The sequence below is a fragment of the Pseudomonas brassicacearum genome (assembly GCF_003732175.1).
Classification (GTDB): Bacteria; Pseudomonadota; Gammaproteobacteria; order Pseudomonadales; family Pseudomonadaceae; genus Aquipseudomonas; species Aquipseudomonas brassicacearum_G.
On record NZ_MOBI01000016.1, the window covers coordinates 1 to 56,092 of the forward strand.

Below are 56,092 nucleotides of genomic sequence, written 5' to 3' on the forward strand. Positions count from 1 at the left end.
TCGTTAGCGGGAGGCGAATTCTACAGCGTTACTCGCTGCTGTCAACACCTCTTTTTCTCCGCTTTCGACCGAGAGGATCGAACCGTTAAAAGAGCCAAACAACACCGCTCTTTCAACTCCTTCGGGCTTCGATGAACTGAAGCGTAACCGCTGTCGAAAACTGCGTAACTCTTTGTTTACCAAGGAGTTTTCCGTTTCGACTGCGCCGGAAGTGGGGCGAATTATAGACTTCCAGAATCTGCCGTCAACACTTAATTTAGTATTTCTATCCTGATTGATGAAAGCGGCCGATCAGACACCGTAATCGGCCTCATCCCACTACGCTTAATAGAGTTGCCCCAACGAGCACCCCGCCATGAAGATCTCCCTGAAGCTGGCCGTGTTCAGCATTGCAGCAATCCTGGCCTATCTCGGACTCGCCATTCTGGGACTGGGCGGCTTTACCGAGTTTTTCTCACATCCAGCCCTAGTGGTCATTGCCCTTGCGACGCTGGTGATGGTGGGACTTTCGCTGCTCAGCGACGTCAATTTGAGTTCCGGGGTACGTGAAGACCGGGCCAACCGGTGGGTGCTGCCAGTATTTGGGGTAATTGGTCTGTTGTCCGCGTTCGTACCGGCCTATACCGATCGGATAGATGTCTGGACCTTTGATGGCGAAGGCATACGCTGGGTGGGCGCGATTCTATTCATTGCGGGTGGCGCATTGCGGATCTGGCCCGTTTTTGTACTCGGCAAGCGCTTCAGTGGCCTGGTCGCCATTCAGCCCGGACATACGCTGGTGACTGACGGTATCTACCGAACGCTGCGGAACCCGAGTTATCTCGGTTTGCTGATCAACGCGCTGGGCTGGGCACTGGCCTTTCGCTCCAGTGCCGGGATCGTGCTCGTCCTCCTGCTGCTCCCTGCCCTCATCGCCCGCATAAACGCCGAAGAAGACCTGTTGCGCAGCGAGTTTGGTGCTGAGTACGAGGCTTACTGCGCAAAGACCTGGCGACTCATCCCCGGGCTCTACTGAGATCTGCGCCCAGTACTTGTACAGCCAACGTTTATCTCTAGCCCGCCGACGCTCGCGTCATACAGCGCTGATAACGCTCGTCGACACGCTTGGCGAACCAGGCCGTGGTGAGTTTTCGAGTGATTTTCGGGCTTTGCAACTGGATACCCGGCAGGACCGCCCTGGGCAGTGGTTTGCCTTCAGCCGTTTCCGCCAGCTCGAACACCTTCTTATATAGCTTGCTGTCTTCAAATTCGAGGCGGTTACCCAGCTCCAGTTGATCCCTGATCGTCGTATTGCGCATGTCCAGCTGTTTACCCAAGGCGCGCACCGCCAATTCCGTCGAACCCGGCATGATCGAGTCGTAGCGGATCAGATCACCATCCAGCGCCAAAGTACTTCCCGAAGCGCGATTGAGCGCACTCTGAAACGCGGCATTGCGACTGGCGTACCAGCCGGCATTGAAATCGGCGAAACGGTACAACGGCTGGCGGTAACTCACCGGATAACCGAGTAAATGCGTAATGCCGAAGTACATGCCGCCACGGCGACTGAACACCTCATGACGAATCGAGCTGTCTACCGGATAGGGATAGCGCTGTGCGTGCTGCTCGGCAAACGCGACGCTGACCTGCATCGGGCCGGCGGTATGCACCGGATTGAAGCCACTAAACAGAGTCTTGCCCATCGGCACCCGGCCGATGAAATCGTCGAATATCGCGCTGAGTTCTTTCTCGCTGCGCGCCGCATTCAAGCGCTCGCTGTAACTTTTGCCGTTGGTTGAGCTGACCTGCAAGGCACCGCGCACCAACAGATCGGGAATGTGTGCCCTGGCAGCACGTCGATCGATTTCATCCCGGGCGATCTTGCCCAGCCCCGGCACTGTCGGGTCTGTTTGAAAGGTCGACTCCTGCTCGGTTACCGCCAGCACCGAACACAGGTTCTGCGTGGTGGGCGGGATCGCTTGTGCCGCAAACGCTGCATAAATGTCGGTGGCCCAGCCTTCACGGTCTACGGTGTTGCTTGTCAACAAGCGGGCAATCTGCGCTTTCACCTGTACGGGCGTCGGTTGAGCCGCTTGCCGAGCGGCCTGATTCGCACAGCCGGTCAATACCAGCAACGTAGCTACACTCATGATCAATCGATGGGGTCGCATTTTTTACATGGGTCCTTTTAAGCTCCCTGACCGCCGAGGATATCGTTTCTTGAGCCATTGCATCGGAGGATGCAAGCACCTCGGTCAATCGGATCTAAACTGGATACACCCCTGTTCAGCGGGACTCTCGACCGAGGGCAACGACATGAACCGCAGCGATGTACTGATCGTTGGCGCCGGCCCCACAGGACTGGTCCTGGCGCTGTGGCTCAGCAAGCTTGGAATTCGGGTACGCATCCTCGACAAGACCAGCGCACCCGGCACCACTTCTCGCGCCCTGGCGGTTCAGGCACGTACGCTGGAGTTGTACCGTCAGCTCGACCTCAGCCAAGCCGTGGTGCAGAACGGCCACAAAGTACCGGCAGTCAATCTGTGGGTCAAAGGCGAACCAGTGGCGCGGTTACCGTTCGAGGATATCGGCAAGGACCTGACCCCTTACTCGTTTCTGGAAATGTTTCCGCAGGACCAACACGAGCGACTGTTGATCGAACGCCTGGAGCAGGTGGGCGTGGTGGTCGAGCGCGACACCGAACTGATCGGCTTCACCGAACATGGCGGCAGCATTACCGCGCAGTTGCTGCTGCCCGACGGCCAGGAGCATACCTGTCAGACCTGCTACCTGGCGGGTTGTGACGGCGCTCGTTCTATCGTGCGCAAGACACTCGACATCGGCTTTCCCGGCGGCACCTACCAGCAAGTGTTTTATGTCGCCGACGTCGAAGCCTCAGGTCTGGCGCTCAATGGTGAACTGCATGTGGATCTGGATGAGGCGGACTTTCTGGCGGTTTTTCCGCTGGCCGGCGAAGGCCGTGCACGATTGATCGGAACGGTGCGCGATGAACGCGCGGAACAAGCCGAAACCCTCAAGTTTGAAGACGTCAGTAGCCGGGCCATCGAACACCTGAAAGTTCAGGTACACAAGGTCAACTGGTTTTCGACTTACCGGGTTCATCATCGGGTAGCGGACACCTTCCGCTTCGGACGCGCCTTTTTGCTGGGCGATGCCGCCCATGTGCACAGCCCCGCCGGCGGCCAGGGGATGAACACCGGCATTGGCGATGCGATAAACCTCGCCTGGAAACTCGCCGCCGTTCTCAATGGAGCAGCCAACGACAAACTGCTCGACAGTTATGAAGTCGAACGCATGGCCTTTGCCCGGCGACTGGTGGCGACCACCGACCGGGTGTTCAATTTCGTCTCCGCCGAAGGCCCAATGGCCGACCTGATACGCACCCGCATTGCACCGTTCCTGCTGCCAAAAATGGTCTCATTTGAATTGGCGCGCGAGTATCTGTTTCGTACGGTGTCGCAAATCACCCTGAATTATCGCGGGATGCCTCTGAGCGAAGGCCACGCGGGCCATGTTTTCGGCGGTGATCGCCTGCCCTGGGCACATGACCGCGAGACCGATAACTTCAACAGCCTGACAAGCCTGAACTGGCAGGTTCACGTGTACGGCGACACCAGCGAAGAAATGCTTGCCTGGTGCGCCGAGCATCACCTGGCACTGCACGTTTTCGACTGGCATCCGACCCACGAAGCCGCCGGGCTGGCGCGCAATGGCTTCTATCTATTAAGGCCCGACAGTTACGTGGCCGTCGCCGACCTGTCCGCCGACCCGAAAGTCATCGAGCGTTACTTCCGGGACCACGGGATCAAACCGTTCCTTTGGTAATAACGGCACGCCGGGTGGCTTAGATTCCGCTCAACGCCAGGTCCATCGCAAAGTAGGTGAAGATCAGGTCCGCGCCCGCCCGCTTGATCGCCCCCAGACTCTCGCGCACCACGCGGTCCTCATCGATCGCACCGGCGGCGGCACCGAACTTGATCATCGCGTATTCGCCACTCACCTGATATGCCGCCAACGGCAAACGTGACGCTTCGCGGATATCACGGATGATGTCCAGATACGCACCAGCCGGCTTGACCATCAACGCATCGGCGCCTTCCTGCTCATCGAGCAACGACTCGCGTACCGCTTCACGGCGGTTCATCGGGTTCATCTGGTAACTTTTACGATCGCCTTTGAGCGCACTGCCACCGGCTTCGCGGAACGGACCATAGAGCGCCGAGGCAAATTTGGTCGAATAGGCCATGATCGAGGTCTGGCTGAAACCGGCGTCATCAAGCGCCCGGCGAATGGCCTGGACCTGCCCGTCCATTGCCGCTGAAGGCGCAATCACATCGGCCCCGGCCCGTGCAGCGGCGACGGCTTGCTTGCCGAGATTGATCAGGGTTTTGTCGTTATCGACTTCCCCCGCATGCATCACCCCACAGTGACCATGATCGGTGTACTCGCAAAAACAGGTGTCGGACATCACGATCATCTCCGGCACCGCGTCCTTGCAGATCCGCGCCATACGCGACACCAGACCGTTTTCATTCCAGGTGTCGCTGCCGCTGCCATCCAGATGATGAGAAACACCAAAAGTCATCACCGACTTGATACCCGCCCGCGCATAGCGTTCGATTTCACCTGCCAGTTTCGACTCTGGAATCCGCCGCACGCCGGGCATGCTGGTAATCGGCACGAAATCGTCGATTTCTTCTTCGACAAAGATCGGTAGCACCAGGTCATTGAGGGTGAACTCGGTTTCCTGGAACAGGCTGCGCAACTGCGGATTGCGACGCAAACGGCGTGGACGGGCTTCGGGGAATTGGCTGGACATGGGTTTTCCTGGCAAGGAGGCCAACGGCCTGGACAAGACGAAAGTCATAAAGGGAGGGAGCTTATGCCCCGCTCCCCCACCGACACAAACGTAAGTTCGGGAACAATTTGTTTCCGATTCGGTAACAGTTTGGCGGCGAGCAACGGTCAAGGGGCTCGCCAGCGCTACAGATTCAAGCTGCCGTCGATACAGGTCACGGCGGAGCCGCCGATCCAGATTTCATCGCCGATCCGTTCGACCTGAACTCTCCCGGCGCGGCCCATGGTCAAGCCCTGGCTGACCACGTAAACATCCGGCGCCAGCCCCTCGGCCAACAACCATTGGGCAACGCCGGCATTCAAGCTGCCGGTGGCCGGATCTTCGGGCATGCCGTCCCCGGGAATGAACCCGCGCACCTCAAACTGGGCCTCGTCGCCATCTCGTTCGGGGTGCCACGGCGCAATGACGCCAACCGCCAGCCCGAGCATCTGTGAATGATCGGGTTGCAGTGCCAGCACTTGCTCACGCTCGGCGAGCATCACGGCCAACCAGCCAGCACCGTTATCAACCCATTGAGCCCGAATAATCGCGCCGGCTTCAAGCCCGAGCCCAAGGCTCACCCGCTCCACCAGCGCCGCGTCCAGCGGGCCGGACTTGAGCAACGGTGGTGCGAGGAACGCCAGGTCGGTGCCACGGCGGCGGATGCGCACCAGGCCAACGCCACACTCCTGAATGATCTCCTCACCCTTGGGAATGCCGCCGGCCTCCAGCCAGGCATGACAACTGCCCAGGGTCGGATGACCGGCGAACGGCAGTTCCTGCAAGGTAGTGAAGATTCGTACCCGATAATCGGCCCGCGAATCGCCGGGCTCCAGCAAGAAGGTGGTTTCGCTGAGGTTGGTCCAGCTCGCAAACGCCGCCATGCGTTCGTCACTCAGTTCGTCAGCCCCCAAGACCACGGCCAACGGGTTGCCCTTCAGTGCAACACGGCTGAAGACGTCCACCTGTTTGAAGTCGTATCGAGGCATTGCTCTTCCTTAAGCCGGGCTAAATAAACGGAGTCGTGACGCTTGCCGTCACTTGGGAATTTCCAGCCCGCGAATCACTGCCGGCCGTGCCAGAAAGCGTTCCAGCACACGCAATACATTCGGGAAGTTGTTGATCCCGACCAGGTCCCCCGCTTCATAGAAGCCGATCAGGTTGCGCACCCACGGGAACGTCGCGATATCGGCAATGGTGTAACGCTCGCCCATGATCCAGTCGCGGCCTTCCAGGCGACCGTCGAGCACTTTCAGCAAACGCTTGCTCTCTTCGACGTAGCGATCACGCGGACGCTTGTCCTCATACTCGTTGCCGGCAAATCGATGGAAAAAACCCAACTGACCAAACATCGGTCCGATGCCACCCATCTGGAACATCAACCACTGAATCGTCTCGTAACGTGCGGCCGATTCCTGCGCCAGCAGTTGCCCGCTTTTGTCGGCGAGGTAGATCAGAATCGCTCCGGATTCGAACAACGCCAGTGGCTGATCACCCGGCCCGTGGGGATCCAGGATCGCCGGAATCTTGTTGTTGGGGTTCAGCGACAAGAATGCTGGAGAGAACTGATCATTGGTATCGAAACCCACCCGGTGCGCCTCGTAAGGCAAGCCGGTTTCTTCGAGCATGATCGAGACTTTGACACCGTTGGGTGTCGGCAACGAATAGAGCTGTATCCACTCGGGAAACTGCGCAGGCCATTTCTCAGTGATCGGGAATGCAGACAAATCGGTCATGGTGAACATCCAGTGACAATTGAATGGCGATGATGGGCTTGCTCGCGGCAGATGCCCGGCCTCAGGGCGGCTAGATTATAAGCACAGCACGGATCGGGACAGGTTAGGTCAGAAACATTCTGTCGATAACCTTCCCGGCAGCCAACCCGGTCCCGCAGATAAAGTAACGCGCGCCGTTTCGAATCGAACCAAAGGGTGTCAGTGAACTCTCAAGGCTGCCCTTGCGTTAGACGAATCGACCCCACGACATGAAAAGCACTTTGAAGCCGCTAGCTCCCAGTGTGATGTTTTGTCAGCCTTAAACGAATGCGCTGAAGAATAATAACTCGATGAAAAAGCACCTGAACTTCGTTAAAACCCTGAAGCCGCGCACCATTGTGTTCTGTGCGGCGTTACTTGTGACCTGCGTCCTGCTCCTGGTGCTGGAAGCCAGTAATCGCCGCGCGCAACCGGCTGACGGCACGCAGACCCTGGTGTTCTTGCGCCACGCAGAAAAACCCGCCGGAGGTCTCGGTCAGTTGAACTGCCAGGGGCTGAACCGCGCGATCAAACTGGCAGAGCTACTGCCAGAAAAGTTCGGCAAGGCCAATTACGTGTTTGCCGCCAATCCGACACGCAACGTCGAGGAAGGCGAGTTCGACAATTCCTACAGCTACCTCCGACCGCTGCTGACCATCAGCCCCACCGCAATCAAACTCGGGCTGCCGGTGAACATCGAATTTTCGGCCAACGACATCAGCGAACTGGCCGACGAGCTACTTCACGCCAAGTACCGCAACTCGATCATCTACACGGCCTGGTCCCACGGCTATCTGCCGGAGTTGATCAACAAGGTGGCTGAAGAGGCCACCGGTGAAAAACGCCCCCTTCTCGACGACTGGCCATCCAACGATTTCGACTCGCTGTATGTGCTGACTCTGACCTGGCACAACGGCAAGGTCACCTTGCTCAGCCATAGCTACAAACAGGGACTGAATAACGGCCCGCAGATATGTCCGACATAACGGGTCGGCTTGTGCCCACCGTTATCCGGACCTCTGGACTAAACTGCACTGGAGTATGATGCCCCACTGTCTTAATTGTCCGGAGCCTCTGTATGTCCAACTCCTTAGCGGTCCCCAACCGGGGTCTGGCGCTCTGGTGGAAACCCGCCCTGTTCCTGCTGGTTGCCTGTATCGGCCTCTACTACGTCAAGTGGTCGCCCTACTACCTCAAGGCATTTGTGGCCGCCGACAGCCACAGCATCGGCGCCTCGATCCTCAACGATGAACAAACCGCGCCGCTCGCCGCTGCACTGGTGTACGCCAAGGTGTACTTCCTGGCGATCTGGAAAGCAGCCGTACTGGCGGTGATTCTGGGTTCACTGTTACAGGTATTGATTCCGCGAGACTGGCTGCTGCGCTTGTTCGGCCGTGCCGGTTTTGCTTCGACCTTGCGCGGCGGCTTGTTCGCCTTGCCAGGCATGATGTGCACCTGCTGCGCCGCCCCCGTGGTGTCCGGCATGCGCCGTCAGAATGTCTCGGTGGGTGCGGCATTGGCATTCTGGATTGCCAACCCGGTACTCAACCCGGCAACACTGGTATTCATGGGCTTTGTACTCGGCTGGGGCTTTACCGCACTTCGGCTGGTGGCGGGGATTGTGCTGGTGCTGGGTGTTTCGTTGGTCGCCCAACGCATTTCGCGCCCCGAGTACATGCCGGAAGCGGCGCTGGAAGCCGTGACCGAAGCGACCCGCACAACCGACGAACAACCCTTCCTGAGCCGCTGGGCGCGGACCTTGTGGCAACTGTTCTGGACCACTATTCCGATCTACGTGCTGGCAGTACTGGTTCTGGGCGCTGCCCGGGTCTGGCTGTTCCCGCACGTTGACGGCGCGATGGCCAACAGCTTGCTATGGCTGATACCACTGGCCATCGTCGGCACGCTGTTCATGATCCCCACTGCCGCGGAGATCCCCATCGTGCAAACCATGATGACCTTGGGTTTGGGCACCGCTCCGGCCGTGGCGCTACTCATGACCTTGCCGAGCATCAGCCTGCCGTCGCTGTTGATGCTGCGCAAGGACTTCGATACCCGGGTGCTGGTAACCGTGGCCGTGCTGACCATGCTGGTTGGCGTGATCTGCGGCCTGATCGGCGTGTTGGTGCTCTAAAGGGAATTGCAGGCGCTGGTTAACCAGCGCCTGCGTCTTGATCTTGACGGTTACCGCGCTCACGCAAGTACTCGAGCACCGCATCTTCCTCACCCACAAACTCGATTCGGTCGCCTTTCTTCTCGCGCTGGAAGGCGTACATCGGGTCGTAATACTCGTTCAACAAACCTTCGATCCAGCCACGGTGCAAGTCCACTGCACCGCTGCGTGCCTGCTCGGCCAACGCGGCCTCCATCAAATCGAACATGCGCTGATGACGCTCGCCACCCAGGCGCTTGCTGATGTTGTTGAGGCTTGCCAGCATACGCTCGGAGAACTGTGCGAACCCCTCGTCGCCATGTACAGCGATGAATTCGGCGCAGAGATTCACCACGTAATCGCGCAGAATTCGCTCGACCCGGTCTTGCAGGCTGTCTTCGAGCCAGACCATCGGGAAACGTTGCATGCCCTGATACAGCGGCAGTGGCAAGGCACAGCTGCCGACCATACGGCTTTCATCTTCGAGCACGAACTGTTCAATGCCACGGGCACGCTTTTTCAGCACATCCACCGCCAGGCGGTTCTCGAAGTCGATGTTAGTGGGCTGACCGGTCGCACGCTTGCCAAAGCTGGAACCGCGATGATTGGCGTAACCTTCAAGGTCCAGACCATTGCTCAAACGGGTGAGGACATCGGTTTTACCGGTGCCGGTCATGCCGCCGAGCAAGACGAAGTCGCACTGCTCGACCGCTTGATCGACCGTTTCCAGCAGAAAAGTCCGCATCGCCTTGTAGCCGCCACCGACCCGAGGGTAGTCGATGCCGGCCTCGTCCTTGAGCCATTGCTGGACGATCTGCGAACGTAAACCACCACGAAAGCAGTACAGGTAACCGTCGGGGTTAGCCCGGGCAAAATCAGCCCAGGCCTGGATGCGCGCCGCCTTGATCTCGCCCGAGACCAACTGATGCCCGAGCGCAATGGCAGCCTGCTGACCGTGCTGTTTGTAGCAAGTACCGACCCGCTGGCGCTCGTTGTCCGTCATCAGCGGCAGGTTGATCACCCCAGGGAACGACCCCTTGGTGAACTCGACCGGCGCGCGGACATCCATCATCGGCCGGTCATTGAGGAAGATGTCGCGGTAATCAGTGAAATCGATAAGCATCAAATCACCTCTACCGCGTTGCTCTGTCGCTCAATCAGTTCACCGATCGGCGCCAGGTTCAGGCCCAGCTCAGCGGCAACAGCGAGAAACTGCTCGTTGCCCTCGGGCGTCACTGCAACCAGCAAACCACCGCTGGTCTGCGGATCGCACAGCACGCGCTTGTGCAGTTCCTGTACACGTCCAACCTTGTTGGCGTAGCTGTCGAAATTACGCAGAGTACCGCCCGGCACACAGCCTTGATCGAGGTAGTACTCGACGCCCGGCAAACGTGGCACACGGTCGTAATAAATGCGCGCGGTCACAGCGCTGCCATCGGCCATTTCCACCAGATGCCCCAGCAACCCGAAACCGGTGACGTCGGTCATGGCGGTCACGCCGTCGAGTTTGCCGAAACGGCTACCGGGTTTGTTCAGTGTGCACATCCAGTCACGGGCCAGGCCGACGTCGCTGGCGCGCAGCTTGCCCTTCTTCTCGGCGGTGGTGAGGATGCCGATGCCCAATGGTTTGGTGAGGTACAGCAAGCAACCGGCGGTGGCCGTGTCGTTGCGCTTCATGTGGCGCTTTTGCACCAGACCGGTGACCGCCAGGCCGAAGATCGGCTCCGGTGCATCGATCGAATGCCCGCCAGCCAATGGGATACCCGCTTCATCGCAGATCGAACGGCCGCCGCGAATCACTTCCCGGGCAATCTCCGGCGCCAGCACGTTGACCGGCCAGCCAAGGATTGCAATCGCCATCAACGGATCACCGCCCATCGCGTAGATATCGCTGATGGCATTGGTGGCAGCGATGCGACCGAAATCGAACGGATCATCGACAATCGGCATAAAGAAGTCAGTGGTCGATACCACGCCACGCTCGTCGTCGATGGCATACACCGCGGCATCGTCACGCGATGCGTTACCCACCCAGAGCTTAGGGTCGAGATTCTGCGCGCCGCTGCCGGCCAGAATCACCTCCAGCACCTGAGGTGAAATCTTGCAGCCACAACCTGCGCCGTGGCTGTACTGGGTCAGGCGAATCGGCTCGCTCATGGGGGGCACCTCTGGAATTCAAGTTCAACAATTCTAACAGAGCACGGCGCAAGCGCTGGCAGAGCCTGCCCCGCTTTCGAGCAGACACGCTCGCCAAGGGAGCAAATTGCTAACCAAAACGTCAGCTAATTCACAAAATCTCCATTTATTTCAATCGCCTGTTCCAAGTTGGTCCGCAACATGCAAACGTTTGCGTCAGTCACATGAACGCTTGATCCATGCCTGAGCGCTCATGTTCGGCCAACCACTGCACGAACAGGGATTTTCAATGCACGCCACTTCCAGACGCACCGCGTCCTGCCCCACTGTTGCTGTTTCCTTGCTACTAAGCGCCGTTACGGGACTACTCAGCTGCGCTGCCCTGGCTCAAGAAAAAACCGTTGATGAGTCAGCCCAAGGCGAGACGCTCAGCACTGAAGCCAGCCCACCGAAAAAAGGCGCGTACCTGTCGGACTGGTTCAATCAGGATCTGACGCTGATCGGCAGCAAGGACATCAGTTTCGGCCCGCAACCGGCCGACGACGTTTACCTGGAATACGAGTACTTCGGGCGTAAGGGGCCATTCGAACTGTATGGCTATATTGACGCCCCGAAGATCCTCGGCATTGGCAACAGCCACGACAAAGGTGCCTGGGATCACGGTTCGCCGTTGTTCATGGAGCACGAGCCACGTATTTCCATCGACTACCTGGCCGGTCGCAGTCTGGCAGTCGGGCCATTCAAGGAATGGTATGTTGCGTTCGACTGGATCTACGACCACGGCAGCAGCACCGCCAATCGCGCCAACACGCTTTACAGTGGCCTGGGCACCGACATCGACACCCATTCGCGGGTCAACCTGTCGGCCAACTTCTACGGGCGCTATCAGTGGGAGAACTACGGCGCCAGCAATGAATACTCATGGGATGGTTATCGCGCCCAGTTGAAGTACATCGTGCCCATCGATCGCTTCAGCAATGGCGCGTCACTGACTTACATTGGCTTCACCAACTTCGACTTTGGTTCGGACCTGCATAAAGACAATCCGGCACGCACGGCCAACGCCACCGTGGCCACTAACGTATTGCTCTATTCATTCACGCACCTGCGCTTCACCCTGGTTGGGCGTTATTTCCATAACGGCGGTAACTGGGAGGATGGCAGCGAGTTGAACTTCGGTGAAGGCAGCTTCCGCGCTCGCTCCGATGGTTGGGGTTATTACGCGGGTGTCGGGTATCAATTCTGAGTGGCAAGCTGCTTCGCTATCAACATCTACCAAGGAGGTTCCATGCACATCGTTACACGCCTTTCTCTGTCAGCCAGTCTGGCCTGCAGCGCCCTGCTCTCTTCCAGTGTCTGGGCAGCCGAGGCCCCGATCACGCCGAAAGTCATGCTGATCAGCATGTTCGCCCCGGAAGCGCAAACCTGGATTGATCGCCTGGAGCTCAAGCAGGAGATCCGCGTACCGGGGCTTTCTGCCGAGTATCCGAGCATTCGCTGCAATACACAGCAGGTGTGCCTGATGGTCACCGGCATGGGCCAGACCAACGCCGCGGCATCCACGCTGGCATTGGCCCTGTCACCGAAATTCGACCTGCGCAAAAGCTATTTCCTGATTGCCGGAATTGCCGGCATCAACCCGCACCGCGGCACCATTGGCACCGCCGCATGGGCGCATTATCTGGTGGAGTTCGGCACGCAATGGGAACTGGATTCGCGGGACGCTCCCAAAGAGTGGCCGACCGGCTACATCGGCATCAACACCAAAGGTCCGAACGAAAAACCGCCGCTGGACTACAAAACCGAAGTCTTCGAGCTCAACCCGAAGCTGCAAGCCAAAGCCTTCGCCCTGAGCGCGAAAGTTGCTCTCAGCGAAAGCCATGAGTCCGCCGCGTGGCGGATGAAATACCCCTACGCGCCGGCCAATCAACCGCCGGTGGTCACTCAATGCGACACGCTGGCCGGCAATACCTGGTTTTCCGGAACACGCCTGAGCGAACGCGCCGAAGTCTGGACCCGTTTGCTGACGGACAACCAAAGCGTTTACTGCACGACTCAGCAGGAAGACAACTCGACGTATGAAGCGCTGTTGCGCGCCAGCCGTGAAGGTCTGGTGGATATCCAGCGCCTGGCCGTGGTGCGCGCAGGCTCCGACTTCGACCGCCCGTATCCGGGTTACAGCGAAGTCGACAACCTGCTCAAGTACGCCGATCAGGGTGGTTTTGTGCCAGCCCTGGAAAACCTCTTCCGCACCGGCAACCCGCTGGTGCAGGAGATTCTGAGGAACTGGTCGGCGTGGGAGAAGGGTGTGCCTGAGGTTTAAATCTGCGCGGTCTTTGTGACACCAATCGCGGGCAAGCCACGCTCCCACAGGTATTGCGTAGATCTTGTGGGAGCGTGGCTTGCCCGCGATCGACTGCGCAGCAGTCGCAAAGTCCACCAACACCGCTTTATCGGTTGATCACGGCAACAAAATCACCTTGTCGCCACCGCCCTGATTCACCTCGGCATAACGCTCAAGCCCCTCGGCCAGTGGCGACTCCAGCAGCCCGTCCGGCAGTGGCAACAACCCGTCATCGAAGAACCGACCAAACTGCTCAAGCATCGCCGCACAGGCTTCGACGCCGTACAGCAACGAGTTGATCCCGACCACCGAACCGCCACGGCGATACAGCGCCAGCGCCGGCAGTTGCACCTGCCCGTCGACCGGTGCGGCGATGATTGCGATGCGGCCGAAGGTGGCCAACGCCGCTACCGACGCCGGCAGCCAAAAGCCGGTGGTGTCGAAAATCACGTCGGCACCGCCGGTGAAAATCGCATTGACCTGAGCGCCCAGCGCTTCCGGGGTTTCCAGTTGAATCGTGTTAAAGCCCTGGGCCTGCAAGGCCTTGACCTGCTCGGGACGTCGCGCCGCCGCCAACACCTGCGCACCGCGAATTTTTCCCAGCGCCAGCGCCGCACTACCCACCGCGCCACCACCGATCACCAGTAAACGGGTTTGCGCGGTCACCAGGCTGCGTTCCAGCGCATCCCACGCCGTGGTGTAGGGCACGCCAAGGCTGGCAGCCTGGGCAAAGCTCAAATGCGTCGGTTTGAGCGCGACGCCCTTGGCCGGCAGCTTCACGTATTGCGCATGCGAGCCATCGGCGAAAAAGCCCAACTCGCTGCCCGTGCCCCAGACTTCCTGACCGATCAACGCCTGCGGCCCTTCAACCACCACGCCGGCAAAGTCGCGGCCGGGAATCCGTGGCAGCGTGGTGTAGGGAAAACGTCCGAGCACGTTCTTCACATCGCTGGGATTCAGGCCTGCAGCCTTGATCTGCACCAACACCTCGTTGGCGCCCGGAACCGGGGTCGGAACCTCAACGTAACGCAGGGCCGCCAGATCACCGGTTTTATCGAATTGCAGTGCTTTCATGGGAATTTCCATCTGACAAATGAACGGATTTCAGGAGATCCAGCCAGCAACCAGTTGCCGCCCCATCGGCCACAGCTGTTCGCCGGCCAACATGCCCAGCAACCCCACCAACGCAATGGCCGGTGGTGCGGGCGAACGAAAATCCAGCGCGCCGTAGAGCAGGCCAACGCCAAGACCGATGACCAGTGAAATGAGGTAGTTCATGCTGAACTCCGCGTAATGGGGAATACGCAGAGTCTAGAGAGTGGCCGCCAAGGCAATCGGCCAAGTACTTCAGGATTTCGGCCAAATACCCTGCTACGGCGCTGAGCTGAAATCGCCTTCGTGGGCAAATTGCGAGGGTGCAACACCCAGCTCGCGGCGAAACATGTCGCTGAAGCTGCTCGGCGAATAGCCCAGTTCGCGGGCGATTGTGCTGACCGGCACGCCCTGGATCAGCTCGGCGACTGCAATCGCCAATTGCACCTGACGCCGCCATTCGGCAAAGCCCATGCCCAATCCATCCTTGAACAACCGCGCCAGGGTGCGCACGCTGGCGCCGGCATTTTCGGCGTGTCGCTCAAAGGGAATGTCCAGCGACGGTGCGGCCATGACCGCCTGACAGAGATTGACCAGCCGCCGCTCGGCGTTATCCGGCATGGGAATCTTCAACAGCGAACGCTTCGCCCGTTTCAACTCCAGCAACGCCAGCCCCACCAGCGCCTCATAGTAATCCGTCGGCCCACTGTCGCCCTGTTCCACCAACCCGAGAATCAACTCGCGCAGCAAACCGCCGACTTCGATCACCTGAACGCTGCTGTCCAGCGTCGCAGCCAATGCTGGGCGCAGGTAGATATTGCGCATCTGCAGGTCCGAGACCACACGAATCCCGTGCACCACCCCCGGTGGCAACCAGACCGCCCGTTGCGGCGGCACGACCAATGCCTCGTCGGGTGTCTCGACCCACATCACACCGCTCATCGCATACAGCAACTGGCCCCAGACATGCTCGTGCGGCTCGATGTACCGGCCGCGCGGATAGGTGCGCGCCAACGGTTGCACCGGCACATCGGTGTCGCTGAGATCAGGCGGAGCGGCAAGGGCCATGGGCGGGATCGTGAAAAAGGGAGAAGGCCTCATGGTAACGAGACAGCGCGATTGCTGCCAGTTGACACACCCGCTCAACGTGGAGCACAAACGGCTCCACGTTCAGGCAGAAGTTTTCAGCCGTGAGCGCCCTTGGCGCATTGGCAACCCGCCGAGGTGCAGGCTTCGCCATGTTCATGATGCTTGGCGCAGCCTTCGCAGCAATAGTGTTTGCCGTGACGGACAATGGGGTGTTCACCCAGTTTGCAGTTACATTTTGGACAGTCGCAGGTCGTTGCTTTCATCTATCTGACTCCATGCGTGTGGTCGTCCAGAGGCGGCACCAATGCCGCACCTGAAGCAATGACCGCACATTGAAAAACGGTTCCGATGACGTGACAGGCGGCCCTCGCTCATCTCTTAGGGTAGTCGATGCACTCGCGACCATGACCTGCGATTGCGATCTGCGTACCCACGCTCGCCGGCCACATGACCTCACGTCGCCTCTCGCATCCTGACTCAAGAACGCGCTGGAGTGATCAAGGTTGGCCGTGGGATGATCGCCGCCACTGCGCGATTACCCCGGAGAGTTTGCATGTCGTTGAGTAAAAAAGCCGTTGTCCTGTTGCTGACAGCGGTCACCAGCTTCGCTGCCGTGAGCGTTTACGCCGCCAGGCAACCGGCCGCGAAAACCGCACCCGCCCAAAAAATCTCGGCACTGGGCGGAAAATTCGCTTTCACCCTGCCCCAGGGCTTCATCGCCAACCCGCTGCCCGGTGGCGATGCCGCCAAGGGCACTGCTGGTGCAACGGGCACCATGTACACCAATCAGGCGAGCAAAACCGTACTGATCATCGCTGAAAATACCTTGCCCAATGGCCTGAACGTCAAAGACAACGACACCGCGTTTCTCGACGAATCAGTGTCCGGTTTCGCCACTCAGCAACGCGAAGCCTTGCCTGACTTCAACAAACAAAGCGAGAAAAGCTTGACCGTCAAAGGTCTGGGTCTGCGCCAGATCGACAGCACCGCCACCCAAGGCGGCGGTCTGACGCTCGACACCAGCCTGCTGGCCGGCTCCGGCACACGCATGATGCTGATCCAGATCATCTCCCGCGCCGACGACAAGGCGGGGCATGCGGCATTGGTCAAACAGATCCTTGGCGATAAATAAGCCTTCAGGCTACTGATTGACCCGCAGCAACCAGGCGTTCAAATCCTGCATTTCGGTCACACTGATGGTGTGGCCGATGCCCGGATAAGCATGAAACTCCGGCATGAGCGCAATGCTCTGCAACAGGCTGTTGGCCTCGCTGCCATCGCTGTAGGGCAGTTTCAGATCGGCCGTCCCATGACCGATGAAAATCGCCAGCGGCTCTAGCGCTTTATCGGCCTTGAGCTGCGACCTCAAGACTGGCAAAACCTTGCCGCTCAACGCCGCAATCCCGCGCACCGTCTCGGGATGACGCAAGGCGACTTCATACGACATGATCGCCCCCTGGCTGAACCCCACCAGAAACACCTTATCGGCCTCGGTGTGATACTTCTTCGCCGCCTGCGCCACGAAGTCACGGATCAACCCCGCGCTAACGTTCAGGTCTTCGGTTTCACCGTCATAGGCGCCTTCGCCCTTCTTGCGAAACCACTGATAACTGTCCGCCTCCACCGCCTGCGGCGCTCGCACCGAGAGGTACGTGTACTGCGCCGGCAACTCGTCCTTGATGTCGAACAGATCCTCTTCGTTACTCCCCGAGCCGTGGAGAAAAATCACCAACGGCTGATTGCGTGAATCAGGATTGGACTGCTCAAGGTACGGCAACGGCAAATCATCGTTGAGCGCCGCATGGGCAACGGAAGACACCATCAACATCAACACAGCAAAAAAACGGAACATGGATCTTCCCTCGAATACGGCAAATTCGCGCCAGAGCCTAACACCACAAGAAGCGCTTTCGAAAACCACCCCAACCGCTCAGGCCAAAGGTCAGGCCGCCGGGATCAAAAGATCGCAGCCTGCGGCAGCTCCTACGAAGATCACCAGTGGCGTTCCCCCCACTCAACAGGCCGAGCGTTAGCTCGCCTGCCGCTTTTGATCTTGATCCACCCGCCCCTTCGGCAGGCCGAGTGGAGGTGTTCATCAGGGGGTGGGCGCGCAGCGCCGTACGGCGCAGCCGGACACATCGAGAGGAGGTCGTCGCGAAGCAGACCGTAGGCGATGCCCCCTGATGGACACCGGAGTGAGGGAACGCCGAGCCTAAGCGAGGTGCCGTACGCTTGGGGCGAGACCTTTGGTTACTTTGGGGCGTTTGCCAAAGTGACACGCTGTAAGAGCGGAACCATAAGCCGCCGTTACCGCAGGAATGGATATGTACACCTGCAAGAGACTGGTCGGCTGTCAGGCCGCCATCGCGAGCAAGCTCGGCTCCCACAGTAGATCTATGTACACCTGCGGGAGATGGGGCAGCCAGACCAGACTCAATCGTTGACCAACTTCCCAACCCGAATCGCTTCCCGTCCGGCCACCTTCGCCTGCCAGATCCCCGGCTGCGTATACCGCCCGCGATCCAGCGCAAACAACACCCCACTGGTCCCGGCACACACCACCGTCAACCGATCACTCAACGGATCGACCACCTCAAACAACGCATCGCCCTTCTCGACCCACTCCCCCGCCTCACGCAGAAAACTCACCACCCCGTGATGCGGCGCAAACAGATACTCGGTCCCCTCGAACGGCATCCCCTCACAGCACTCATCCGGCGCTTGCGGCCACTGCCCGGCAATAAAACCCTGCTCCGCCAGGAACCCGAGGATCGCCTCGCAACTGGCTTGAGCCTGATCAACCCGAGTGTCACCCATGCACCCCAACTCCAGCGTCGTCGCCAGGTTGGCCGGTGGAATCGCCGCCTCTGGAAACGCCTTGGCCAACCGCAACCACGGCGACGAACAGGACTCATCGAACGAACTGCCACCGGAGTCTTCGCACAACAACGCCACACCGGCCTTCAACCGCGCCGCCAGAGACTGCCATCGCGGCCAGTGTTGCGGCAGCGCATAAAGATGAATGGCCGCCTCGAAATCGCAATGCAGATCCAGGGTGATGTCGGCCTCACAGGCATGCCGCAACAACAACCGATGCAGGGCTTCCAGCTGTGAAGCCGGAGCCGGCAACCGGTCGAGGACCTGACCCATGGTCTGACGGATCAACGCGATGTTGGCCTCGGCGTCGGTACCCAACTGCGAACCGATCAACTCCCCCACCGGCCCGCTGAGTTCATAGAACGCCCGGTTGAAATTCTTCCCGCTGCCCAGCTCGAAACGGCCCATGTGGGCGCTTTGCAAATGCTGGTCCAGGCCAATCGGGTTGGCCACCGGCACCAGTTCGATAACGCCGTTGAGCTGGCCCAGGGCTTCAAGTTCGGTGAGACGCTTCTTCAGCTCCCAGGCCGTGCGCATGCCCGGCAGTTCATCGGCGTGCAGGCTGGCCTGAATGTAGACCTTGCGCGAACCCGCGCCAAAACGAAACACACTGAGGCTGCGCTCGGTGCCAAGGTGGCTCCAGGGCAATTGATGGTCGATACGTTGCATGGCGGGCTCCTGTATTGAACTCTGCCTGGTGGCCTTTGCGTTTGCCTTCAGACGTCTGTAACCGGCCTTCAGAAACGCCTCGTTTTCAGTCAAGATGCCACAGGTTCCGACGGAAAAGCCGACCGTACAACCCTTCGCCACCAGAGAGCCGCGCCATGCCCGAGCAATCGACCTCGCTGAACCTGATCCAGCACCACCCCGCCGAAGGCCCGGGCGCTATCGATGACTGGGCCGAGTCCCGAGGGCTGACGCTGAAGGTGTTTCGCGCGGACCTTGGTCAGCTTCCGCCCGCAGGCGCTGCGCCGGTGATCATTCTGGGCGGGCCTTATGAGGCCAACGCAGGTCCGCAGTGGCTGGCAGAAGAGCGCAAGTGGCTGGCGGCAAGCATCGCACAAGGTGCGCCGGTGTTCGCCATTTGCCTGGGCGCGCAATTGCTGGCCCTGAGCCTGGGTGGGAATGTGCGGCGAATGGCCCGGACCGAGACCGGCTGGACCCAGGTTACGTTCGCCGATGGGCGCGCATTGAACGTGCTTGAATGGCATGAGGATGCGATTGATCTGCCGCCAGACGCCCGGTTGCTGGCCAGCAGCGCCCAGTGTGAGCAGCAGATGTACGCCGTCGGCTCGACGCGTGTGGGATTGCAGTTTCATCCGGAATGGAACGCCGAGTCGGTAGCACTGCTTAACACCCACTTCGGCGAAGAATCCCCCCTGCCCCGCGATCAGGACGACAGCGCCGCTTACCGCCAGGTGTTCGATTGGTTGCAAGCGACGCTGGATGAGTGGCACGCGGCCGCGTCCAGAGCCTAGCAATTCCCCTCGCCACAAGAACTGACTCGACTACGTATCGCGATCAGCAATCGCATCCGATTGCAGCACTGGTTGGCCGTTCAACCGGGTGGCTCAGCTCAAAGCCTTCATCCAGCCATCCGGTCACTCCGCCGATCATTTCCTTGACCGGGTACTCCAGCGCCGCGAGCTTCACCGCAGCCTTGTTCGCGCCGTTGCAGTGCGAACCGGCGCAATACACCACGAACAGCGTGGTTTTCGCATAAGCCGCCAGGACCTCGGCGCTGATCAAGCGCCCAGGAATGTTGATCGCGCCCGGCACATGACCGCGCTCGAACGCCAGTGGCCCCCGTACATCCACCAGAACGAAGTCCACATCACCAGCCTGCTGGCTGCCAAAAACGTCGGAACAGTCGGTTTCAAAGGTCAGGCGATTGCTGAAATGCATCAGGGCAACGGCAGAGGGAGCGGCAGGAATTTCGCGAACCAGACTGGTCATGAGTGTTCTCCAAAGCGTGTGTGGGCGTGAGAGAACTGTATCCAACTCGCCGATACCGCTACAGTGGCGCACAAGACACTCACTGGGAATTTTCCGCCAAATGCATACCGACCCCGGATTTGTCGCGATTCTGGCCTACGACGGTCTCTGCACCTTCGAGTTCGGGATTGCCGTGGAGATTTACGGACTGGCGCGGCCGGAGTTCGACTTTCCCTGGTACGAACACCGGATCTTCGCTGTCGATCAGGGACCGATGCGCGCCATGGGCGGTATTCAGGTATTGGCTGACGGCGGCATGGAACTGCTGGAAACCGCGCGAACCATCATCATCCCCGGTTGGCGCAGCCGCAGCGAGCCGGTGCCGGAAGCGCTACTTTGCGCCTTGCGCCAGGCCCATGCCCGAGGTGCGCGACTGCTGTCGATCTGTTCCGGGGTATTTGTACTTGCGGCCACGGGGTTGCTCGACGGACTGAGCGCAACGACTCACTGGCGTTATACCGAGGAACTGGCCGAGCGCTTCCCGAACATTCTGGTCGACCCCGATGTGCTGTATGTCGATGCGGGTCAGTTGATCACCTCCGCCGGCAGCGCCGCCGGCATTGATGCGTGCCTGCATCTGGTGGCGCGGGACTTCGGCACCCAGGTGGCAAACTCGGTGGCACGCCGGTTGGTCATGTCGCCGCAACGTACCGGCGGTCAGGCGCAGTTCATTCCCGCCCCCGTCAGCCGCACACCCCGCAGCGATCTGTCGCGCGTCATGCAGTGGGCCCGCGAACGCCTGCATGAACCATTGGGCGTACGCGAACTGGCGAGCCAGGCGGCCATGAGCGAGCGAACTTTTTTGCGACGATTCAGTGAAGCCACCGGTGCCTCGCCCAAGTCCTGGCTGCAACAACAACGGCTGGCACGCGCTCGGGAACTGCTGGAAAGCAGCGCACACAACACCGAGTCCATCGCGCTGCAATGTGGTTACCGTTCGGTGGAAAGTTTTCGGGTGGCGTTTCGCAGCGTGGTCGGGCTGCCGCCCTCGGTATACCGGGAGCGGTTTGGTCGCGAGGTGAACGCGCTATAGGTGTGAGGGAGGACTGCAAATGCACTCACCCGCAAACGCAGCAGTACCGCGTTTGCGGGTGAGGTACAGCGCCGGGACTTAGTGCCCGCTGCACAGCATTTCTTGGGGTACGTATTTGCCGATTTCAAACTTGCCGATCGCTGCACGGTGCACTTCGTCCGGGCCGTCGGCCAGACGCAGCGTACGTTGCATCGCGTACATGTAGGCCAGCGGGAAATCGTTGGAGACACCCGCACCACCGTGGATCTGTATCGCCCGGTCGATCACCTTCAAGGCCACGTTCGGCGCTACCACCTTGATCTGGGCGATCTCGCTTTTCGCCACTTTGTTGCCCACGGTGTCCATCATGTAGGCGGCTTTGAGAGTCAGCAGCCGCGCCATGTCGATCTCCATCCGCGAGTCGGCGATCTTGTCGATATTGCCGCCCAGCCGCGCCAGCGGTTTACCGAATGCGGTGCGGTTGATCGAACGCTTGCACATCAATTCCAGCGCGCGCTCCGCCATGCCGATCGAACGCATGCAGTGGTGGATCCGGCCTGGGCCAAGGCGCCCCTGGGCGATCTCGAAACCACGGCCCTCACCCAGCAACACGTTCTCATAAGGTACACGGACGTTCTCGAACAGCACCTCGGCGTGACCGTGAGGCGCGTCGTCGTAACCGAATACTGGCAGCGGACGGACGATCTTCACCCCGGGAGCATCCACCGGCACCAGGATCATCGAGTGCTGCTGGTGACGCGGTGCGTCGGGGTTGCTCAGGCCCATGAAAATCAGGATTTTGCAGCGTGGATCGCACGCGCCGGAAGTCCACCACTTCTTACCGTTGATCACCCACTCGTCACCATCACGCACCGCTCGGGCGGCCATGTTGGTGGCGTCGGAGGAAGCCACGTCCGGCTCGGTCATGGCGAAAGCCGAGCGGATCTCGCCGCGCAGCAGCGGTTCCAGCCAACGTTGCTTTTGCTCTTCATTGGCGTAGCGCACCAACACTTCCATGTTGCCGGTGTCCGGCGCCGAGCAGTTGAACGGCTCAGGCCCGAGCAAGGAACGGCCCATGATTTCCGCCAATGGCGCGTATTCCAGGTTGGTCAGGCCGGCACCCAGTTGGGATTCCGGCAAAAACAGGTTCCACAAGCCTTCAGCCTTGGCCTTGTTTTTCAGTTCCTCCATGATCGCGGTCGGCTGCCAGCGATCGCCTTCAGCAACCTGGCGTTCAAACACCGCTTCGGCTGGATAAACGTAAGCATCCATGAACGCAGTCACGCGTTCACGCAGTTCCTGGACCTTGGGGGAATAGGCGAAATCCATGGGCAGCTACCTTTTTTGACGAGGTGTTGGAGACGTTGTTGAGGTCATGAATCGATGCTAGATCAGCGTTGATAATTTACCTAGCCTATTCTCGGCGTGTATTAACATTCATCACCGATATATGATCGACTGATCGAGCCCTCCTGCCCCTATAACAAGAGCCAGAGCAAAACGCCATGAATCTAAGCAAGGTCGACCTCAACCTTTTCATCGTCTTTGACGCGATCTACACCGAAGCCAACCTGACTCGCGCCGGGCAGATTGTCGGCATCACCCAGCCTGCGGTGTCGAACGCTCTGGCCCGCCTGCGCGAGACCTTCAACGACCCGTTATTCGTGCGTACCGCCCAAGGCATGGTGCCTACGCCCATGGCGCAAAACATCATCGGTCCGGTACGTAACGCGCTGTCGCTGCTGCGGGTATCGGTGCAGGAAAGCCGGATTTTCAACCCGTTGCAGGCGGCCAAGACCTATCGCATCAGCATGACCGACCTCACCGAAGCGGTGATCCTGCCGCCGCTGTTCCAGCGCCTGCGACGTCTGGCGCCGACGGTGATCATCGAGAGTTTTCTGTCCAAACGCCGCGAGACCACCAAGGAGCTCGCCGCCGGCCGCCTGGACTTTGCCATCGATGCACCGCTCAACACTGACCCGCAAGTGCGCCACGTCAAGTTGATGGAAGACCGTTATGTGTGCGCCATGCGCAAGGGTCATCCGATGGCGAGCAAGGAAAAATTCAGCCTCGACGACTACCTGTCACTGACCCACGTGCATATTTCCAGCCGCCGCAGCGGCCTCGGTTATGTCGACCTGGCCTTGGGCAAAATGGGCATCCAGCGCAAGATCGCCCTGCGCTCGCAGCATTACCTGATGGCCTCCCAGGTGTTGCAGCAAACCGACATGGTGATGACCGTGCCCGAGCGTTTTGCCCGGCGTCATGACCTGCACGCCTTCTATCTGCCGGTCAATGATGTGCCGCCGGTGGAGACCCACCTCTACTGGCACGAAAGCACCGATCAGGACCCGGCCAACCGCTGGATGCGCGAGCAGATCATCGAGTTGTGCCAGCAAGTGACGGCGCATGAGAAGAAGCTCGACAAGCAGTTGGCTTGAGGAAGGTTAAAAGATCGCAGGCTGCGCCAGCTCCTACACCGTATAGGCATATGCCTGCGATTTTTTCCTCCTTGACGTTTACGTCAACCTGACATTAGCTTAGCGCCATGACCTTTTTGCGAGCGCGCCCATGAGCAGCCAGACTTACAGCATTTCCGACCTCGCCCGCGAGCTCGACATCACCACCCGCGCCATTCGCTTTTACGAAGAGCAAGGCCTGCTCAGCCCCGAGCGTCGCGGCCAGGAACGTATCTACTCGCCACGTGACAAGGTCAGCCTGAAGCTGATCCTGCGTGGCAAGCGCATCGGTTTTTCCCTGGCCGAATGCCGCGAGCTGATCGAGCTTTACGATCCCTCCAGCGGCAATCAGAAACAGCTGCACAGCATGCTGGCGAAAATCACCGAACGCCGTGAACAGCTTGAACAGCAACTGCTGGACATCGAGCAGATGAAACTGGAACTCGACACCGCCGAAGAACGCTGTGTCCAGGCGCTGGAACAGACGATCAAGAGCCAGCAGGCTATCTGATCGTTCCCACGCTCTCATAACAACAGGTGAATTGCTTATGCCCCTCCCCACCCACGTACGCCTGATCGAAGTTGGCCCACGCGATGGTCTGCAGAACGAAGCCCAACCCATCAGCGTTGCGGACAAGGTGCAGTTGGTCGATGCACTCAGCGCTGCTGGTCTTGGCTATATAGAAGTCGGCAGTTTCGTTTCGCCGAAATGGGTACCGCAAATGGCCGGCTCGGCCGAGGTTTTCGCGCAGATCCAGCGCAAGCCCGGGGTGACCTACGGCGCACTGGCGCCGAACCTGCGCGGGTTCGAAGACGCAGTTGCTGCCGGGGTCAAGGAAGTCGCGGTATTCGCCGCCGCGTCCGAAGCCTTCTCGCAACGCAACATCAATTGCTCGATCAGCGAAAGCCTGGCGCGCTTCGTGCCGATCATAGAGGCCGCCCGGCAACACGGGGTCAGTGTGCGCGGTTACGTGTCCTGTGTGCTCGGCTGCCCTTACGAGGGTGACGTGGCGCCCGAGCAAGTTGCCCTGGTTGCACGCGAGCTGTACGCGATGGGCTGCTACGAGGTCTCCCTCGGTGACACCATCGGCACCGGCACCGCTGGCGCGACACGCAAGATGTTCGAGGTGGTTTCAGCTGACGTGCCGCGGGACAAACTGGCCGGGCATTTCCACGACACTTACGGTCAGGCCATGGCCAACATCTATGCCAGCCTGTTGGAAGGGATTGCGGTGTTCGACAGTTCCATCGCCGGCCTCGGCGGCTGCCCGTATGCCAAAGGTGCCAGCGGTAATGTCGCCACCGAAGACGTGCTGTACCTGCTCAACGGCCTCGGCATCGAGACCGGCGTCAACATGGATAATCTGATTCTGGCCGGCCAGCAGATCTGCAACGTACTGGGCCGTCCCACCGGTTCACGCGTGGCCAAGGCCCGCAGCGCGAAGTGATGTGTCGGGGGTGTTACCGCACCCGCAACAAAACGAGTAACACGGAAACAACCTGACCGAATTTTTATGAACGATTTGTCCTACAAAATGTTAATTTCTTGATTTTAAAGGACTTTAAAAAGTTGGCATGGCTTCTGCTATCTCTATGGCATAACAAGAATAAAAAGCAGCAAACCTAATAAAAATAAGACGTAACGACTCTGACATAACAAAAACAACACGGCAGAGACGCAGCTAACAGATTTTTTTGGAGAAGGTGTGCTTTTCAGGGTGCTGCTTGCAGTAACCCGCAACCGGGCAGAGAACAATAAAACTACCTTCAGGTAGCTCCCGAACTGGTTGGATCGCTTGGCGAAAAAGCAGATCAGCGCTCAAAAAAATACGTTTGCTCTTGACCCCGGATGGGGGTCGCCCAAAACAGCGGTAAAGGGTCACGGTTGCCAAAAACAACAACAGACCGCCCCTTAATAATAAAAAAAGAGCAGGCAACGACAAATTAAAGGGGAGCTTCGGCTCCCCTTTGTGCTTTCTGGCGTTTGACCAATCCTGTTGGAGCGGGGGGGGGGCGCCTAGCTCTTGCCCGCGATGGGAACGCCTTGATCCAACAGGGAAACCGCGTCATCGTTCATCGCAGGCAAACGGAACGCCTTCCGGCCGCTCCTACGGTTTATTGCGTAACTCCTCGATACTGATCTCACGCATCCGGAACTTCTGGATCTTGCCGGTCACGGTCATCGGAAACTCCTCGACGAACTTGAAGTAGCGCGGCGTCTTGAAATGCGCGATGCGCTCCTTGCACCAGGTTTGCAGTTCTTGCTCAGTGGCACTGTGGCCTGGGTGAAACTTGATCCAGGCAACGATCTCCTCACCGTACTTCTCGCATGGAATGCCGACGATCTGCACATCCGCTACCGCCGGATGGGTGAAAAAAAACTCTTCCAGCTCTCGCGGGTAAATATTCTCGCCACCGCGAATGATCATGTCCTTGTTACGTCCGGCGATGCAGACGTAACCGTCTTCGTTCATGGTTGCCAGATCGCCGGTGTGCATCCAGCCAGCCTGATCGATTGCCTCGGCCGTGCCTTGCAGGTTGTTCCAGTAACCGAGCATCACGCTGTAACCGCGGGTGCACAGCTCGCCGATGGTCCCGCGGGGCACCAGATTGCCCGCCTCATCAATGATTTTGCTTTCCAGCTGCGGCTGGGTGCGGCCAACCGTGGTGACGCGCAGTTCCAGGTCGTCTGACGGACCGGTTTGTAACGACACCGGACTGGTTTCCGTCATGCCGTAGGCAATCTGCACTTCGCTCATGTGCATCTCGCTGATGACCCGACGCATGACTTCAATCGGGCACGTTGCCCCGGCCATGATCCCGGTACGCAGCGTCGACAGGTCGAACTCTGCACGGCGCGGTTGATCGAGCATCGAAATGAACATGGTCGGCACACCGTACAACGCGGTGGCTTTCTCTTGCGCAACAGAGGCCAACGTCAGCAACGGGTCGAAGGCGTCGCTGGGGTAAATCATGGTACTGCCGTGGGTAACGCAACCCAAATTGCCCATGACCATGCCGAAGCAGTGATACAGCGGCACCGGGATCACCAGGCGATCATTGGCGGTCAGCCCGAGGCTTTCGCCAACCATATAGCCGTTGTTGAGGATGTTGTAGTGACTGAGGGTCGCGCCCTTGGGGAAACCTGTCGTGCCGGAGGTGTATTGAATGTTCACCGCCTGGTCGAAATGCAGGCTGCTTTGCCGAGCCTTGAGTTGTTCAACCGGCACCCCGGCGCCAAGATCCGCCAGTTGCGACCACGGCAAAAAGCCTGATGGCGGTTGCGCGTCGAGGCTGATCACGCCGCGTAAATCCGGCAGGCGCTCAGAGTGCAGACGGCCAATGGATTGCTCGGCCAGTTCCGGTGCCAGGCCTTGCAGCATGGCATGGTAATCGGACGTCTTGAACGAACCGGCACACACCAGCCATTGGCAGCCGGACTGCTTCAGCACGTACTCAAGTTCGGAACTGCGATAGGCCGGATTGATGTTGACCAGAATCACTCCAATCTTCGCGCTGGCAAACTGGCTGATGCACCACTGCGCACAGTTTGGTGCCCAGATGCCAAGACGGTCCCCCGTTTGCAAACCCAGCGACAATAACGCTCTGGCGTGCAAATCGACCGCTTCGGCCAATTGTGCCCAGCTGTAGCGAAGTTGCTGATGACGCACCACCAATGCATCGCCCTTGGGGTACTTCGCGACGGTGTTATCAAACGCTTGGCCAATGGTCATCACCAGCAAGGCTTTGTCTTGTGAACCACGGCTGTAGCTGTGCTGTGGGGGAACACTGTGTTGATCCATGACGACCCCTATTGTCTTTATTTTAGGAGCGAGGCTTACCTGCGACAGGACTGCCCCGGCGTTACTGAAAGTCCGCGCTATCGTTCATCGCGAGCAAGCTCGGCTCCTACAGAGTCGCTCAAGTTGACGTTAACGTAAAGGGTGATTGACAGCCATTCGTCACAGGCTTACGTTAACGTAAAGGTGACAGTCGATTCGGCGCGCTCTGCAGGCCGATTCTCCATTTATAAAAACAAGTTTGAAGGTGCCCCATGAGCTATCCGACCCTGAACTTTGCCCTCGGCGAAACCATCGACATGCTGCGTGACCAGGTCCGCGCCTTTGTCAGCAAAGAGATCGCCCCGCGCGCAGCACAGATCGATATCGATAACCTGTTCCCGGCTGACTTGTGGCGTAAATTCGGCGACATGGGGTTACTGGGGATTACCGTTCCAGAAGAATACGGCGGTGCCGGCCTGGGCTATCTGGCGCACGTGGTGGCCATGGAAGAAATAAGCCGTGGCTCGGCTTCGGTCGCCCTGTCCTACGGCGCGCATTCCAACCTCTGCGTCAACCAGATCAACCGCAACGGCACCCACGAACAGAAAACCAACTACCTGCCGAAGCTGATCAGCGGCGAGCACATCGGCGCCCTCGCCATGAGCGAGCCGAACGCCGGCTCCGACGTGGTTTCGATGAAACTGCGCGCTGACAAACGTGGCGACCACTATGTGCTCAACGGCAGCAAGACCTGGATCACCAACGGTCCGGACGCCAACACTTACGTGATCTACGCCAAGACCGACCTGGAAAAGGGTCCGCATGGGATCACCGCATTTATCGTTGAGCGCGACTGGAAAGGCTTCAGCCGCAGCAACAAATTCGACAAGCTCGGCATGCGCGGCTCGAACACCTGCGAGCTGTTCTTCGATGACGTTGAAGTCCCGGAAGAAAACATCCTGGGCGTGCTCAACGGTGGCGTGAAAGTGCTGATGAGCGGCCTCGACTATGAGCGCGTGGTGCTCTCCGGCGGGCCAACCGGGATCATGCAGGCCTGCATGGACCTCATCGTCCCGTACATCCACGACCGCAAACAGTTCGGCCAAAGCATCGGCGAATTCCAGCTGATCCAGGGCAAGGTCGCCGACATGTACACCCAACTCAATGCCAGCCGCGCCTACCTGTACGCAGTGGCTCAAGCCTGCGAGCGTGGCGAAACCACTCGCAAGGACGCTGCCGGCGTAATCCTTTACAGCGCTGAACGCGCCACGCAAATGGCCCTCGACGCAATCCAGATTCTGGGTGGCAACGGCTACATCAACGAATTCCCGGCAGGCCGTCTGCTGCGTGACGCCAAGCTGTATGAAATCGGTGCGGGCACCAGTGAGATCCGTCGCATGCTGATCGGTCGCGAACTCTTCAACGAAACCCGCTAACGGAGCTGTCCATGGCAATCCTGCACACCCAGCTCAACCCTCGTTCGGCGGAGTTCGCTGCCAACAGCGCGGCGATGCTTGCACAGGTCGACGCGCTGCACACCCGGCTCGCTCAAGTCCAACAAGGCGGCGGCGCCAAGGCCCAGGAACGGCATACCTCACGCGGCAAACTGCTGCCTCGTGAGCGAATCAATCGCCTGCTCGACCCCGGTTCGCCCTTTCTGGAAATCAGCCAACTGGCTGCTTACGGGGTCTACGGTGAAGAGGTTCCCGCCGCTGGCGTGATCGCCGGTATCGGCCGGGTCGAAGGCGTCGAATGCATGATCGTCGCCAACGACGCGACAGTGAAAGGCGGTTCGTACTACCCGCTGACGGTAAAGAAACACCTGCGCGCCCAGACCATCGCCCAACAGAATCGCCTGCCGTGCATCTACCTGGTCGACTCCGGCGGCGCCAATCTGCCGCGTCAGGATGAAGTGTTCCCGGACCGTGAACACTTCGGGCGGATCTTCTTCAACCAGGCCAACATGAGCGCCATGGGCATCCCGCAGATCGCTGTGGTCATGGGCTCCTGCACTGCCGGTGGCGCCTATGTGCCGGCGATGGCCGATGAAGCGATCATGGTCCGTCAACAGGCGACGATTTTCCTTGCCGGCCCGCCACTGGTAAAAGCGGCGACCGGTGAAGTGGTCAGCGCCGAAGACCTGGGCGGTGCCGATGTGCACTGCAAGATTTCCGGTGTGGCCGACCACTATGCCGACAGCGACGAACACGCATTGGCGCTGGCTCGGCGCAGCGTTGCCAACCTCAACTGGCGCAAACTCGGTGAACTGCAGCAGCGCACGCCGATCGCCCCGCTGTTCGCCAGCGATGAGTTGTACGGCGTGGTACCGGCCGACGCCAAGCAGCCGTTCGATGTGCGTGAAGTCATCACACGCCTGGTCGACGGTTCGGTGTTCGATGAGTTCAAAGCGCTGTTTGGTACGACGCTGGTCTGTGGTTTCGCACACCTGCACGGCTACCCGATCGCGATTCTGGCCAACAACGGCATCCTCTTCGCCGAAGCCGCACAGAAAGGCGCGCACTTCATCGAACTGGCCTGCCAGCGCGGGATTCCATTGCTGTTCCTGCAGAACATCACCGGCTTCATGGTCGGTCAGAAATACGAAGCCGGCGGCATCGCCAAGCACGGCGCAAAACTGGTCACCGCCGTGGCCTGCGCCAAAGTGCCGAAATTCACCGTGATCATCGGTGGCAGCTTCGGTGCCGGTAACTACGGCATGTGTGGACGGGCCTACGATCCGCGGTTCCTGTGGATGTGGCCGAACGCGCGAATCGGCGTGATGGGCGCCGAGCAAGCCGCTGGCGTGCTGGTGCAGGTCAAGCGTGAACAGGCTGAACGCAGCGGTCATCCTTTTTCCGACGCCCAGGAAGCCGAGATCAAACAACCGATCCTCGATCAGTACGAAGAACAGGGCCACCCCTATTATTCCAGCGCCCGGTTGTGGGACGACGGCGTCATTGACCCGGCGCAAACCCGCGACGTGCTGGCCCTGGCCTTGTCTGCATCGCTGAATGCACCTATCGAACCGAGCCGCTTCGGCGTGTTCCGGATGTGATCTGGAGAAAACCATGAGCGACTTCAATACCCTCGAACTACTGACCGACCCGCGTGGTTTCGCCACGCTGTGGTTGAGTCGCGAGGCGAAAAACAACGCCTTCAACGCCGAAATGATCCGCGAACTGATCCTCGCGCTGGACAAGGTCCAGAGCAACCCGAGCCTGCGCTTTCTGCTGGTGCGCGGGCGTGGCAAGCATTTCAGCGCTGGCGCCGACCTGGCCTGGATGCAGCAATCGGCCGAACTCGATTACCACACCAACCTTGACGACGCACGCGAGCTGGCTGAGTTGATGTACAACCTGGCCAAGCTGAAAATCCCGACGCTGGCGGTAGTCCAGGGTGCGGCCTATGGCGGCGCTTTGGGCTTGATCAGTTGCTGCGACATGGCGATTGGTGCCAATGACGCGCAATTCTGTCTGTCGGAAGTGCGCATCGGTCTGGCGCCGGCGGTCATCAGCCCTTTCGTTGTGCAAGCCATCGGCGAACGGGCCGCGCGCCGTTATGCACTGACCGCTGAACGATTCAGTGGCCAACGTGCTCAAGAAATCGGCCTGCTCAGCGAAAGCTATCCGGCCAGCGAACTGGAGTCGCAGGTCGAACAATGGATCAACAATCTGTTGCTCAACAGCCCCCACGCCATGCGTTCAAGCAAGGAGTTGCTGCGTGAAGTCGGCAACGGTGCCCTGAACCCGGCGTTGCGCCGCTACTGTGAAAACGCGATCGCCCGAATTCGCGTCAGCCCTGAAGGCCAGGAAGGTTTGCGAGCGTTCCTGCAGAAACGTCCGCCAAGTTGGCAGCCCGAATCCACTACCAAGGAGCTGCGTTGATGAGCGCCCCTGTTCTCACCACCTTGCTGGTGGCCAACCGTGGCGAAATTGCCTGCCGAGTGATGCGTACCGCCAAGGCGCTGGGCCTGACCACCGTGGCCGTGCACAGCGCCACCGATCGTGATGCGCGGCACAGTCGCGAGGCAGATATCCGCGTCGACCTGGGTGGCAGCAAAGCGGCTGACAGCTACCTGCAAATCGACAAACTGCTCGCTGCCGCCAAGGCCAGCGGCGCTCAGGCGATTCACCCGGGTTATGGCTTTCTCTCGGAGAACGCCGGATTCGCGCGCGCCATTGAAGCCGCCGGCTTGATTTTCCTCGGCCCACCCGCTTCGGCCATTGACGCCATGGGCAGCAAATCGGCCGCCAAAGCCTTGATGGAAACCGCTGGTGTACCGCTGGTACCGGGTTATCACGGCGAAGCTCAGGACCTGGAAACCTTCCGCGATGCTGCCGAGCGCATCGGCTATCCGGTGCTGCTCAAGGCGACTGCCGGGGGCGGTGGTAAAGGCATGAAAGTGGTCGAGGACGTCAGCCAATTGGCCGAAGCCCTGGCCTCGGCGCAGCGTGAAGCCCAATCTTCGTTTGGCGATTCGCGGATGCTGGTGGAAAAGTACCTGCTCAAACCACGGCATGTGGAAATTCAGGTCTTCGCTGATCAGCACGGTAACTGCCTGTACCTCAACGAACGTGATTGTTCGATTCAACGTCGTCACCAGAAAGTCGTCGAGGAGGCGCCGGCCCCCGGCCTGAGCGCGGAACTGCGCAAAGCCATGGGGGACGCGGCAGTCCGTGCGGCACAAGCGATCGGTTACGTCGGCGCAGGCACCGTGGAGTTTCTGCTGGATTCGCGCGGTGAGTTCTTCTTCATGGAGATGAACACGCGCCTGCAGGTCGAGCACCCGGTCACGGAAGCCATCACCGGTCTCGATTTGGTGGCGTGGCAGATTCGTGTCGCCCAAGGCGAGCCGCTACCCATGACTCAGGCGCAGGTGCCGTTGCTCGGCCATGCGATTGAAGTGCGTTTGTACGCCGAAGACCCGAGCAATGACTTCTTGCCGGCCACCGGGCACCTGGCGCTGTACCGCGAGTCAGCCGCGGGCCCGGGCCGGCGCGTCGACAGCGGTGTCGAGGAAGGCGACAGCATTTCGCCGTTCTACGATCCGATGCTTGGCAAGCTCATCGCCTGGGGCGAGGATCGTGAACAGGCACGTTTGCGGCTGCTGAGCATGCTGGATGAGTTCGCCATTGGCGGGCTGAAGACCAATATCAACTTTCTGCGCCGAATCATCGGACACCCGGCCTTCGCTGCGGCTGAGCTGGATACCGGATTCATCCCACGTTATCAGGAACAATTGCTGCCAGCGCCAAACGAACTCAGCGATGAGTTCTGGCAAGCCGCCGCTCAAGCCTTTGCGCAAGGCCAGACACACCACATACGCGCTGATGACCCGGGTTCACCGTGGGCCGTCGGCAGCGGTTTCCGTGCCGGGTTGCCAGCAGAAACCACGCTGCACTTAAGCTGCGAAGACCAGGATCGAGCAATCACCCTGCCCCCCGCCGACACCCGCAACGCCGAGCTCAACGGTGAGCAATTACTGGTCGAACATCACGGCTTGCGCCGTCAGCATCGCGCCATCCGTCAGGGTGAAACCCTGTACCTGCAATGGGAAGGTGACCTGCGCTGCATCAAGCCTTACGACCCTATCGCCGCGGTGGAAGCCAGCCATAGTCATCAGGGTGGCCTGACCGCACCAATGAATGGCAGCATCGTCCGTGTATTGGTAACGCCAGGGCAAACGGTCGAAACCGGTGCGCAACTGGTGGTACTGGAGGCGATGAAAATGGAGCACAGCATTCGCGCACCCCATGCAGGTGTGGTCAAAGCCTTGTATTGCCAGGAAGGCGAGATGGTCAACGAAGGCAGCGCGCTGGTGGAGCTGGAATAATCGCGGCCTGATGACAGGTCCTACGCCGTAGGACCTGTCTGACTAGAACTTGGCAGTTGCCTGCACCACCACACCAATGATTCGGCACTCGTCGGTAAACAGGGCTTTCGGATAAGTCGGGTTCAGCGGCACGAGATACCGTTGACCGCCCTCTTCGATCAACATGCGGAATGTCGCTTCGGCGCTGTCTGGCCACTGCGCGATCACCAGTTTGCCGGGCACGGCTTCAACGGCCGGATCGACCAGAATCAGCATGTCTTGCGCAATACTGATGCCGCTCGGTGCGGTCATCGCATCGCCGACCACGACCAGCCAGAACGCCGGACCTTGGGCGTGATAATCCGATAACTCGTGACGCCCCTTGGCATAAACAGCCGGCGCAGCCTCACGCACCTCACTGATGCCACGCCAGTCACTGACCGGGTAGCGGAAGTACGGGTTGTACTTTTGCGCCAGCGACACCTCGTAATCGCCCTCTTGCGCCTCGTCATCCGCGAGCTCGGGCTCCCTGATCACCAGGGCGACTTCGAGAAACCCCAGCCCCAACTCCCGAAGCACCCGGTTCATGTCCTCGAGGCTGGGTTGGCGACGCTTGTTCAGCCAATGGCCGACGCCGCCCTGAGACATTGCGAGACGCTCTGCGAGCTTTTCCTGAGTGATTTTGAGCTCACTCATCTTGGCCTTGACCAACTCAATCCATTTATCCATGGGCGGAACAATACTTCGCGTAGTCGGACCCTCAACACACACATTGTAGTATTTAATTTTTCGTCATGAATACAGTTTGTACTAGGATTCAAATTACTCAATCGCCCCACCCACGGAGCATTACCCACCATGGATATCACCCGCAAAGACACGGCCGAACAAGAAATCGACGCGAACTTCACCTCGCTCAAGGGCTGTGCGGCAGCTCAACGCGCCTTGGATTATTACTTGAAACCAACTGTTTCAGAGTTCGAAGTCGCGGAGCGATTCTTCGATGTAAACCGTAACATCAGCAGCGAAGAAGCTCTGGTCCATGCATCGGACTTACTGCGCTGTGCCGCTGCGACCGCTTATGAATCGGCAGACAACCTGCATGGCGCAAGCCGCGATCTGGCATTTTCAGTCGTACACATGATCGACATGGCCAAGGCCATGGTGGACAGGTCCCTGGACGGTGACCAGAAAGGATGAACAGGAAAACACGATCAGAGAACGCTGCGATCTGACTCAAGCCACAGACGTTTGGGGCAGCCACAGGAAAAATTCTTCCTATAAGGCAGGTGAAAACATTTGACTTGCAAATGATAATGATTATTATTGCATTCAGCTGGTCGCGAGATCAGTCGATAGACCAAGAGACCTTAGGTCGGACTCCTGGAATATCTCCTCATCAGGCTAATCACGGTTTTTGACCCGGCTTTTTGCCGGGTCTTTTTTTGCCAGTTATTCTGGCTATGGCTTCAGGCTAATGAAGACTGGTGCTGCTGAATTCGATGGCGCGGATGATATCAAAAGAGCATCTTTTTGCAACAAACCGCTCAAGCACGGGCTTTAAGCCGCCAAAAATAGCACTTGAGAATCAATCGCATAAACACTAAGCTGCGGCTGCGTCAAGGACGACGCCCCCCATTTTATCCCCCCGCAAATTGCCCTCGGTTTTCCCACCCTTGCGTGTAAAGTAACAGCCATAAAAATCATATTCAGGAATAGATTATGACCGTGGCCCACCGCTCCTTTGAGATCACCGCCAACTTCGACAGCGGCAACATCGAGGTGCTGGACATCAGCAATCCGTTACAGGCCTTGCTGGCCATCAAACCCGATACCCGCAGTCAGCATTTCCAGTGGTTTCACTTCAAGGCCAGTGGTCTGCACGTCGGCCAGGAACATTGGTTTCGACTGAACAACGCCAGTAAATCCTCCTATCACAAGGCATGGGACGGTTACCAGGCGGTGGCCTCGTATGACCACGTCAACTGGTTCCGTGTGCCGACGATCTTTGAAGGCGACTGCCTGCGCTTCAGCCTCGAAGCCACCGAGACTCACGCCTGGTTCGCCTACTTTGAACCCTACAGCCGCGGACGCCACGATTGGCTGATCGACCAGGCGTTGAGCAAGGCTGGCACCGAACTGCTGGCCACCGGCAAAAGCGTCGAAGGCCGGGATATTCAATTGTTGCGCAAAGGCAGCGGCGCCGAGGGCCAGCGCAAGGTCTGGATCATCGCCCAGCAGCATCCCGGCGAACACATGGCCGAGTGGTTCATGGAAGGTGTCATTGAACGTCTGCAACAGCACAATGATCCTGAGTTGAACAAACTGCTGGCCAGTGCCGATTTGTACCTGGTGCCGAACATGAACCCGGACGGCGCCTTCCATGGTCACTTGCGGACCAACGCCATGGGCAAGGATCTCAACCGCGCCTGGCAGAGCGCGAGCCAGGACACCAGCCCGGAAGTACTCTTCGTTCAACAGCAAATGGAGAAGTACGGTGTCGACCTGTTCCTCGATATCCACGGCGATGAAGAAATCCCCTACGTGTTCACTGCTGGCTGCGAAGGCAACCCGGGCTACACGCCGCGAATCGCAAAACTCGAAGAGCACTTTCGCAGTCATCTGAAACACCTGACCCGCGACTTCCAGACCACCCACGGCTACACCCGCGACCTCCCGGGCAAAGCCAACATGACCCTGGCCTGCAACAGCGTCGGCGAAAAGTTCGATTGCCTGTCACTGACCCTCGAAATGCCATTCAAGGACAACAACGACGCACCGAATGCACTCACCGGCTGGTCGGGCAAACGTTCGATGCAGTTGGGCAAGGATGTGTTGTCGACGATCGCGGAGATGGTTGGCACCCTGCGTTGATGCCTCTCAATGGCTGCATGCCGAAAGGTGTGCAGCCATCTTTCACTCGGCGGCGCTGTTCCATGGCTGGGCGCGGGGATCAACGCCGTGGCGCTGGTCTATTGGCTACTGACACTGAAAAGCAGTGCACCTGAGCGATGCGCCGTGCCAGTCGATCAGTGATCCTTGCCGTGCAACATGCTTTGCAACACCCCATCACGATGCACCCAGCCATGGAACAACGCCGCTGCCAGGTGCGACAGAACGGTCAGAAACAGCACGTACGCCAGATAACCATGGGCCCTGCGCAGAAAGGCAAACAGCAGCGCATTCGCCGGCACAATCGCGGGCAATTGCCACGAACTGCCGAGCATCACCGGGTCCCCTGCCGCCGAGATCATCGCCCAACCCAGCAACGGCAAAATCAGCATCAACGCGTAAAGCAGCACATGCGATGCCTTGGCCGCCAGCGCTTGCCAGCCCGGCAAGTCTGTCGGCAACGGCGGTTGGCGAGTCGAGAAGCGTACAAACAGACGCACGATCACCAACAACAAAATCGCAATACCCAATGGCTTGTGCAGATGGATCAACCATTCATGACGCTCGGAGACTGACGCGACCATGCCGGCACCGATAAACAACATGGTAATGATCATCACCGCCATCAGCCAATGCAGCAGCCGCGCCAGTGGAGCGAAATGATGAGGGTGCGCGCTCATTGTGGCGACTCCTGTTTGGCGGTGGGTAACTGGTCGACTTGAGCGGTTCGACGCAGGTAAGAACGGGCATAAGCTGCCGAACGTGCGGCCAGCAACGGGTCCTCGGAACCCTCGATACCGCTCGGCAAGACCAACGGGTCGTAATTGATGTCGCGGCATTCGCCATCGTTTTGTGCCTGGGCGCTTTCCAGCACCAGCGTCCCAGCGTTCAGGACCTTGCGCTCACCCAGCCAGGCCTTGCTGGCGTCGTTGGTCGGATCAGCAGCATTGGCCAGCGTCATATTCAGTTGCCAACGCAGCGGCCCGCTCTTCAAGCGCTGGAGCAGATCCTTTTCAAGAAAGTCCGCACCTTCAGGGGCGCTGGCGCCGACCGTATCTCGCGCCACGGGGACCACGCTCCAGCGCACCGCCTGACGCTGACCCGCGGCGTTGACCAGATAGAAAGCGTTGATGCCGTTGTAGGTCTCGGTCACGTAACTGGCCGACGGCTTGGCGGTCTTGACCCATTGCAGGAAAGGCGCGGTTTCCGGGTGTGTGGCAAAAAACGCCGGGACGCTGGCAGGATTGGGTTTGCCGGTGGCCGGGTCCGGTGTCTGGGCTTGTTGTAACTGATAGAACGCTTCAGGTGTGCCCACAGGGAACACCGGCATGCTGTTCATTCCCGTGCGCCATTGCTGACCGTTGGCCTGTTTGAAGCGCAACGCCAGGCTGCGGATCGGCACGCTGCTGTCCGGCGCATAGGGATTGCCGCTGGGTAACGCAAAACGCCCGACAACCGGCGTTCGTGCCGCACTGAAGACCTCTGCGGTTGAATACGGACGCGCCTCGCTGCTGCTTTCAAAATACCCGACCACGCACACGCCCTTGGCGTGATTGCGCCGAAACCCCGGGTGTACGCCATTGTTTTTCTCCAACACGTCGACCAGCGCTTTGGGTGTCAGACGCTGCGGGTCAAACGTGCCATTGACATAGGCAAGGGCCCCGGCCAGTGCGGTGACTACCGCGCCGATACCTGCCAGGCGCAAGGCCAGGCTCGCGCGGCTCAGGGGGATTTTGTCAGGCCGTGGCGGTGGTGAACGATCAACCATGTGAACATCTCCAGGGCCGTGGGCCACCGGTGGAAAGGATCAATCAGACGAAGCCCGCGGAGGTTTATTCCATGGCCCGGTATTTATTTTTCCAATGCTGGAATAACCTCCCCTGCCGAGCGTCTTCCTGATCCAAAGCGTAATGACTAGCCAGCATTCCATGAACGATCTCGACGAACCGTTACGTGAACTCATCCCCAGGCTACGGCGTTTTGCCGTCTCGCTGACGCGCAACCCCAGCAACGCTGACGATCTGGTGCAGTCGTGCCTTGAGCGAGCGCTGTCAGGTTGGGGCAACAAACGCCCGGACGGCGACTTGCGCGCCTGGCTGTTTTCAATTCTGTATCGACAATTTCTCGACGCCCATCGACGCTCAAGGCGTTATGCGCGAATGCTCGAATTTTTCACCGGTCGCGACGATGCACAGCCCTCGGTCGAACGCACGGTGTTGGCGCAATCAACACTGCAAGCCTTCGATAAACTGACCACCGAGCAACGCGCGCTGTTGCTCTGGGTCTCGGTGGAAGGCTTGAGTTACAAGGAGGTTGCCGAGATTCTCGGCGTCCCCACCGGCACCGTGATGTCTCGCCTGTCCCGCGCTCGCCAGGCCTTGCGCCTGCTCAGCGACGGCGAAATCACCAGCCCTTCTTTGCGGATACTCAAATGATCAGCATGCCCCCAAGCGTCAGTGACCTGCACGCCTACGTCGACCATCAACTCAACGACGTGGACCGGCGATTGGTGGAAACGTACCTGGCGGCCAATCCGCACGTTGCCGAGCAGGTTCAGGCCTGGCAACAGGACGCCCAGCAACTGCGCGCTGCCTTGAGCGGTGCCTTGCAGCAACCGCCCAACCCGAACCTCGACCCCAGCGTGATTCGCCAGCGTCTGAAACAACAGTCCCGCCGCCACTTGGCCAGCGCCGCCGTGTTGCTGATCGCGGTCAGTATTGGCGGCCTCAGCGGCTGGCAAGCGCGAGAAATGACCATGGTGGGTGCAATACCACCGATGACCGATGCACTGCAGGCCTACCGGATGTTCGCCCAGCAAGGCATCCTGCCGGCTGATTACAAGATCACCGATGCCGGCGATATGCAGGGCTGGCTCGACCGTTATTTTTCCCGGGCCGATCGCTTGCCGAACCTCGCCAACTCGGGGTTCAAACCGGTCAGCGGACGGTTGCTGAGCACCGAACAGGGCCCCGCAGCGATGGTGATGTATGAAGACCAGAGCGGCCGCAAGATCAGTTTTTACATCCGCCCGCCAGGCCCGAAGAACTACCTGCTGCCACGTGGCAGTCGTAGCGACGGTGAGTTGCAGGCCGAGTACTGGTCCGGGGCCGGGTACAACTATGCGATGGTTAGCGAAACCCGGGATCCGGCGACGCCAATGCTCAAGCAGATGCAGCGGTTTTAAAGCTTCAAAGCTGAATGACAGGTTGTAACGCTGGCTGCCGGACGTGCCACCGGGACCGTATCCGCCCCAGGGTTTGTTGCCCAACCCGCTCTACCACACACGTTTCAAACCGGTCATCGACCTGATCCAAGCGCGCATGCAGGTCATGGAAGTCGGCGGCCCTCGCGATTACTGCAGCCAGTAGACGTCGGGCCGGCGCTATAAAGCGTCCAGCGCAGCAGCTTTTGTCGTTATCATGGCGGCGTTTTTTGTGGGCGACTTGCCGTTCTCTTCTCATTGGTTGGATGTGTTCATGCATACCCTTGCACAACTGCGGGCCGGCGCGCTTGCAGGGCTCAAACGTCTGGATCTGTCGTGCGGCCTGACCGAGTTTCCCCGGGAAATCTTCGACCTGGCAGGCACCCTGGAGGTGCTCAACCTCAGCGGCAATGCCTTGAGCAGCTTGCCGGATGACCTGCATCGCCTGACGCATCTGCGCGTGCTGTTTTGCTCGGACAATCAGTTCCGCGAGCTGCCGACCTGCCTCGGTCAATGCGCGCAACTGACGATGATCGGCTTCAAGGCCAATCGCCTTGAACGAGTCCCGGCCGCCGCGCTGCCGCCACTGCTGCGCTGGCTGATCCTGACCGACAACTGCATCAGCGAATTGCCAAGCGAATTGGGCGAACGGCCGCACCTGCAAAAATTGATGCTCGCCGGCAACCACCTGCAAAGCCTGCCCGCAAGCTTGAGCCAGTGCCATCAGCTGGAGCTGATCCGCATCGCCGCCAACCGCATGACCGAGTTACCGCAATGGCTGCTGACATTGCCAGGGCTGGCATGGCTGGCGTACGCCGGCAACCCGCTGGAAACCGAGGCCGATGCCGCCGCGCTCGAAGCCACGCCGAACATTCCCTGGTCGCAACTGCACCTGCAGCAACAATTGGGCGAAGGCGCTTCCGGGGTGATTCACCAGGCCGTGTGGGAGCAACCGTCGCAGCCTGAGCGCAAGGTCGCAGTGAAACTCTACAAGGGGCACATGACCAGCGACGGCTCACCGCTGCATGAGATGAATGCCTGCATCACCGCTGGTATTCATCCCAACCTGATCAAGGTCGAGGGGCGGATCGTCGGGCATCCGCAGGCTCAGGCCGGGCTGGTCATGCACTTGATCGAGCCGAGCTATCGCAACCTGGCGGCGTTACCGAGCCTGGCGTCTTGCAGCCGTGATGTGTACGCAGAGGACACCCGTTTCAGTGCAGCGGTGGCGCTGCGGATCGCCAGCGGCATTGCCTCGGCCGCTGCGCACCTGCATCAGCAGGGCATCACCCACGGCGACCTGTACGGCCACAACACGTTGTGGAATGAGCACGGTGATTGCCTGTTGGGTGACTTTGGCGCCGCATCCTTCCATGCCACGTCTGACACGCTTGAAACGCGCGCGCTGCAACGCATCGAAGTGCGGGCCTTCGGGATTCTGTTGGGTGAGTTGCTGGAGCGGATCGACTCAGGCTTGAGCGTTGAACGCCGTGAGCGTTTGATGGATTTGCAGAGTCGCTGCTGTCAGCCGGACGTGCTGGCGCGTCCAGGATTCAGCGAGATCATGCAAGAGTTGGCCGCCTGTAACTCAAATCACTAACGGCAGATACAAAACCCGTGGCAAGGGAGCTTGCTCCCGCTGGACGGCAAAGCCATCCCAACAACGACGGCGGCTACGCCGCCGAGCGGGAGCAAGCTCCCTCGCCACAGGTCAGATCACAAATTAACCCGCCAACCCGACAAACATGTCCTGCACGTCGTCATGGTTATCGAGGCCTTCGAGGAAGGCTTCGACTTCTTCCATTTGTGCGTCGGTCAGGCCGCTGACCGGGTTCTTCGGCTTGTAGCCGAGCTTCGCCGACAGCACCGTGAAACCCTGCTCAGGCAAGGCTTTCTGTACCGAGTCCAGATCAGTGGCTTCGGTGATAAACAGGGTCGCGCCGTCTTCGCCCGGCTCGAAATCCTGTGCACCGGCTTCGATAGCGGCCATTTCCGGATCGGCATCCGGGCTGTCCGGAGACGCCTCGATCATGCCCACGTGGTCGAAGTCCCAGGCCACGGAACCGGAAGCCCCCAGCTGACCTTTACGGAACGCCACACGGATTTCCGCCACGGTACGGTTGATGTTGTCAGTCACGCATTCAACGATCAGCGGCACCTGATGCGGGGCAAAGCCTTCGTAGGTCACGCGGTGGTACTGCACGGTTTCGCCGAGCTGGCCCGAGCCTTTCTTGATTGCACGCTCCAGGGTTTCACGCGGCATCGAGGCTTTTTTCGCCTGTTCGACCACCAGACGCAGGTGCGCGTTGGTGCTGATATCTGCGCCGTTACGTGCAGCAATGGTGATTTCCTTCACCAGTTTGCCGAAGATCTTGCCCTTGGCGTTGGCTGCCGCTTCTTTGTGTTTAACCTTCCACTGTGCGCCCATTACTCACTCTCTTGATCTGTGGCGCCGAGACATCTATTGGCCGACGCTTTGTGCAAGTTTATACGGCAAAAAGTTGGCAATCGACCAAAAAGTGTTGTGAGCGATCGACATCTTCACAACCTGTTGTAGGGCTTTTCTGAAAAGCAGGTTTACGGTGACTATTGAGCGCCGGTGTTTCGTAACCTCTGTGCCCCGTACTTCCTGGTAGAAGAGTGTTTGATGCACAACGACATGGAAAGCCCCTTCATCCTGACGCTCACCGAGCTCGCCTTGAGTTTTCAGGTCCGACAATTCAGCGGTAGCGAAGCCCTCAATCAGGTCTATCGATTCGACATCGAAATGCGCGGCCCGCAGCCCGCAATGAATCTGGACCTACTGCTGCATCAACCGGCCTTCCTCAGCCTGAGCCCCACCGCCGGCATCCATGGCATCATCCACAGCGCCGGCCTGCAATACTGCGGCGCGCAGCAGATCGGCTACTGCCTGAACCTCGCCCCCCACCTGCTCGCACTGGAGCAGCAGCACCGTCGAAGGGTATTCCGGCAACTGAGCGTGCCAGAAATCTTGCGCCGGCTGCTGGCCGAGCATCGACTACCGTCCGACAGCTACCGTTTCGAGTTGCCAAACGGTGAATATCCGCAGCGTCCGTTCTGCATCCAGTACGACGAAACCGACCTGAACCTGCTGCAACGACTGTGCGAAGAGGAAGGCATCCACTATCACTTCGAACATCAACACGACCGGCACGTGCTGGTGTTCGCCGATGACAGCGACAGCTTTGCACAGCGACCGGTCGAGAGTGCTTTTCACCCCACAGCACGGGATGCCGGACAGCCGCGGATCAGCCAGCTCTTTCAATGCCATAGCCGGCCGACCACAGGGCCGCAAACCACCTTTGTGCAGCACGCCAACGCTGACCGCACACCCCTCGAACCTGACGCCTGCGCCAACCAGACCTACCTCGACAGCTTGCACCCAACGGGTCGAATCGACCCGGCGCAAGCCCGTCGTAACCAGCTCGGTCGCCGCGAACTCGAGCGTCTGCGCAGCCTGCATCGCCTGGTTCAGGGCCACAGTAGACTGCCCGAACTGCTCAGCGGCCGGCTGCTGCAAGTCACCGGACATCCCGTCCCGGCGTTCAACGATCAATGGTTGTTGAGCGAAGTGCTGCACCAGGGCGAAACGCCTGGCGCGGACAAGGTGTTGTCCAAGGCAGCGGGTTATCGCAATCAGTTCAAGGCCATTCCCTGGTCGACCGCGTTCCGCCCGGCCCTCAAACATTCCCGACCGAGTATCCGCGGTTACCAGACGGCTGAGGTCCTCGGTCCGGCAGGAATACCGCCGCACCTCGACGAACACGGGCGAATCAACGTCTGCCTGTGGCCTGATGCGCACTCCGACAGGCAAGGTTCCTCAGGCATCTGGTTGCCGATCGCTCATACGGGGACGGGGCGCCCGACCTTGCCACTGGCCGGCAGCGAAGTGCACGTGAGTTTCCTCGACGGCGATCCTGATCGACCTGTGCTTTGTACGGGTTTCGTTGGCGTACAAGCGGGCGAACCGCAACCGGTAGTGGCGGCTGAACAGAAGGCGTCGCCGATGGGCTGGAGCGGCGAGATCTACTTGTTCGAGCGGCCTTGCGCTACCACCGAACGCCTGGCCGACACCACGTGGTACATCGTGCGCATGCCGCGTCCCCGGCTCAAGGAACTGGGGAGCCTCAACCGTGACGATGTGCTGATGAGCGGAAGAAGCCAGGCACTGGGCAACCTGTCGCTGACGATAGAACAGAAACAGCGCCTGGCCAGCGAGTTCGCCCGTACTCCCGAACAACTCTGCCTGCTGTATCCCGGGCAATGCGTGGCGCTGGCCGATTATTTCCAGCAACACTGGAACAGCGAACAACGCCTGAGCTTCATCGACAACGCCAACCCCACCAACGCTCAGTGCCAACCGCGTGAGGCGCGTCTGCTGTTCGACTGGCTGGTGAACGGCCCGGACGCTACTTCCTAGGTTCTATTGACGCTCAATGATCGTTCCCACGCTCCGCGTGGGAATGCCGCCCTGGATGCTCTGCGTCCGCGTTTGAATTGTGACGCGGAGCGTCACCGGATGCATTCCCACGCAGAACATGGGAACGATCGGGTGGTTAGGTCGGTGCGAGATCGAAAAACGCCTGTATCAACCGCAAGTCCCGCCGCCGCTCCATGCAACCAATCATGTGCCGGTTGACCAGTCCTTCGCCAATAATCGGCACCGCCTGCACGCGCGGGTCGTGGCTGACTTCCACCGAAGACACCACGCCCACCCCCAGCTCGGCCGCCACCGCCTCGGTCACCGCCTCCCGACTGTCCAGCTCCAGCAGCACCCGCGGATTGATCCCGGCCTGAGCGCAGGCCTCATTGAACGTGCGACGGGTGATTGAGCTTGGCTCACGCAAGACCATGATCACCTGATCCAATTGCTTGAGCGCAACCCCATCACGTAGCGCCGACCATGGATGCCCGGCCGGCACCAACGCGCAGATCCGCGACTCGCTCAAGGCTTGCAGGTGCAAACCTTTGCGCGGCTCGAGCTCGGTCAGCACCGCCACGTCGGCGTGCTCGGACAACAACGCCGCGAGGGTTTCCTGGGCATTGCCCAACCGCAGGTTCACGGTGATCCCCGGATACCGCGCTCGCAGGCTGGCGAGCATCGGCATGACCAGGTGCGGACCGTCCGCCGCCACTTCCAGCCGACCGGTCAACAACTGCCGATTGGCCTCAAGCATCACTTGCGCCTCTTCGGCCAGGCCGAACATCGCCCGGGTAATCGCCGCAAGCCTGGTGCCCTCCTCCGTCAGCTCGACCCGCCGCGCGGTGCGCCGCAGCAGAGTGATCTGATAGTGCTCCTCCAGCGCCTTGATATGTCCGGTGACCGCCGGCTGGCTGATGAATAAACGGGCAGCGGCGCGAGTGAAGCTGCCTTCGCGGGCCACGGCATCAAATGCACGGAGTTGGAACAGATTCATAGCTATCGGCCTTACTGATGGCAGGCATAACAACAAACAATTTGATTGATGGCACGGCAAATTGCAATTTATCTCCCGCAGCTTCATCCCACCGATTGCGAGAACACCCGAATGAGTACTGCCGAACCCATCCTGCTCACTCCCGGCCCATTGACCACCTCGCAGCGCACCCGTCTGGCGATGATGGTGGACTGGGGTTCGTGGGATGAGCGCTTCAATCAATTGACCGCCAGCGTCTGCGAGCAGCTGCTGGCGATTATCAACGGTGCCGATAGCCACCACTGCGTGCCGTTGCAGGGCAGCGGCACTTTCGCCGTCGAAGCGGCCATCGGCAGCCTGGTGCCTCGCGACGGCAAAGTGCTGGTGCTGATCAACGGTGCTTACGGCAAACGCCTGGCGAAGATCTGTGAAGTCCTCGGCCGCTCTTACAGCACCTTCGAAACGGCCGAAGACCAACCGACCACTGCCGCCGACGTCGACCGCCTGCTACACGCTGACAGCAGCATCACCCACGTGGCGCTGATCCACTGCGAAACCAGCACCGGGATTCTTAACCCGTTGCCGGAAATCGCCCAGGTCATCGCCCGGCACGGCAAACGTCTGATCATCGACGCCATGAGTTCTTTTGGCGCGCTGCCGATCGACGCTCAAAAAGTGTCGTTCGACGCACTGATCGCCGCCTCGGGCAAATGCCTGGAGGGCGTACCAGGCATGGGCTTCGTCTTCGCCAACAAGTCCGCCCTGGCGAATGCCGCCGGCAACTCCCACTCGCTGGCGATGGACCTGTTCGACCAACACGCCTACATGGCCAAAACCGGCCAATGGCGCTTCACTCCACCGACCCACGTGCTCGCGGCGTTGCACGAAGCACTGCTGCAATACAACGAAGAAGGTGGCCTGCCGGCGCGGTATCAGCGTTATGCAAACAATTGCCGGGTGCTGCTTGATGAGATGACCAAACTCGGCTTACGCAGCTTTCTGCCCGCGGCGATCCAGGCGCCGATCATCGTCACCTTCCATGCGCCGAAAGATCCGCGTTACCAGTTCAAAGCATTCTACGAACGTGTGAAGGCCAAGGGTTTCATCCTCTACCCGGGTAAGTTGACCCAGGTAGAAACCTTCCGCGTCGGCTGCATCGGCCATGTCAATCAGGCCGAGATGCATGCGGCAGTGGCGGCCATCGCCGAGGTGCTGCACGAAATGGAAGTCCTCGATATCTGACTCACCACTGCCCCCTGTGGGAGCGAGCTTGCTCGCGATAGCGGACTGTCAGCCAACACATTTGCTGAATGTCAGGCCCACATCGCGAGCAGGCTCGCTCCCACCAAAAACAGCTCCCCTATTAGCCAGTTGCCACAGGATTTGATTACCATGAACTACAACAACCCAACTCGGCTGCAAGCCGCCATCCTCGACTGGGCTGGCACCGTGGTCGACTTCGGTTCTTTCGCACCGACCCGGATCTTCGTCGAAGCCTTTGCCGAATTCGATGTCCAGGTGTCCATCGAAGAAGCCCGTGGGCCAATGGGCATGGGCAAGTGGGATCACATTCGCACGCTCTGCGATCAGCCCGAAGTGGCCGAGCGCTATCGCAAGGTTTTCGGTCGTACGCCGAGCGACGATGACGTGACGGCCATCTACAAACGCTTTATGCCGCTGCAAATCGAAAAAATCGCCGAGCACTCGGCGCTGATCCCGGGAGCCCTGGACACTATCGCCAACCTGCGCCAGCAAGGGATCAAAATCGGCTCGTGCTCCGGTTATCCGAAGCAAGTCATGGATAAAGTCGTCGAGTTGGCCGCCATCAACGGCTACGTGGCTGACCATGTAGTCGCCACCGATGAAGTGCCGAATGGCCGCCCATGGCCGGCTCAAGCCCTGGCAAACGTGATCGCACTGGGCATTGACGATGTCGCCGCCTGCGTAAAGATCGACGACACCGTGCCAGGCATACTCGAAGGTCGCCGTGCCGGCATGTGGACCGTCGCGCTGATCTGCTCGGGCAACGCGCTGGGCCTGACCTACGACGGTTATCGCGCGCTGGGCAGCGACAAACTGACCCGCGAAAGCAAGCGTATTCACGCCCTGTTCGAAGGTTCACGTCCGCATTACATGATCGACACCATCACCGACCTGCCGGAAGTGATCGCCGACATCAACAAGCGCCTGGCCAACGGTGAGATGCCGCAAAGCAGCTGATTACCGCGTCAAGCGCAAAAAAAGCGCCAGCCCCCGAACCGGGGCTGGCGCTTTTTTTCTACCCAATAGTCTGTCGCAGAGCGTTCGATAAGGCACGAAGCCTGATCTGACTCAGGCAAATCCTCGCAAACAGGATTACAGTTAACTCACTCCGTCATACAAGAACGGGGGCTTCAGACCTGATAAGCGAGGAAAAACCGTATGCCCTGGAAGAATTCCGAATCACGCTACAGCACCGTATCAATCATGCTGCATTGGTTGATGCTGGTACTGTTGGCGCTGGTTTACGCCAGTATCGAACTGCGGGGGATGTTTCCCAGGGGCAGTGGCGGTCGAACCCTGATCACGGAAGCGCACTACATGTTCGGCCTGACCGTGTTCGCACTGGTCTGGTTACGGCTGTTCGCCCGTAGCCTGGGACGCGCTCCGCAAATCTTCCCGGCATCGCCCCAATGGCAAACCTTGCTTGCCCGGCTGATGCACTGGGCGTTGTATATATTCATGATCGCCACACCGATTCTCGGTTGGCTGGTCACCAGCGCCAACGGTCATCAGGTGATGTTCTACGGCATCGACCTGCCGTTGCTGATCAGCGAGGACAAACCGCTGGCCAAGCAGATCAAGGGCTGGCATGAACTGGCAGGCACCCTCGGCTATTGGCTGATCGGCCTGCATGCTGTGGCCGGGCTGTATCACCATTACGTGGTGCGCGATAACACCCTGCTGCGGATGATGCCCAAGCGCATCAGCCCTGACTGATCGGCGCAAAACCCCGACGCCCCTGCAAGCCGCCGGTGTGCACGAAGATCAAGCGTGTGCCGGCGGCAAAACGTCCAGCATCAACCTGTTGCTTGAGTGTCCATAGCGCTTTACCGGTGTACAGCGGCTCCAGCGGGATACTGCTGGCCTGCTCGCAGCGTTCGATAAATTCCAGCAACGTCGGGTCGACTTTGGCAAAACCGCCGCAACTGCCGTCGAACAGCTCATATCCACCGTCCGGCAAGCCGCATTCGCCGAGAATCGCCTCGACCTGCTGCGCTACCCCATGATCATCGGGCACCGCCAGCACGCCATACACCGGATGCCTTCGGGCCTCGGCCAGCACCAGCCCGGCCAGCGTGGTGCCGGTTCCGCAGGCCAGCCACCAGCCGTCATGGTCATTCCAGCCCAACTGGTTCAACTGTTCGCCGACCTGAGTCAGTAACTGCCCGCAACCACGCGCACCGAGCAGACCGCCCCCGCCTTCGGGGATCGGATGCAGCTGCGGGTATTGCGCTTGCCATGGTTGCCAGAAACCCGGCTCGTGGCGCGCACGATAACCGCCGTAACCCAACCAGTGCAGTTGCATGCCAAAGGCCTGTAAATCCTCCACGGTCGGGGTGTCTTGCGGATGCCCGCGCAGCAGGCCGACGGTAGGAAAACCAAAGCGCTTACCGGCTGCCGCCAGCGCATGCAGATGATTGGACCAGGCACCGCCCAGGCTGATTACACCTTCGGCACCGGCCTCGCGGGCCACCCTTAGATGATCAATGAGCTTGAACCACTTGTTGCCGGAGATCAGCGGGTCGATCCGGTCCAGACGCAGGATCGCCACCTCGATACCGGCGCTGGCGAGCCAGTCGAGATGAAGACGTTCAAGCGGGGCATGGGGCAGCCAGTCGCTGGGAGGAGAAAGCATTGATGCCGGCTCTTTGGGGAAGAGCCGGCATCTTAGCAGCAGTCAGAACGCCATCGCGGGCAAGCCCACTCCCACAAGGGTTCAGAGATGAACCACTATTCGGCGAACAACACAGAACCTGTGGGAGCGGGCTTGCCCGCGATGGCCATTGGTACGCTTAGAGCTCGGCAGCCAGTCGCGACCCCTGATTGATCGCACGCTTGGCATCCAGCTCGGCCGCTACATCCGCGCCACCAATCAAATGCACATTCTGCCCGGCAGCTACCAGGCCGTCGTGCAATTCGCGCAACGGATCCTGCCCGGCGCAGATCACGATGTTGTCTACCGGCAGTACTTGCGGCTCACCGGTTTCACCGATGCGGATGTGCAGGCCTTCGTCATCGATCTTCAGGTACTCGACGCTGTTGAGCATCTGTACGTGCTTGTTCTTCAGCCCCGTGCGGTGAATCCAGCCGGTGGTTTTGCCCAAACCGTCGCCGACCTTGGATTTCTTGCGCTGCAACAGGAACACCTGACGTGCCGGCGCGTGAGGTTCGGCCTTGATCCCGGCGACACCACCACGGGCCTCAAGGTGAGTATCGATGCCCCACTCTTTCCAGAACGCTTCGCGGTCCTGGCTGGTGGCGACGCCTTGATGCACGAGGAACTCCGAGACGTCAAAACCGATACCGCCGGCGCCAATCACCGCAACGTTCTTGCCGACCGGCTTGCGCTCGAGGATCACGTCCAGGTAGCTCAGCACCTTGGCATTCTCGACACCCGGAATCGCCGGCACACGCGGCGCGATACCGGTGGCCAGAATCACCTCGTCATAACCGCCGTCCACCAGCTGCGCGACATCGACCCGCGTATTCAGGCATACCTCGACATTCGTGGCCTGCAACTTGCGCTTGAAGTAGCGCAGGGTTTCAAAGAACTCTTCCTTGCCCGGCACACGCTTGGCGACGTTGAACTGGCCACCGATTTCGCTGGCAGAATCGAACAGTGTCACTTGATGGCCACGCTCGGCAGCCACGGTGGCTGCAGACAAACCCGCGGGACCTGCGCCCACCACGGCAATTTTCTTGATCTGCTGCACTGGCAGGTAGTTGAGCTCGGTTTCATGGCACGCCCGCGGGTTCACCAGGCACGAGGTCAATTTGCCGCCGAAGGTGTGGTCCAGGCAGGCCTGGTTGCAACCGATGCAGGTGTTGATTTCATCAGCGCGACCGGCGGCGGCCTTGTTAACGAACTCCGGGTCGGCGAGGAACGGCCGTGCCATCGACACCATATCGGCATCGCCTTCGGCGAGGATCTGCTCGGCGACTTCCGGGGTGTTGATGCGGTTGGTGGTGATCAGCGGAATACCTACCTCCCCGCGCAACTTCGCCGTGACCTTACTGAAGGCTGCACGTGGAACCTTGGTGGCAATGGTCGGAATCCGCGCTTCGTGCCAGCCGATCCCGGTGTTGATAATGGTCGCGCCGGCCCGTTCAATGGCCTTGGCCAACTGAACGATTTCTTCCCAGGTGCTGCCGCCCTCCACCAGGTCGAGCATCGACAGGCGAAAGATGATGATGAAATTCGGGCCGACCGCTTCGCGTACGCGGCGAACGATTTCCACCGGCAGGCGCATACGGTTTTCATAGCTGCCGCCCCAGCGATCGGTGCGATGGTTGGTGTGGGCTGCGAGGAACTGGTTAATGAAATAACCTTCCGAGCCCATGATCTCGACACCGTCGTACTCGGCTTTTTGCGCCAGGGTCGAACAGGTGACGAAGTCGCTGATCTGCTTCTCGATGCCTTCCTCGTCCAGCTCCTTGGGCTTGAACGGGTTGATCGGTGCCTGGATCGCACTCGGCGCGACCTGTTTCGGGCTGTAGGCATAACGCCCGGCGTGCAGAATCTGCATGCAAATCTTGCCACCTGCCTCATGCACGGCACGGGTGACGACCTGGTGCTTGAGCGCCTCATCGAGAGTGGTCAGCTTGGCGGCGCCGGAGTAAACCCCGCCCTCATCGTTCGGACCAATACCGCCTGTCACCATCAGGCCAACGCCACCGCGAGCACGTTCGGCGAAGTACGCCGCCATGCGCTCAAAACCGCCAGGCTTCTCCTCAAGGCCAGTGTGCATCGAGCCCATCAGGGTGCGGTTGCGCAGCGTGGTAAAACCCAGGTCCAGCGGGGCCAGCAGGTGCGGGTAATGAGCGGCAGTCATCGGTAGCTCCACAACGAACAATCACGAAAATAGTGCGGGAGCTCTTTGGCACCCATCGGTCATGTGCCACAGACTAAGAGCAGGCCTGTCATCGCTCAATGACCGTAACTGACAACTTATTGATCCAAACGCGCAGCACCTCTTGGCATTCATCAGCATGGGGCCTACCCTAGTCGGCGAATCCTGCACCAGGCCGCTGACTGTTTCCCCATGCGCAAACTTCTTTATCTGACCGCTTCCATGGCGTTTGTCGCCGTCATCGCCGCGTACGCGATGTGGACCGATGATCGTCCGGTTGGCCATTATCTCTCGGACCTGCGCATCAACCTCGCCGTTAACCAAGGCGTTCCTGCCGATCGCGGCAACTTGCTGGGCATCCAGCCCGAATTGTTCCCCACCGATTATCAAAGCCCCGAGCACCTGCACCGCAAGCTCGCGGCCTATCTGCAGCAGGCTCGCGAACAAGGCCTGCTGAACGAAAAGACCATCGTCGTTCTGCCGGAACACATCGGTACCTGGCTGATGGTCAGCGGCGAGAAAGACGAGCTGTATCAAGCCAGCACGCTGGACGAAGCCATGAACTGGCTGGCAGTGAGCAATCCCCTGAGCTTTTTGCGCGCGTTGATCAGCGCCAAGGGCGACAGCCGCCTGGATGACGCGCACCTGCGCATGAAAGCCAAGAGCATGGCCAGGCAGTACCAGGCGCTGTTCGGTGGGCTTGCCAACGAGTTCGACATCACCCTGGTGGCGGGCAGCATCGTGCTACCCGAACCCAGTGTCAGCGACGGCACACTGAAAATCGGTCGTGGTGCGCTGTACAACAGCAGCCTGGTGTTCGGTCGCGATGGCTTGCCGATCGGCCAACCGCAGCGCCAGCTGAGCCCGGCCTTCGATCAACGGGGCTTCATCCAGCCCAGCACCGATCAAATGATCAATGTCATCGACACCCCGGCCGGACGCCTGGGCGTATTGATCGGCAACGACAGCTGGTACCCGGACAACTATCGCAAACTCAACGATCAGGGCGCTCAACTGATCGCCGTGCCGGCCTTTGTCATCGGCCGAAATACCTGGGACAAACCCTGGCGCGGTGACAAAGGCTCATCGACCCCGAGCGAAATCGGCCCCCAGCCCGGCTCGCTCAGCGAAGGCCAGGCCTGGCATCGCCTGACGTTGACCAGTCAGCGCCCGGTCAGTCAGGCCAGTGCTGGTGTCAGCGTGTTCCTGCGTGGACAATTCTGGGATCAGGGCAGCGCCGGCCAGAGCTTTCTCAGCAGCAACGGCCAACACTTCGCCGACCGCGAAGCCCGCGGCGCACGTTTGCTCAATATCTGGTTGTAAGTGATGAAACCACAGCCGATGCGTCTCGGAGATCTGTCGGTCGGCTTCGTCCATAGCCTGGCTGACGCAGTGTCCAGCCACGGCCTGGACCCGCAGCCGCTGCTGGAACAATACGGACTCGACTCGGCCCGGTTAGCCGAAGCCGGCGCGCGGCTGTCGATCCCGCGCTACATGCGCCTGGGCCACGCGGCCATTCAACTGACAGGCGATCCGGCGCTGGGTCTGCGTATGGGCCAACTGAGCCGCCTCAGCCAGGTCGGGCTGGCCGGCGTCACTGCCGCTCAGGCGCCAACCGTGCGCGAAGCGGCGCGTTGCCTGATTCGCTTCGAGGCCTTGTACGGCTCCAATTACCGCGGCCAGTCGAGTTTCCATGAAGATGCCCAGGGCGCATGGCTACGGTTCTATTCCATCAGCCCGTACAACGCCTATAACCGCTTTGTGGTGGATTCGATCATCGCCAGCTGGTTGCAGCAGTTATCCAGCGTGAGCCGCCAGCCGCTGCACGCCGAACGCATCGACATCGAGTTCGCCGAGCCGGATTACCGCGAGCGCTACGCACTGCTGGGTGATTGTCCAATCCAGTTTGGTGCCGAGCACAACCAACTAAGGCTGAGTCAGGCCAGCCTGGCACTGCGCAACCCCGAGCACTGTCCGAGTACCTGGCGTCTATTGCTCAAGCTGTGTGAGCGCGAACTGGAGCAATTGACCCGCACCCGCAGCCTGCGTGAACGCATCACTCAGTTGCTGGGGCCGTTGCTCAATGGAGGTCGCGAACCCGACCTGGAAGAAGTGGCGGCACGCCTGAAGCTGCCGACCTGGACCTTGCGTCGCAAGCTCGCCGAAGAGGGTACGCAATTTCGCGCCATTCTCAACGACACTCGCCGCGATCTGGCCATGACCTACATCCGTGACACGGAACTGGCCTTTGGCGAGATCGCCTACCTGCTAGGGTTTGCCTCGGCCGAAGCCTTTCAGCGCGCCTTCAAACGCTGGAACAACCAGACACCTGGCGAGTTCCGTCGCAGTCACAGGCAATCAGCCTGACGGCTCCTGCAGCTGCTTTGTTACAACTCGGTGGCGTCTTCGGCTGGTTCCAGAGGGTCCAGTTCAAACGCCTGGTATTCAAGCAGCTCTTCTTGATAATCGTCCATTGAGATGTCCTTTTGAGTCGAGTTAAACCGTTATACCAATGACCTTCGCCCTCAGCATAAAGTGCCCGCATGAAAGAAAAATGACGCGGGCACAGCACAACGTTCCTGCTAGTAAAACGTAGCAGGCACTCAAGAATTTATCACGGGATACTATGAATAAAAGCTGAAGAAAATCAGCCTCTGGCAGTGCAGATGCGTCTGAAGAAACACTGCAGGATCAGCCATTGACCCCACAGTGCTCGACCTCAGATTACTTGCCGGACGATGGCAGTGCCGGAATTGGCTCGGTCGGCGCCGGCAACGAACTCGGATTCGCCGGTGGCGTGACGACTTCAGACACCGGTGTCGGCTCGGCATTGCTCGCAGGTTCAACCGACGCCGCAGGTGCCGATACGGCGGATATAGGCTCTATCGGCGCACTCTCCGCTGGCGCTGGTGCAGCCTTCGCCGGCTCGGCCGCCGCTGGCACGGCAGGCGCTGGAGTTGGCGCTGGCGTCGCTGCAGGCGTGGATGTTGGCGCTGCAGGGGCTGCCGTGGGTTCAGGCACACCCAGATCGGCCTTTGGCTTCTCGACGATATGCGCCTCTTTCTTCACCTCAGGCGGCAGGAACAGCTCGACCAGGGTGAAAAACCGCTCGTAGAACTTCCCGGAGGACACGGTTTCACTGGCGACCTTGACCATCGAATCATCGGAAGAACCAATCGGCATCGACACCGAGCCCAACACACCGACGCCGAGGCTGGCGGAGTTGTTGGTTTTCTTCAGCGCGTAACGGTCCTGCAAGGCATTGGCGAACATCGTCGCGTGATGCTTGCTGTCTTCGGCGCAGACCACGTTGAAGCTGATCTCCATATGCGTGTCGCCGGTCTGCTGAAAGCTCTTGTGACCGCTGACCAGTTTCGGGTCAGTGCTGGTGATGATGTAGCCCTGGCTCAACAACGCCCGACGGGCGGCCTCGCAGGAAGCGACATCGGTAACCGGGTATTTGCGCGAAAACGTCCCGGAATCATCGAAATTTTCATGCTCATAGATGGCCTGGTCCTTGGTACAACCGGCTGCTGCAGCCAGTACCAACGCCAGCCCGGCGGCACGCACATGGAATGATTTGAACATTGAACATCCTGAAGAAAACGATCCGGGGCCTATTGTGCAACAGATCACCCCGTAACGGCGTATGGATTAGTGTCTTGTAAGCGATACAAGTCTACTGACCATCGTTTACCGGAAAAAGTCGCAGCCACAAATGATTGATGAACACCCGTAATTTGGCCGCTGCGCGCTGACTGGATGACCAAAGAATTCAGTCAGCCGTTGAACCGCACAAAACAAAAGACCCCGGCCTTTCGGCCAGGGTCTTTGTTTACCACCAACGGGTCAGTCAGGCATCAGTAACGCTTGATGTCCGCCTGGCTCTCCAGCTGCTTGCGATAGGCCGCAAAGTCTTGCTGGCCAACGCGCGACGCGAGGAAGCGACGATACTGAGCCTTCTCTTCTTCAGAAGGCGCTGCGGCTTCGCTCACACCGTTCAGACGCACAATCACCAGACTACCGTCAGTCAGAGTCACGCTGCTGAAAGTCGGCTTGTCCTTGGCTGCAGGCTTGGGCATGCGGAACAACGCTTGCAGCACGGTTGGATCAACCCCTTCCTGAGCACGAGTTGCCGCGTGGGTGACTTTCCAGCTCTGGCTATCAAGCGGCGTCTTGCCATCACGCAGACTGGCAATCAGCTCATCAACCTTGGTCTTGGCAGCAGCACTGGCGTGCTCCTTGGTCAATTGCACGCGAATGCTCGCAGCGACGCTTTCCAGTGGCAGCTGTTCAGGCTTGCGATGCTCTTTGGCACGCAGCACCACAACAGTTTCCGGATCCAGCTCGATGCCGGTGCTGTTCGCACCTTCATCCAGAACTTCCGGGCTGAACGCAGCAGTGACCACGGCACGGTTGGCCGCGATACCTTCGCCACCTTCACGGCCAAACGGTGCAGACGTGTGGACGGTCAGTTTCAGGTCCGCAGCTGGTTGAGCCAGGTCGGAGGCTTCGAACGCGGCATCTTCCAACTGCTTGGTCGCATCCACAAAACGCTGCTCGACCTGTTGGGTTTTCAGTTCCTTGGTCAGCTTGTCTTTCAGGCTGGCGAAGCTTGGCACTTGCGGTGCTTCAACGCCCAACAGCTTGATCAAGTGGAAACCGAATTCAGTGCGCACCGGCGCCGACACCTGGTCCTTGCCCAGCGCATACAGTGCTTTCTCAAAGACCGGGTCGTAAACGCCCGGGCCAGCGTAACCGAGGTCACCGCCGTTGGCAGCCGAACCTGGATCCTGCGAGAACTCCTTGGCCAGGGCCTCGAAGCTTTCACCTTTGGCCAGACGCGCCTGAATCTCTTCGATCTTCGCCTTGGCTTGCGCCTCGTTCACCTTGTCATTCACTTCGATCAGAATGTGCGCAGCCCGGCGCTGTTCGGCCAGGTTCGCGGTTTCTTTCTGATACAGCGCTTGCAGGTCTTCGTCCTTGACGGCGACCTGATCGAAGAAGGAAGCCTTCTTCAACTCGAGGTAATCGATGACCACCTGATCAGGCGTCATGAACTCTTTGGCGTGTTCGTCGTAGTAAGCCTTGACCTCTTCATCAGTCAGCTTCACCGCCGCTGGATCT

General features: G+C 59.6%; 51 protein-coding genes and 1 pseudogene (1 of these 52 cut by a window edge). 28 read left to right on the forward strand and 24 right to left on the reverse strand.

The window, feature by feature from the left end; all coding sequences use genetic code 11:
• The first annotated feature begins 355 nt into the window (after nucleotides 1–355).
• The gene (locus BK658_RS14465) at nucleotides 356–1,015 is read left to right on the forward strand and encodes a methyltransferase family protein (protein WP_123582866.1); all 660 of its coding nucleotides are present in this window, start codon (nucleotides 356–358) and stop codon (nucleotides 1,013–1,015) included.
• 37 nt (nucleotides 1,016–1,052) lie between these two features.
• Here BK658_RS14465 and BK658_RS14470 read toward each other — a convergent pair whose 3' ends face one another.
• On the reverse strand, nucleotides 1,053–2,150 hold the full coding sequence (locus BK658_RS14470) for a DUF1615 domain-containing protein (protein WP_123582867.1): 1,098 nt from the start codon (nucleotides 2,148–2,150) through the stop codon (nucleotides 1,053–1,055).
• Nucleotides 2,151–2,295: 145 nt separating this feature from the next.
• Between BK658_RS14470 and BK658_RS14475 the strand changes: the two genes are divergently transcribed.
• On the forward strand, nucleotides 2,296–3,825 hold the full coding sequence (locus BK658_RS14475) for an FAD-dependent oxidoreductase (protein WP_123582868.1): 1,530 nt from the start codon (nucleotides 2,296–2,298) through the stop codon (nucleotides 3,823–3,825).
• Nucleotides 3,826–3,844: 19 nt separating this feature from the next.
• On the opposite strand, the gene hemB is transcribed toward BK658_RS14475, so the two are convergent.
• From hemB to BK658_RS14490, 3 genes are all read right to left on the reverse strand, one after another.
• The gene (gene hemB / locus BK658_RS14480) at nucleotides 3,845–4,819 is read right to left on the reverse strand and encodes a porphobilinogen synthase (RefSeq protein ID WP_123582869.1); all 975 of its coding nucleotides are present in this window, start codon (nucleotides 4,817–4,819) and stop codon (nucleotides 3,845–3,847) included.
• A gap of 164 nt (nucleotides 4,820–4,983) precedes the next feature.
• On the reverse strand, nucleotides 4,984–5,826 hold the full coding sequence (locus BK658_RS14485; protein WP_123582870.1) for a PhzF family phenazine biosynthesis protein: 843 nt from the start codon (nucleotides 5,824–5,826) through the stop codon (nucleotides 4,984–4,986).
• 48 nt (nucleotides 5,827–5,874) lie between these two features.
• Nucleotides 5,875–6,573, reverse strand: a complete 699-nt coding sequence (locus BK658_RS14490) for a glutathione binding-like protein (RefSeq protein WP_123582871.1) — start codon at nucleotides 6,571–6,573, stop codon at nucleotides 5,875–5,877.
• A 329-nt stretch (nucleotides 6,574–6,902) separates the two neighbouring features.
• Between BK658_RS14490 and BK658_RS14495 the strand changes: the two genes are divergently transcribed.
• Both BK658_RS14495 and BK658_RS14500 read left to right on the forward strand, forming a co-directional pair.
• Nucleotides 6,903–7,577: a histidine phosphatase family protein gene (locus tag BK658_RS14495; protein WP_123582872.1), complete on the forward strand. Its 675-nt coding sequence runs from the start codon at nucleotides 6,903–6,905 to the stop codon at nucleotides 7,575–7,577.
• Nucleotides 7,578–7,669: 92 nt separating this feature from the next.
• Complete coding sequence (locus BK658_RS14500; protein WP_123582873.1) at nucleotides 7,670–8,725, forward strand: permease; 1,056 nt, start codon at nucleotides 7,670–7,672, stop codon at nucleotides 8,723–8,725.
• Nucleotides 8,726–8,744: 19 nt separating this feature from the next.
• Here the strand turns inward: BK658_RS14500 and mnmH are convergent, their stop codons facing one another.
• Both mnmH and selD read right to left on the reverse strand, forming a co-directional pair.
• Nucleotides 8,745–9,866 carry a tRNA 2-selenouridine(34) synthase MnmH gene (gene mnmH, locus BK658_RS14505; protein ID WP_123582874.1) on the reverse strand — a complete coding sequence of 374 codons (1,122 nt, stop codon included), beginning with the start codon at nucleotides 9,864–9,866 and terminating at the stop codon, nucleotides 8,745–8,747.
• Nucleotides 9,866–10,900 (reverse strand): selenide, water dikinase SelD, encoded by a 1,035-nt coding sequence (selD, locus tag BK658_RS14510; RefSeq protein WP_123582875.1) that lies wholly within the window; start codon nucleotides 10,898–10,900, stop codon nucleotides 9,866–9,868. The genes mnmH and selD overlap by 1 nt, the downstream gene beginning before the upstream one ends.
• A gap of 268 nt (nucleotides 10,901–11,168) precedes the next feature.
• Between selD and BK658_RS14515 the strand changes: the two genes are divergently transcribed.
• Both BK658_RS14515 and BK658_RS14520 read left to right on the forward strand, forming a co-directional pair.
• A complete protein-coding gene (locus tag BK658_RS14515; protein WP_123583096.1) occupies nucleotides 11,169–12,125 on the forward strand; it encodes a nucleoside-specific channel-forming protein Tsx in 957 nt (318 codons plus the stop codon).
• A gap of 42 nt (nucleotides 12,126–12,167) precedes the next feature.
• Complete coding sequence (locus BK658_RS14520; protein WP_123582876.1) at nucleotides 12,168–13,202, forward strand: purine-nucleoside phosphorylase; 1,035 nt, start codon at nucleotides 12,168–12,170, stop codon at nucleotides 13,200–13,202.
• Nucleotides 13,203–13,340: 138 nt separating this feature from the next.
• Here BK658_RS14520 and BK658_RS14525 read toward each other — a convergent pair whose 3' ends face one another.
• The 4 genes from BK658_RS14525 to BK658_RS14540 form a co-directional block, all read right to left on the reverse strand.
• Complete coding sequence (locus BK658_RS14525; RefSeq protein ID WP_123582877.1) at nucleotides 13,341–14,297, reverse strand: quinone oxidoreductase family protein; 957 nt, start codon at nucleotides 14,295–14,297, stop codon at nucleotides 13,341–13,343.
• 30 nt (nucleotides 14,298–14,327) lie between these two features.
• Entirely contained in the window at nucleotides 14,328–14,501 is a 174-nt protein-coding gene (locus BK658_RS14530; RefSeq protein ID WP_123582878.1) for a DUF1427 family protein, read from the reverse strand.
• Between the two features lie 93 nt (nucleotides 14,502–14,594).
• Nucleotides 14,595–15,383, reverse strand: coding sequence for an AraC family transcriptional regulator (locus tag BK658_RS14535; RefSeq protein ID WP_123582879.1), 789 nt, complete (start codon nucleotides 15,381–15,383; stop codon nucleotides 14,595–14,597).
• A 116-nt stretch (nucleotides 15,384–15,499) separates the two neighbouring features.
• Complete coding sequence (locus tag BK658_RS14540; protein WP_123582880.1) at nucleotides 15,500–15,667, reverse strand: metallothionein; 168 nt, start codon at nucleotides 15,665–15,667, stop codon at nucleotides 15,500–15,502.
• Nucleotides 15,668–15,957: 290 nt separating this feature from the next.
• On the opposite strand from BK658_RS14540, the gene BK658_RS14545 reads away from it, so the two are divergent.
• Nucleotides 15,958–16,536: a DcrB/PsbP domain-containing protein gene (locus BK658_RS14545; RefSeq protein WP_123582881.1), complete on the forward strand. Its 579-nt coding sequence runs from the start codon at nucleotides 15,958–15,960 to the stop codon at nucleotides 16,534–16,536.
• A 9-nt stretch (nucleotides 16,537–16,545) separates the two neighbouring features.
• On the opposite strand, the gene BK658_RS14550 is transcribed toward BK658_RS14545, so the two are convergent.
• Both BK658_RS14550 and BK658_RS14560 read right to left on the reverse strand, forming a co-directional pair.
• Complete coding sequence (locus BK658_RS14550; RefSeq protein ID WP_123582882.1) at nucleotides 16,546–17,256, reverse strand: alpha/beta hydrolase; 711 nt, start codon at nucleotides 17,254–17,256, stop codon at nucleotides 16,546–16,548.
• 581 nt (nucleotides 17,257–17,837) lie between these two features.
• Nucleotides 17,838–18,950: a succinylglutamate desuccinylase/aspartoacylase family protein gene (locus tag BK658_RS14560; RefSeq protein WP_123582883.1), complete on the reverse strand. Its 1,113-nt coding sequence runs from the start codon at nucleotides 18,948–18,950 to the stop codon at nucleotides 17,838–17,840.
• A gap of 155 nt (nucleotides 18,951–19,105) precedes the next feature.
• On the opposite strand from BK658_RS14560, the gene BK658_RS14565 reads away from it, so the two are divergent.
• Nucleotides 19,106–19,759: a type 1 glutamine amidotransferase gene (locus BK658_RS14565; protein ID WP_123582884.1), complete on the forward strand. Its 654-nt coding sequence runs from the start codon at nucleotides 19,106–19,108 to the stop codon at nucleotides 19,757–19,759.
• A gap of 43 nt (nucleotides 19,760–19,802) precedes the next feature.
• Here BK658_RS14565 and BK658_RS14570 read toward each other — a convergent pair whose 3' ends face one another.
• Nucleotides 19,803–20,237, reverse strand: coding sequence for a rhodanese-like domain-containing protein (locus BK658_RS14570; protein WP_123582885.1), 435 nt, complete (start codon nucleotides 20,235–20,237; stop codon nucleotides 19,803–19,805).
• A 100-nt stretch (nucleotides 20,238–20,337) separates the two neighbouring features.
• On the opposite strand from BK658_RS14570, the gene ftrA reads away from it, so the two are divergent.
• Nucleotides 20,338–21,309, forward strand: a complete 972-nt coding sequence (ftrA, locus tag BK658_RS14575) for a transcriptional regulator FtrA (protein ID WP_123582886.1) — start codon at nucleotides 20,338–20,340, stop codon at nucleotides 21,307–21,309.
• A gap of 78 nt (nucleotides 21,310–21,387) precedes the next feature.
• On the opposite strand, the gene BK658_RS14580 is transcribed toward ftrA, so the two are convergent.
• Entirely contained in the window at nucleotides 21,388–22,617 is a 1,230-nt protein-coding gene (locus tag BK658_RS14580; protein WP_123582887.1) for an acyl-CoA dehydrogenase, read from the reverse strand.
• Between the two features lie 176 nt (nucleotides 22,618–22,793).
• On the opposite strand from BK658_RS14580, the gene BK658_RS14585 reads away from it, so the two are divergent.
• From BK658_RS14585 to BK658_RS14595, 3 genes are all read left to right on the forward strand, one after another.
• Complete coding sequence (locus BK658_RS14585; protein ID WP_123582888.1) at nucleotides 22,794–23,729, forward strand: LysR family transcriptional regulator; 936 nt, start codon at nucleotides 22,794–22,796, stop codon at nucleotides 23,727–23,729.
• Nucleotides 23,730–23,859: 130 nt separating this feature from the next.
• On the forward strand, nucleotides 23,860–24,258 hold the full coding sequence (locus BK658_RS14590; RefSeq protein ID WP_054596574.1) for a MerR family transcriptional regulator: 399 nt from the start codon (nucleotides 23,860–23,862) through the stop codon (nucleotides 24,256–24,258).
• A 37-nt stretch (nucleotides 24,259–24,295) separates the two neighbouring features.
• On the forward strand, nucleotides 24,296–25,195 hold the full coding sequence (locus BK658_RS14595; RefSeq protein WP_123582889.1) for a hydroxymethylglutaryl-CoA lyase: 900 nt from the start codon (nucleotides 24,296–24,298) through the stop codon (nucleotides 25,193–25,195).
• 660 nt (nucleotides 25,196–25,855) lie between these two features.
• Here the strand turns inward: BK658_RS14595 and BK658_RS14600 are convergent.
• A complete protein-coding gene (locus BK658_RS14600) occupies nucleotides 25,856–27,550 on the reverse strand; it encodes an AMP-binding protein (RefSeq protein WP_123582890.1) in 1,695 nt (564 codons plus the stop codon).
• A gap of 251 nt (nucleotides 27,551–27,801) precedes the next feature.
• Between BK658_RS14600 and BK658_RS14605 the strand changes: the two genes are divergently transcribed.
• Genes BK658_RS14605 through BK658_RS14620 form a run of 4 tightly spaced genes read left to right on the forward strand, consistent with a single transcriptional unit; the run spans nucleotide 27,802 to nucleotide 33,362 of the window.
• Nucleotides 27,802–28,965, forward strand: a complete 1,164-nt coding sequence (locus BK658_RS14605) for an isovaleryl-CoA dehydrogenase (RefSeq protein WP_123582891.1) — start codon at nucleotides 27,802–27,804, stop codon at nucleotides 28,963–28,965.
• An 11-nt stretch (nucleotides 28,966–28,976) separates the two neighbouring features.
• Nucleotides 28,977–30,584 carry a carboxyl transferase domain-containing protein gene (locus tag BK658_RS14610; protein ID WP_123582892.1) on the forward strand — a complete coding sequence of 536 codons (1,608 nt, stop codon included), beginning with the start codon at nucleotides 28,977–28,979 and terminating at the stop codon, nucleotides 30,582–30,584.
• 13 nt (nucleotides 30,585–30,597) lie between these two features.
• Nucleotides 30,598–31,413 (forward strand): gamma-carboxygeranoyl-CoA hydratase, encoded by an 816-nt coding sequence (locus BK658_RS14615; RefSeq protein WP_123582893.1) that lies wholly within the window; start codon nucleotides 30,598–30,600, stop codon nucleotides 31,411–31,413.
• A complete protein-coding gene (locus BK658_RS14620; protein ID WP_123582894.1) occupies nucleotides 31,413–33,362 on the forward strand; it encodes an acetyl/propionyl/methylcrotonyl-CoA carboxylase subunit alpha in 1,950 nt (649 codons plus the stop codon). Before BK658_RS14615 ends, BK658_RS14620 begins: the two co-directional genes overlap by 1 nt.
• Before the next feature lie 42 nt (nucleotides 33,363–33,404).
• Here the strand turns inward: BK658_RS14620 and BK658_RS14625 are convergent, their stop codons facing one another.
• Nucleotides 33,405–34,070 (reverse strand): LexA family protein, encoded by a 666-nt coding sequence (locus tag BK658_RS14625; RefSeq protein ID WP_123582895.1) that lies wholly within the window; start codon nucleotides 34,068–34,070, stop codon nucleotides 33,405–33,407.
• A gap of 129 nt (nucleotides 34,071–34,199) precedes the next feature.
• Between BK658_RS14625 and BK658_RS14630 the strand changes: the two genes are divergently transcribed.
• Nucleotides 34,200–34,541, forward strand: a complete 342-nt coding sequence (locus BK658_RS14630) for a DUF6124 family protein (RefSeq protein WP_054596565.1) — start codon at nucleotides 34,200–34,202, stop codon at nucleotides 34,539–34,541.
• 522 nt (nucleotides 34,542–35,063) lie between these two features.
• Complete coding sequence (locus tag BK658_RS14635; RefSeq protein WP_123582896.1) at nucleotides 35,064–36,215, forward strand: M14 family metallopeptidase; 1,152 nt, start codon at nucleotides 35,064–35,066, stop codon at nucleotides 36,213–36,215.
• Between the two features lie 155 nt (nucleotides 36,216–36,370).
• Here BK658_RS14635 and BK658_RS14640 read toward each other — a convergent pair whose 3' ends face one another.
• Entirely contained in the window at nucleotides 36,371–36,913 is a 543-nt protein-coding gene (locus tag BK658_RS14640; protein WP_123582897.1) for a cytochrome b, read from the reverse strand.
• Entirely contained in the window at nucleotides 36,910–38,001 is a 1,092-nt protein-coding gene (locus tag BK658_RS14645; RefSeq protein WP_123582898.1) for a catalase family peroxidase, read from the reverse strand. The genes BK658_RS14640 and BK658_RS14645 overlap by 4 nt, the downstream gene beginning before the upstream one ends.
• 160 nt (nucleotides 38,002–38,161) lie before the next feature.
• On the opposite strand from BK658_RS14645, the gene BK658_RS14650 reads away from it, so the two are divergent.
• The 4 genes and pseudogenes from BK658_RS14650 to BK658_RS14665 all read left to right on the forward strand — a co-directional run bounded on the left by BK658_RS14650 (nucleotide 38,162) and on the right by BK658_RS14665 (nucleotide 41,035).
• Nucleotides 38,162–38,668: a sigma-70 family RNA polymerase sigma factor gene (locus BK658_RS14650; protein ID WP_123582899.1), complete on the forward strand. Its 507-nt coding sequence runs from the start codon at nucleotides 38,162–38,164 to the stop codon at nucleotides 38,666–38,668.
• Entirely contained in the window at nucleotides 38,665–39,417 is a 753-nt protein-coding gene (locus tag BK658_RS14655) for an anti-sigma factor family protein (RefSeq protein WP_123582900.1), read from the forward strand. The genes BK658_RS14650 and BK658_RS14655 overlap by 4 nt, the downstream gene beginning before the upstream one ends.
• 58 nt (nucleotides 39,418–39,475) lie before the next feature.
• A pseudogene (gene zapE / locus BK658_RS14660) lies at nucleotides 39,476–39,598 on the forward strand (AFG1/ZapE family ATPase); the annotation flags it as partial.
• Between the two features lie 111 nt (nucleotides 39,599–39,709).
• Nucleotides 39,710–41,035: a leucine-rich repeat-containing protein kinase family protein gene (locus BK658_RS14665; protein ID WP_123583097.1), complete on the forward strand. Its 1,326-nt coding sequence runs from the start codon at nucleotides 39,710–39,712 to the stop codon at nucleotides 41,033–41,035.
• A gap of 123 nt (nucleotides 41,036–41,158) precedes the next feature.
• On the opposite strand, the gene BK658_RS14670 is transcribed toward BK658_RS14665, so the two are convergent.
• Entirely contained in the window at nucleotides 41,159–41,863 is a 705-nt protein-coding gene (locus BK658_RS14670) for a YebC/PmpR family DNA-binding transcriptional regulator (protein WP_019689579.1), read from the reverse strand.
• 219 nt (nucleotides 41,864–42,082) lie between these two features.
• Here BK658_RS14670 and BK658_RS14675 point away from each other — a divergent pair, with 219 nt between their 5' ends.
• Nucleotides 42,083–43,876, forward strand: coding sequence for a type VI secretion system Vgr family protein (locus tag BK658_RS14675; RefSeq protein WP_123582901.1), 1,794 nt, complete (start codon nucleotides 42,083–42,085; stop codon nucleotides 43,874–43,876).
• A 136-nt stretch (nucleotides 43,877–44,012) separates the two neighbouring features.
• On the opposite strand, the gene BK658_RS14680 is transcribed toward BK658_RS14675, so the two are convergent.
• Nucleotides 44,013–44,873 carry a LysR substrate-binding domain-containing protein gene (locus BK658_RS14680; protein WP_123582902.1) on the reverse strand — a complete coding sequence of 287 codons (861 nt, stop codon included), beginning with the start codon at nucleotides 44,871–44,873 and terminating at the stop codon, nucleotides 44,013–44,015.
• 111 nt (nucleotides 44,874–44,984) lie between these two features.
• On the opposite strand from BK658_RS14680, the gene BK658_RS14685 reads away from it, so the two are divergent.
• From BK658_RS14685 to BK658_RS14700, 3 genes are all read left to right on the forward strand, one after another.
• The gene (locus BK658_RS14685) at nucleotides 44,985–46,094 is read left to right on the forward strand and encodes a 2-aminoethylphosphonate--pyruvate transaminase (RefSeq protein WP_123582903.1); all 1,110 of its coding nucleotides are present in this window, start codon (nucleotides 44,985–44,987) and stop codon (nucleotides 46,092–46,094) included.
• A 150-nt stretch (nucleotides 46,095–46,244) separates the two neighbouring features.
• Complete coding sequence (phnX, locus tag BK658_RS14695) at nucleotides 46,245–47,072, forward strand: phosphonoacetaldehyde hydrolase (RefSeq protein ID WP_123582905.1); 828 nt, start codon at nucleotides 46,245–46,247, stop codon at nucleotides 47,070–47,072.
• A gap of 201 nt (nucleotides 47,073–47,273) precedes the next feature.
• The gene (locus BK658_RS14700; RefSeq protein WP_123582906.1) at nucleotides 47,274–47,831 is read left to right on the forward strand and encodes a cytochrome b; all 558 of its coding nucleotides are present in this window, start codon (nucleotides 47,274–47,276) and stop codon (nucleotides 47,829–47,831) included.
• On the opposite strand, the gene BK658_RS14705 is transcribed toward BK658_RS14700, so the two are convergent.
• Complete coding sequence (locus BK658_RS14705; RefSeq protein ID WP_123582907.1) at nucleotides 47,818–48,750, reverse strand: 1-aminocyclopropane-1-carboxylate deaminase/D-cysteine desulfhydrase; 933 nt, start codon at nucleotides 48,748–48,750, stop codon at nucleotides 47,818–47,820. The two genes, BK658_RS14700 and BK658_RS14705, sit on opposite strands and share 14 nt — an antisense overlap.
• Nucleotides 48,751–48,907: 157 nt before the next feature.
• Nucleotides 48,908–50,947, reverse strand: coding sequence for an NADPH-dependent 2,4-dienoyl-CoA reductase (locus BK658_RS14710; protein WP_123582908.1), 2,040 nt, complete (start codon nucleotides 50,945–50,947; stop codon nucleotides 48,908–48,910).
• Between the two features lie 210 nt (nucleotides 50,948–51,157).
• Here BK658_RS14710 and BK658_RS14715 point away from each other — a divergent pair, with 210 nt between their 5' ends.
• On the forward strand, nucleotides 51,158–52,288 hold the full coding sequence (locus BK658_RS14715) for a nitrilase-related carbon-nitrogen hydrolase (protein ID WP_123582909.1): 1,131 nt from the start codon (nucleotides 51,158–51,160) through the stop codon (nucleotides 52,286–52,288).
• A gap of 3 nt (nucleotides 52,289–52,291) precedes the next feature.
• Nucleotides 52,292–53,332, forward strand: coding sequence for an AraC family transcriptional regulator (locus tag BK658_RS14720; RefSeq protein WP_123582910.1), 1,041 nt, complete (start codon nucleotides 52,292–52,294; stop codon nucleotides 53,330–53,332).
• Nucleotides 53,333–53,689: 357 nt separating this feature from the next.
• On the opposite strand, the gene BK658_RS14725 is transcribed toward BK658_RS14720, so the two are convergent.
• Both BK658_RS14725 and BK658_RS14735 read right to left on the reverse strand, forming a co-directional pair.
• The gene (locus BK658_RS14725) at nucleotides 53,690–54,553 is read right to left on the reverse strand and encodes a DUF2242 domain-containing protein (protein ID WP_123582911.1); all 864 of its coding nucleotides are present in this window, start codon (nucleotides 54,551–54,553) and stop codon (nucleotides 53,690–53,692) included.
• A gap of 272 nt (nucleotides 54,554–54,825) precedes the next feature.
• Nucleotides 54,826–56,092, reverse strand: partial view of a SurA N-terminal domain-containing protein gene (locus tag BK658_RS14735; protein ID WP_123582912.1) — the 3' portion only. It continues 593 nt past the right edge of the window; 1,267 of the gene's 1,860 nt are visible here — the last part of the coding sequence; its start codon lies off the right edge, out of view; it ends in the stop codon at nucleotides 54,826–54,828.

What these genes read in the sequence shown, in the direction of transcription:
- BK658_RS14640 (WP_123582897.1), bottom strand. Translation starts at nt 36,913, where the DNA reads ATGAGCGCGCACCCTCATCATTTCGCTCCACTGGCGCGGCTGCTGCAT.
- BK658_RS14610 (WP_123582892.1), top strand. Translation starts at nt 28,977, where the DNA reads ATGGCAATCCTGCACACCCAGCTCAACCCTCGTTCGGCGGAGTTCGCT.
- BK658_RS14625 (WP_123582895.1), bottom strand. Translation starts at nt 34,070, where the DNA reads ATGGATAAATGGATTGAGTTGGTCAAGGCCAAGATGAGTGAGCTCAAA.
- BK658_RS14490 (WP_123582871.1), bottom strand. Translation starts at nt 6,573, where the DNA reads ATGACCGATTTGTCTGCATTCCCGATCACTGAGAAATGGCCTGCGCAG.
- BK658_RS14605 (WP_123582891.1), top strand. Translation starts at nt 27,802, where the DNA reads ATGAGCTATCCGACCCTGAACTTTGCCCTCGGCGAAACCATCGACATG.
- BK658_RS14635 (WP_123582896.1), top strand. Translation starts at nt 35,064, where the DNA reads ATGACCGTGGCCCACCGCTCCTTTGAGATCACCGCCAACTTCGACAGC.
- BK658_RS14620 (WP_123582894.1), top strand. Translation starts at nt 31,413, where the DNA reads ATGAGCGCCCCTGTTCTCACCACCTTGCTGGTGGCCAACCGTGGCGAA.
- BK658_RS14525 (WP_123582877.1), bottom strand. Translation starts at nt 14,297, where the DNA reads ATGAAAGCACTGCAATTCGATAAAACCGGTGATCTGGCGGCCCTGCGT.
- BK658_RS14685 (WP_123582903.1), top strand. Translation starts at nt 44,985, where the DNA reads ATGAGTACTGCCGAACCCATCCTGCTCACTCCCGGCCCATTGACCACC.
- BK658_RS14630 (WP_054596565.1), top strand. Translation starts at nt 34,200, where the DNA reads ATGGATATCACCCGCAAAGACACGGCCGAACAAGAAATCGACGCGAAC.
- BK658_RS14530 (WP_123582878.1), bottom strand. Translation starts at nt 14,501, where the DNA reads ATGAACTACCTCATTTCACTGGTCATCGGTCTTGGCGTTGGCCTGCTC.
- BK658_RS14485 (WP_123582870.1), bottom strand. Translation starts at nt 5,826, where the DNA reads ATGCCTCGATACGACTTCAAACAGGTGGACGTCTTCAGCCGTGTTGCA.
- BK658_RS14600 (WP_123582890.1), bottom strand. Translation starts at nt 27,550, where the DNA reads ATGGATCAACACAGTGTTCCCCCACAGCACAGCTACAGCCGTGGTTCA.
- BK658_RS14550 (WP_123582882.1), bottom strand. Translation starts at nt 17,256, where the DNA reads ATGTTCCGTTTTTTTGCTGTGTTGATGTTGATGGTGTCTTCCGTTGCC.
- BK658_RS14670 (WP_019689579.1), bottom strand. Translation starts at nt 41,863, where the DNA reads ATGGGCGCACAGTGGAAGGTTAAACACAAAGAAGCGGCAGCCAACGCC.
- BK658_RS14590 (WP_054596574.1), top strand. Translation starts at nt 23,860, where the DNA reads ATGAGCAGCCAGACTTACAGCATTTCCGACCTCGCCCGCGAGCTCGAC.
- BK658_RS14540 (WP_123582880.1), bottom strand. Translation starts at nt 15,667, where the DNA reads ATGAAAGCAACGACCTGCGACTGTCCAAAATGTAACTGCAAACTGGGT.
- BK658_RS14725 (WP_123582911.1), bottom strand. Translation starts at nt 54,553, where the DNA reads ATGTTCAAATCATTCCATGTGCGTGCCGCCGGGCTGGCGTTGGTACTG.
- BK658_RS14495 (WP_123582872.1), top strand. Translation starts at nt 6,903, where the DNA reads ATGAAAAAGCACCTGAACTTCGTTAAAACCCTGAAGCCGCGCACCATT.
- ftrA (WP_123582886.1), top strand. Translation starts at nt 20,338, where the DNA reads ATGCATACCGACCCCGGATTTGTCGCGATTCTGGCCTACGACGGTCTC.
- BK658_RS14705 (WP_123582907.1), bottom strand. Translation starts at nt 48,750, where the DNA reads ATGCTTTCTCCTCCCAGCGACTGGCTGCCCCATGCCCCGCTTGAACGT.
- BK658_RS14545 (WP_123582881.1), top strand. Translation starts at nt 15,958, where the DNA reads ATGTCGTTGAGTAAAAAAGCCGTTGTCCTGTTGCTGACAGCGGTCACC.
- BK658_RS14565 (WP_123582884.1), top strand. Translation starts at nt 19,106, where the DNA reads ATGCCCGAGCAATCGACCTCGCTGAACCTGATCCAGCACCACCCCGCC.
- BK658_RS14655 (WP_123582900.1), top strand. Translation starts at nt 38,665, where the DNA reads ATGATCAGCATGCCCCCAAGCGTCAGTGACCTGCACGCCTACGTCGAC.
- BK658_RS14500 (WP_123582873.1), top strand. Translation starts at nt 7,670, where the DNA reads ATGTCCAACTCCTTAGCGGTCCCCAACCGGGGTCTGGCGCTCTGGTGG.
- BK658_RS14615 (WP_123582893.1), top strand. Translation starts at nt 30,598, where the DNA reads ATGAGCGACTTCAATACCCTCGAACTACTGACCGACCCGCGTGGTTTC.
- BK658_RS14520 (WP_123582876.1), top strand. Translation starts at nt 12,168, where the DNA reads ATGCACATCGTTACACGCCTTTCTCTGTCAGCCAGTCTGGCCTGCAGC.
- BK658_RS14585 (WP_123582888.1), top strand. Translation starts at nt 22,794, where the DNA reads ATGAATCTAAGCAAGGTCGACCTCAACCTTTTCATCGTCTTTGACGCG.
- BK658_RS14650 (WP_123582899.1), top strand. Translation starts at nt 38,162, where the DNA reads ATGAACGATCTCGACGAACCGTTACGTGAACTCATCCCCAGGCTACGG.
- BK658_RS14470 (WP_123582867.1), bottom strand. Translation starts at nt 2,150, where the DNA reads ATGCGACCCCATCGATTGATCATGAGTGTAGCTACGTTGCTGGTATTG.
- phnX (WP_123582905.1), top strand. Translation starts at nt 46,245, where the DNA reads ATGAACTACAACAACCCAACTCGGCTGCAAGCCGCCATCCTCGACTGG.
- BK658_RS14515 (WP_123583096.1), top strand. Translation starts at nt 11,169, where the DNA reads ATGCACGCCACTTCCAGACGCACCGCGTCCTGCCCCACTGTTGCTGTT.
- BK658_RS14595 (WP_123582889.1), top strand. Translation starts at nt 24,296, where the DNA reads ATGCCCCTCCCCACCCACGTACGCCTGATCGAAGTTGGCCCACGCGAT.
- BK658_RS14535 (WP_123582879.1), bottom strand. Translation starts at nt 15,383, where the DNA reads ATGGCCCTTGCCGCTCCGCCTGATCTCAGCGACACCGATGTGCCGGTG.
- selD (WP_123582875.1), bottom strand. Translation starts at nt 10,900, where the DNA reads ATGAGCGAGCCGATTCGCCTGACCCAGTACAGCCACGGCGCAGGTTGT.
- BK658_RS14720 (WP_123582910.1), top strand. Translation starts at nt 52,292, where the DNA reads ATGAAACCACAGCCGATGCGTCTCGGAGATCTGTCGGTCGGCTTCGTC.
- BK658_RS14475 (WP_123582868.1), top strand. Translation starts at nt 2,296, where the DNA reads ATGAACCGCAGCGATGTACTGATCGTTGGCGCCGGCCCCACAGGACTG.
- BK658_RS14580 (WP_123582887.1), bottom strand. Translation starts at nt 22,617, where the DNA reads ATGGATTTCGCCTATTCCCCCAAGGTCCAGGAACTGCGTGAACGCGTG.
- BK658_RS14560 (WP_123582883.1), bottom strand. Translation starts at nt 18,950, where the DNA reads ATGCAACGTATCGACCATCAATTGCCCTGGAGCCACCTTGGCACCGAG.
- BK658_RS14675 (WP_123582901.1), top strand. Translation starts at nt 42,083, where the DNA reads ATGCACAACGACATGGAAAGCCCCTTCATCCTGACGCTCACCGAGCTC.
- BK658_RS14680 (WP_123582902.1), bottom strand. Translation starts at nt 44,873, where the DNA reads ATGAATCTGTTCCAACTCCGTGCATTTGATGCCGTGGCCCGCGAAGGC.
- BK658_RS14710 (WP_123582908.1), bottom strand. Translation starts at nt 50,947, where the DNA reads ATGACTGCCGCTCATTACCCGCACCTGCTGGCCCCGCTGGACCTGGGT.
- BK658_RS14570 (WP_123582885.1), bottom strand. Translation starts at nt 20,237, where the DNA reads ATGACCAGTCTGGTTCGCGAAATTCCTGCCGCTCCCTCTGCCGTTGCC.
- BK658_RS14700 (WP_123582906.1), top strand. Translation starts at nt 47,274, where the DNA reads ATGCCCTGGAAGAATTCCGAATCACGCTACAGCACCGTATCAATCATG.
- BK658_RS14665 (WP_123583097.1), top strand. Translation starts at nt 39,710, where the DNA reads ATGCATACCCTTGCACAACTGCGGGCCGGCGCGCTTGCAGGGCTCAAA.
- BK658_RS14465 (WP_123582866.1), top strand. Translation starts at nt 356, where the DNA reads ATGAAGATCTCCCTGAAGCTGGCCGTGTTCAGCATTGCAGCAATCCTG.
- mnmH (WP_123582874.1), bottom strand. Translation starts at nt 9,866, where the DNA reads ATGCTTATCGATTTCACTGATTACCGCGACATCTTCCTCAATGACCGG.
- BK658_RS14715 (WP_123582909.1), top strand. Translation starts at nt 51,158, where the DNA reads ATGCGCAAACTTCTTTATCTGACCGCTTCCATGGCGTTTGTCGCCGTC.
- BK658_RS14645 (WP_123582898.1), bottom strand. Translation starts at nt 38,001, where the DNA reads ATGGTTGATCGTTCACCACCGCCACGGCCTGACAAAATCCCCCTGAGC.
- hemB (WP_123582869.1), bottom strand. Translation starts at nt 4,819, where the DNA reads ATGTCCAGCCAATTCCCCGAAGCCCGTCCACGCCGTTTGCGTCGCAAT.